Consider the following 48688-nt stretch of genomic DNA (forward strand, 5'->3'; position numbering starts at 1 on the left):
CAGGCTTTTCGTGCTCGCTGCCCAGCGAGCGTAACGCAACCTCGCGAAGGCCAGGATCGGCTTGCGACGGCGGAACGCGTAGAGGGCCAGCACGATCAGGCTGTCCAGCACCAGCGCTCGCGCCACCAGCGGAGGCAGCGTTTCCGGCGGAACGCCGAGCGCTTCGCCGTAAACGGCAAAGACCGTGTCGTACATCTCGCGCGAGAAGAAGAAGAGCCCGAAGCTCCAGTCGTTCGAGGCGAGCGCGAGCCAGACGACGAGAAACGAGATCGGCAGGAACCAGAGGGACAGGAGCCAGCGCATCAGAACTCGTCCCGGTTCGCCGTCCAGTGCGTACGCGGGCTTGGCTTCTGCCGAGGGATGGATGCCTCGATAGCCTTCACCGTGCGCTTGAACGCGATTTCGTCGAGTTCGTCCTCCGCATCGGGCGCGAAGATGCACGCGTCGAACGCGATGGCGAGAAGGCTGAGGCCGACCGACCAGAACGCGAGGTCGAGGCGCCCGAACACGGCCGCGAACGGTGCTCCGAAGATCAGCGCTGCCAACACCATGGATGAGCAGATGCCGATGGCGGCAAAGGCCAGAAGCTCGCCCCGCCGCACGTGCGTCTCCTTGCCCGAGTGCAAGCATACGAGACTGAAGGCGGACAGGACGCCGGTGCCAAGGGTTAGAACAGCGACGGGCAGATCCGCTCCAATAGGGTCGCGAAGGTCTACGAACGCCGTGACGAGAAGAAAGCCTGTCCACGCGCTTAGGGCAAAGGTCGTTGGAATTCGGCGCATCGATCCGCCCCCAGTTCGTTAACGAAACATTAACGCAAACCTTTCCCCATAGCTCCGGGTCCGCAACCGGAATGTCGCGCCATGGTTAACGCCGGGGATAACCCGCCGCCCCTCGCCTTCCCGCGCACCAGCCGCTTGTGAGGACGGGCGCTATCTCCTATAGCCCGATCTCGACATGTCAGAGCTTTCCAGCACTCCGTCCGCTCCCCGTCGCCATCTACTCGGCATCGCGGGTCTGTCGCTTCCCGACATCCACACGCTGATGGATCTCGCCGAACGCGAGATCGCGGTCAGCCTTGGCCGCGACAAGAAGAAGTCCGCCCTCAAGGGTCGGACACAGATCAACCTGTTCTTCGAAGCGTCCACCCGCACGCAGGCCTCGTTCGAGCTGGCAGGCAAGCGACTGGGGGCGGACGTGATGAACATGTCGGTCGCCAATTCTTCGGTGAAGAAGGGCGAGACGCTGATCGATACGGCGATGACGCTGAACGCCATGCGGCCGGACATTCTCGTGGTCCGCCACCATTCGGCGGGAGCCGTCGCGCTGCTGGCCCAAAAGGTCGGCTGCTCGGTGGTCAACGCCGGCGACGGCGCGCACGAACACCCGACGCAGGCGCTTCTGGACGCTTTGACCATCCGCCGACGCAAGGGCCGAGTGGCTCGGCTCGTCGTGGCGATCTGCGGGGACGTGCTTCACAGCCGCGTCGCGCGCTCCAACATCCTGCTCCTCAACGCGCTCGGCGCCGATGTGCGCGTCATCGCGCCGTCAACGCTTCTGCCGACCGGTATCGAGGACATGGGCGTGCGCGTCTTCCGCGACATGGACGCGGGGCTCGAAGGCGCGGACGTCGTGATGATGCTGCGCCTTCAGCGCGAGCGCATGGAGGGCTCTTTCGTGCCCTCGGTGCGCGAGTATTTCAGCCTGTTCGGTCTCGACGAACGTCGCCTGGCCCGCGCCAAACCCGATGCGCTCGTCATGCATCCCGGCCCGATGAATCGCGGCGTCGAGATCGCATCGGAGGTCGCCGATGGGCCGCAAAGCGTCATCGAGGAACAGGTGGAGATGGGCGTCGCGGTTCGCATGGCGGTGATGGAGTGGATGATGGGCAACGAGGAGGCCGCATCGTGAGCGAGCGTTCGGCCCGCCCCCTCGTCGTTGAGAACGCTCGCATCTTCGATCCTTCGCGGGGTGTGGACGAGCGGGGGACGCTGATCGTCGAGGACGGCACGATTGTCGCGGCGGGTGCGCAGGCGGCCAACCAGGGGGTGCCCGATGGCGCCGAGCGGCTGGACGCGAGCGGCCTTCTGCTCATTCCCGGTCTCGTCGACATGCGCGTCTTCGTCGGCGAGCCGGGCAACGAGCACCGCGAGACGATCCGCTCGGCCAGCCGCGCGGCGGCAGCCGGCGGGGTCACCTCCATCCTGACCATGCCGGAAACCGATCCGGTGATCGACGACGTCGCGCTGGCGCAGTTCGTCGTCCGCACGGCGCGCGAGACCGCGTCGGTCAACGTCTTCCCGTCCGCAGCCCTCACCAAGGGGCTGCGCGGCAAGGAAATGACGGAGATCGGCCTTCTGTCGCAGGCCGGCGTGCGCGCCTTCACGGATGGTCGGCGCACCTTGACCGACGCCGGGCTGATCCGTCGCATCATGACCTATATGCGCGACTTCGAAGCGCTCTTCGTCCACGAGACGCAGGACGCCGCGCTCGTCGGCTCCGGGGTGATGAACGAGGGCCTTCTCGCCTCCTGGCTCGGCCTGCCCGGCATCCCGCGCGAGGCGGAGATCATCCCGCTGGAGCGGGACCTGCGTCTCGCCTCCCTGACGCGCGCCGCCTATCACGCGGCCAAGATCTCCACGAGCGATTCGGTCGCCGCCGTGCGCACCGCCAAGGATCGTGGCGCCAATGCCACTGCCGGCGTGTCCATCAACCACCTGTCGCTCAACGAGAACGACATCGGCGAGTATCGCACCTTCTTCCGCCTGTCGCCGCCGCTCCGCCACGAGGACGACCGCCAGGCGATGATCGCAGGACTGGCGGACGGTTCCATCGACGTCATCTGCTCCTCGCACGATCCACAGGACGCGGACGGCAAGCGCCGTCCCTTCGCGGAAGCCGAAACCGGGGCGATCGGGCTGGAAACACTCCTTCCCGCCGCTCTCCGGCTCCACCATTCCGATCAGGTTCCGCTGGCGCGGATCATCGAGGCGATGACGGTGGCGCCCGCCAAGCTCCTAAAGCTGGATCGCGGAACGCTGCAGACGGGACGACCGGCGGATTTCGCGTTGGTCGACCTCCATGCCCCCTTCGTCTTCGACAAGTCGCGCATTCACTCGCGTTCCAAGAACACGGCCTTCGAAGGCGCCCGCTTCCAGGGCGAGGTGATCAATACCTTCGTTTCCGGACGCGAGGTCTTTTCCGCGCCGCAAGACGACCGCTGAGCGAACGGATCAGGAAACCGCGATGACCATCGAGCCGACCGTCGTTCTCCTCGCCCTTCTCGGCGGCTATCTCTGCGGGACGATCGCCTTCGGCCTGATCCTGACCAAGCTGTTCGGGCTCGGAGACCTTCGCTCGATCGGCTCCGGTAATATCGGCGCGACCAACGTCCTGCGCACGGGCAACAAGACGGTCGCCGCCCTCACCCTTCTCGGCGACCTCCTGAAGGCCACCGTGCCGGTGCTGATCGCCTGGCGCTGGGGCGCGCCCGCTGCTGCGGCCGCCGGCCTCGGCGCCTTTCTCGGTCACCTGTTTCCGGTCTGGCTCGGCTTTCGCGGGGGCAAGGGCGTCGCCACCTATATCGGCGTCCTTCTGGGCTTCGCATGGCCGGGCGTCCTCGTCTTCGCCGCGGTCTGGCTGGGCGCGGCCAAGATCTGGAAGTATTCCTCGCTGGCCGCTCTCCTCGCGACGCTGATCGTCCCGATCGTCTATCTCCTGATCGGCAATCCCATGGCGGCCGCCCTCAGCGGTTTGCTGACCGTCCTCGTCTACCTCAAGCACATTCCCAACATCCGGCGCCTCCTGTCGGGAACCGAAAGCCGGATCGGGTCCAAGGGGTGAACTCTACGCGGCCCACCGAACTCGACGAAGAGGACCGGCGCGCAGCGCTTCGTCTGATTCGCAGCGAGAACGTCGGGCCGGCCACCTATCGTTCGCTTCTGTCGCGCTTCGGCACCGCAAGGGCCGCGCTCGACGCCCTTCCCGACCTCGCCGCACGCGGCGGTTCGAAACGCCGCATCTCGGTCGCTTCCGCGCCTTCCATCGAAGCCGAGCTTGCCGCTGCCGAGCGGATGGGCGCGCGTTTCATCGTGGCAGGCGAGCGGGACTACCCGGCCATTCTTCGCAGCACCGAAGCCGCACCTCCCGTTCTCGCCGTGATGGGCGACGGGGCCATTCTGCAGAAGCCGGCGGTGGCCATCGTCGGATCGCGTTCGGCGACGGCCGCGGGCTCGAAGATCACCCGCATGTTCGCATCGGGTATCGGCGAAGGCGGCTACGGCATCGTGTCCGGCCTCGCCCGGGGGATCGACGCCGCCGCGCACGAAGCGAGCCTGCCCACGGGTACGATCGGCGTGTTCGCGGGTGGGCTGAACAGGCCCTATCCGCAGGAGAACCGCACCCTGATGCGGCGCATTGTCGATAGTGGAGGCTGCCTCCTGACGGAAATGCCTTTTGGGTGGGAACCGCGCGCGGTGGATTTCCCGCGTCGCAATCGGATCGTCGTCGCGCTCTCGCTCGGCGTTCTTGTCGTCGAGGCCGCGCTTCGTTCGGGGACGTTGATCAGCGCTCGGTTGGCGGGAGAACTCGGGCGCCTTCTGTTCGCCGTGCCGGGTTCCCCCCTGGACGCCAAGGCCGCCGGCTGCAACGCGCTTCTGAAGAACGGCGCCATCCTTGCGACCGAGCCGGACGACGTCCTCACTGCACTTTCGCCGCTCGACGCGCGAATGTCGCGCCAGTCTCGTCTCAGTTTGGAGGAACCGGACGTTTCGATCGCTTTTCGCGAACCCAGCGAAACCGATCGCGAACGCCTTCTGCGCTCCATGAGCACGGCACCCGTTCTCCTCGACGACCTGATCGCTCACGCCGAAGTCGAATGGGACGCGGCACAGGTGCTGCTCCTGGAACTCGATCTGGCGGGCCGGTTAGAGCGGCATGCAGGGGGTCGGCTGTCGCTTCTGCCGTAGGGTCCGCGCCGCACGGTACGGGACGCCGGGGTTGACCGGCGCGTTCGGCCTGTCCATGTGAACGCAGCAGATTCTAAAGGCAGCCCTTCGTTCGGCCGCCCGTTCCTCAGGACCGTTCGCCCATGGAAGTGGTCATCGTCGAGTCGCCGGCTAAAGCGAAGACGATCAACAAATACCTTGGCAGCAACTACAAGGTGCTCGCCTCGTTCGGACATGTGCGTGACCTTCCCGCCAAGGACGGGTCCGTTCGCCCGGACGACGATTTCGCGATGGACTGGGAGGTCGACAAGCCCTCGCAGAAGCGCCTTGCCGAGATCGCGCAGGCCCTGAAGGGCGCCGACGCGCTGGTTCTGGCAACCGACCCGGATCGCGAGGGCGAGGCCATCTCCTGGCACGTGCTGGAGGTGCTGCAGCAGAAGAAGGTGATCAAGGACAAGCCGGTCAGCCGGGTGGTCTTCAACGCCATCACGAAGAAGGCCGTGCTGGACGCGATGGCCAATCCGCGCCAGATCGACGTGCCGCTGGTGGACGCCTATCTCGCGCGCCGCGCGCTGGATTATCTCGTCGGCTTCACGCTTTCGCCGGTCCTTTGGCGCAAGCTTCCGGGAGCCCGTTCGGCCGGCCGCGTCCAGTCCGTGGCGCTTCGGCTGGTCTGCGACCGCGAAGGCGAGATCGAGCGCTTCAAGACCGACGAATACTGGCAGATCGCCGCCCGTCTATCGACGCCGCGCGGCGACGACTTCACCGCGCGGCTCACCGCCTTCGACGGCCAGAAGCTCCAGCGCTTGTCGGTCGGCAACGAGGCCCGTGCCTTCGAGATCCGCGACATGCTGAACGGCGCGTCGTTCCGGGCGCTGTCGGTCGAGGCGAAGCCGACCAAGCGCAACCCGAGCCCGCCCTTCACGACGTCCAGCCTCCAGCAGGCGGCATCCGCCAAGCTCGGCTTCGGCGCCTCGCGCACCATGCAGGTGGCGCAGCGCCTCTATGAGGGCATGGATATCGGCGGCGAGACCGTGGGTCTCATCACCTATATGCGAACCGACGGCGTCCAGATGGCGCCCGAAGCGATTGCGGAAGCCCGCAAGTCGATCGCCTCGACCTTCGGCGAACGCTACGTGCCGGAGAAGCCGCGCTATTACTCGACCAAGGCGAAGAACGCCCAGGAAGCGCACGAGGCGATCCGCCCGACCAGCTTCGACCGCCACCCAAAGGAGATGGAACGCTTCCTCGACCGGGATCAGGCGCGCCTCTACGATCTGATCTGGAAGCGCGCGATCGCCAGCCAGATGGCCTCCGCCGAGATCGAACGCACGACGGCGGAGATCGAGGCCACGGACGGCACCCGCAACGCGCTCCTACGCGCGACGGGATCGGTTATCCGGTTCGACGGCTTCATCGGTGCCTATCAGGACCACCGCGACGATTCCAAGGCGCCGACCGAGCAGGCCGACGATGACGATGAAAACGCACGCCTGCCGGAAATCGCGGCCGACGACAAGTTAAAGCGCATAGCCGTCGATCCGACGCAGCACTTCACCGAGCCGCCGCCGCGCTATTCCGAAGCCTCGCTGATCAAGAAGATGGAAGAGCTCGGCATCGGCCGTCCCTCGACCTATGCCGCGACGCTCCAGACGCTGCAGGACCGAGAATATATCGTCCAGGACAAGCGCAAGCTCTTCCCCGATTCCAAGGGCCGCCTCGTCACGGCCTTCCTACACAACTTCTTCGAGCGGTATGTCGAGTACGACTTCACCGCCGATCTGGAAGGCAAGCTCGACGGCATCTCGGCGGGCGAGCTTTCGTGGAAGGACGTTCTGCGCGACTTCTGGCGCGATTTCTCGGCCAATGTCGACAACACCAAGGAACTGCGCGTCACCGACGTCCTCGACGCGCTGAACGAGGAGCTCGCACCGCTGGTCTTCCCGGACCGAGGTGATGGAAGCGATCCGCGCGCCTGCCCGAAATGCGGCGAAGGACGCTTGAGCCTCAAGCTCGGCAAGTTCGGCGCCTTCGTCGGCTGCTCGAACTATCCCGACTGCGGCTACACTCGCCAGCTCGGCTCCAACCTCCAGGCCGAAGCCGTGGACGGCGAAGGGCTGAACGAGCCGAAGGAACTGGGCGTCGATCCAGAAACGGGCGATCCGGTCACGCTGCGCTCGGGCCGCTTCGGCCCCTATGTCCAGCGCGGCGAGGGCAAGGAGGCCAAGCGCTCGTCCCTACCCAAGGGCTGGCAGGTCGCCGATATCGACTTCGAGAAGGCGCGTCAGCTCCTGTCGCTTCCGCGCGAGGTCGGGACGCACCCGGAGACCGGCAAGCAGATTCTGGCGGGGCTCGGGCGCTACGGGCCGTTCCTTCAGCACGACGGCGCCTATGCCAATCTCGAGACCATCGAGGACGTGCTGACGATCGGTCTCAACCGTGCCGTCACGGTCATCGCCGAGAAGAAGGAGCGCGGCGGGCGTGGGCGATCGACGCCGGCCGCCATCGCCACGCTCGGCGAGCATCCGACGATCGGCGGCGCCATTACCGTTCGCGAAGGTCGGTTCGGCCCCTATGTCAATGCCGGCAAGGTCAACGCCACGCTGCCGCGCGGCAAGGATCCGGCGAGCGTAACGCTGGAGGAAGCCATTCAGCTTCTGACCGAGCGCGCCGAGAAGACGGGGACTAAGGTCAAGAAGGCTCCGGCCAAGACGGCAGCCAAGGCCGCCAAGCCGGCGGCGCGAAAAACTGCGACCAAGGCGACGAAGAGCGACGACGCCAAACCCGCCAAGGCTGCGAAGCCCGCGGCGAAGACACGAGCGAAAGCAAAGGCGGACTGATCCGAATGGCAAGACGAGCGAAACCCGACCACGAGGCTCGCTCGTTGAGCAAGGAGGCCGTTCTCCGTTTTCTGGCGGAAAACCCGGGTCGCTCCACCAAGCGCGATCTCGCCAAGGCGTTCGGCGTGAAAGGCGACGAACGCTACGTCCTGAAGGACATCCTGGCGGACCTGCAAGCGGAAGGCGTTCTGGAGGGCGGCCGCAAGAGCTACCGGCGGCCGGGCGAGCTTCCGAGCGTCGCGGTTCTCGAGATTCGCGGGCGCGACGACGACGGCGGCCTCCTGGCGACGCCCGTCGAGTGGGACGAGGACGAGCGCGGTCCACGTCCGCGTTTCGCTGTCCGTTTCGGCTCGCAGGGCGCGACCGCCGGGGTCGGCGACCGGATCCTCGCGCAGCTGAACTACGACGATCCGGACGCACCGAGCGCCTCGATCATCCGCAAGCTGGAGCGCCGCACGGCGCGCGTTCTCGGCGTCTTCCGCCAGACGCCGGGCGGCGGCGGCCGGATCGAGCCGGTAGAACGCCGGCAGCTGGAATATGTGGTACCGGCGGGCGCCGCAGCCGATGCGCGCGACGGCGACCTCGTGGAGATCGAGCCGGCGCAGCGACACCGGAGCGGGTTGCCGAGCGGATCGGTGGTCGAGGTCATCGGCTCGCTGAAGACCGAGCGCGCGATCTCCACCATCGCCCTCCACGCCCACTCGATCCCTCACGTGTTTCCCCGCGCGGTTCTCGACGAGGCCGAGCGCGCGGGTGCGGCGACGATGGATAACCGCGAGGATTGGCGCGAACTGCCCCTCGTCACCATCGACCCGCGCGATGCGAAGGACCACGACGACGCCGTGCATGCTGCGCCGGACGAGGACCCCGCCAACCTGAGCGGCTTCGTCGTCACCGTCGCGATTGCCGACGTGTCCTGGTATGTGCGCCCGGCCACCAAGCTCGACGCCGAAGCCAAGTTGCGCGGCAACTCGGTCTACTTCCCCGATCGCGTCGTGCCGATGCTGCCCGAGCGCATCTCCAACGACCTTTGCTCGCTGCGCGAGGGCGTGGACCGCCCGGCCCTCGCCGTCCGCATGGTATTCGACGCTCAAGGGGATAAGCGCCGCCACCAGTTCCACCGCATCATGATGCGCAGCCACGCGAAGTTCGCCTACGAGGACGCGCAGGCCGCGATCGACGGAGCATCCGACCTCGCCGAACCCCGCTTGGTCGACACCGTGCTCCGCCCGCTATGGGCCGCCTACCACGCGCTGACGCAGGCGCGCATCCGAAGGCAGCCTCTCGACCTGGATCTTCCCGAGCGCAAGATCGTCCTGAACGCCGAAGGCCGTGTCGATCGGGTCATCGTTCCGCCGCGCCTCGACGCGCATAAGCTCATCGAAGAGATGATGATCCAGGCCAACGTCGCGGCGGCGGAGACCCTGGAGCAGCGGAAGCAGTCTCTGATCTATCGCGCTCACGACGCGCCATCGATGGCGAAGATGGAGGCGCTGCGCGATTTCCTTCGAACGCTCGAACTCCCCCTCGCCAAAAGCGGCAACCTGCGCCCGGCCCATTTCAACGGCATCTTGTCGGCCGTCCGCAACTCCGAGCACGAGAGCCTGGTGAACGAGGTCGTCCTGCGATCCCAGAGCCAGGCCGCCTACTCGCCGGAAAATATCGGCCATTTCGGCTTGAACCTCATGCGCTACGCGCATTTCACCTCGCCCATCCGCCGCTACGCCGATCTCATCGTCCATCGTGCCCTGGTCACCGCGCTCGGGCTCGGGGCGGGCGGGTTGAGCGAGGCGGACGAGGCCGATCTGGAAAAGACGGCCGAAAGCATCAGCCAGGCCGAGCGGCGCGCGATGGCCGCCGAGCGAGATACGGTGGACCGGCTGATCGCTCAGCACCTCGCCGAGCGCGTCGGCGAGGAGTTTTCCGGGCGCATCACCGGCGTCACCAAGGCTGGCCTCTTCGTTCAGCTTCCCGCCTTCGGCGCCGACGGATTCGTGCCCATCTCGACGCTCGGACGCGACTACTACCACTACGACGAAGCGGCTCACACGCTGGTCGGCGAGCGCACTCGGCTGGGCTATCGCTTAGGGGACACGGTCGATGTCAAGCTGGCGGAGGCGGTTCCTCTTGCCGGCTCGATGCGGTTCGAGATGCTGACCGATCCGCGCGAGCTTCCGGCAACGACCGGTTCGTTCCACAAGGTGCGTGGGCGCGTCGATCGATCGGGTCGGAACCGGCGCGCGAAGAACGTGGCCGGAAAGGTTCGAAAGAAGCGATGAACGCTCCCCTAGAGCGCGAACCGGTCGAGCGTCGCGACACGGTCCAGGCGATGTGGCGCGGCTTCCGGATGCGCTGCCCGCATTGCGGGAAAGGCCGACTGTTTCGTGGGTTCCTCAAGAGCGTTGATCGTTGCGACGAGTGCGGCGAGACCTACAGCCATCACCGCGCCGACGATCTGCCGCCGTACCTGACCGTCTTCATCGTCGGCCATATCGTCGTTGCCCTCTTCATGGGAGCGGAGGAATGGGCCGATCTGTCGCTGGCCGCCCATCTCGCGATCTGGATTCCGGTCACCCTGATCCTCTCGCTCGTGCTTCTCCAGCCGTTGAAGGGCGCAACGATCGGCCTGCAATGGGCCGTCCGCATGCATGGTTTCGGGGGCGAGGTCGAGGATGTTCAACACTGACGAACGCAGCCGGGCCGTCGGATCGCTGGATCAAGCGACGCCGCGGAATGCTTGACGCGATCGCATGAGCGGCCTGAGCGTCAACCCGTCGCGTCAAACGTCAGACCCAGTGGGCGACTCGATCGATTGGATCGGTGTGGCTGCCGCCATAGCGTCCATCACGGCGGTCGGTCTCGCCCTTGGTCTCGGCCTTCCGCTTCTCAGCGTCGTTCTGCAGGATCGCGGCATTTCCACGAGCCTCATCGGCTTGAACACGGCTGTCGCCGGGCTCGCCTCGCTTCTGGCCGCCCCGAGCGCGCCGTTCCTCGCCAGGCGGCTGGGCGTACGCGCGACGATGTTCATCGCCATCGTCGCCTCCAGCCTCGCCGCGCTCGGGTTCTACTGGCTCCAGCCGTTCTGGACGTGGTTTCCGCTCCGACTGGTTTTCCATTTCTGCAACACGCTGATGTTCGTCCTGTCGGAGTTCTGGATCAGCGCCGTTTCGCCGCCGCGACGACGGGGAATGATCCTCGGGATCTACGCCACCGTCCTCTCGATGGGTTTTGCTGCCGGTCCCTTCGTCTTCTCCCTGGTCGGAAGTGGTGGGCTACTTCCCTTCGGCATCGTCGCGGGCGTGATCCTCGCTTCCTCCGTACCACTGTTCTTCGCAGGCCGCTCGCAACCGCGGATCGAAGGGGAAAGCCATGCCTCCTTCCTCCGCTTTCTATGGGCTGTACCGGCGGCCACCTGCGCCGTCTTCGTGTTCGGCGCGGTGGAAGCCGGCGGACTGTCGTTGTTTCCGATCTATGGGCTGGCGATCGGCTTCACCGAGGTCGATGCGGCCCGGCTTCTGACGGCGATCGGCCTTGGAAGCGTCGTCCTCCAGATGCCGCTCGGGTTCCTGAGCGACCGAGTGAGGGATCGCCGACGACTGCTCCTCGGCTTTGCCGCCATCGGCATGATCGGCTCGTTGCTCATGCCCATCATCGGGGCGAACGGCTTCCTGCTGGCGATCGTCCTGTTCGTCTGGGGCGGCGTCGTGGCGGGCCTCTACACGGTCGGTCTCGCCCATCTCGGCTCGAAACTGTCGGGAGCAGACCTTGCGGCGGCCAACGCGGCGTTCATCTTCTGCTATGCGCTGGGCATGCTGGTCGGGCCTCAGACGCTCGGCGCGTCCATGGATCTCTTCGGTCCCTTCGGCTTCGCCTACGTGCTGTCGGCGCTCTTCGCGGCCTATCTTGTGGTGGTGGGGACACGCGCGCTGCGCCGAACCTCTTGACTTGCGCGCCGCCATGCGTAGTGTCCGCAGCGATAGCCGGGTCGGTCCTTCCGCCCCGTCGAGTCCTGCGATCCGGGGCTCGAAGCTTCTTGAACCCTGCTTCGCCTGCATCGTGCGGATGGCCCATCGCCGCTTCGCCCCGTGCGGGTTTCGACCTTTGTAGACGGACGGACCGATATGGCCAAGGCAACCACGATCAAGATCAAGCTGCTCAGCACCGCTGACACCGGCTTCTTCTACGTTACCAACAAGAACTCGCGTACGATGACCGACAAGATGGTCAAGACGAAGTACGACCCGGTCGTGCGCAAGCATGTCGAGTTCCGTGAGACCAAGATCAAGTAAGCCATTCAGGCTTGCCGATACCAAAACGCCGCCCTTGAGGCGGCGTTTTGCGTTTGGGTCGTTCGTTGAAGGTCGGTGGAGATCGAAGTGGTCGGCCGGCGGTTCGATCACGGTACGAGGACACCGTTATCGATCGAACGCCGACCGACCGCCCCACGGGACCCAGGAGATGCGGCGGACCTGAGCATTCCATGGGGAAACTGAAGGGAATCGCTTGTCTGCGTCCCATATATCCCACGCCCTGAGACTTGCCGAGAATCGCACGGGAATCAATCCGCTCACGCATTCTCGCCCATGATCTTTTCATGAATAGTTAAGCATGCCGGTCACCCAGATCGGCGTCAGGCATCGGCCAGAAACGACTTGATCGTCTCGATGAACTTCATGACCGAGATTGGCTTCGAGATATAGGCTTCGCACCCGCCCTGCCGGATGCGCTCCTCGTCTCCCTTCATGGCGAAGGCGGTCACCGCGATGACGGGGATCGAGCGGAGGTCCGGGTCGGCCTTCAGCTTCTGGGTCACCTCGAGCCCCGAAATCTCCGGCAGCTGGATATCCATCAGAATGAGATCCGGCCGGTGCTCGCGTGCGAGATCCATGGCGGTCAGGCCGCTGCGCGTTTGAACCGTGCGGTAGCCGTGCGCCTCGATAAGGTCGCGGAAGAGCTTCATGTTCAGCTCGTTGTCTTCCACGATCATGACGGTCTTGGTCATGGGCACAACCTTCCTACCGGAGGCCGTCGGCGTCCGTTCCTGTCATGGTTCGCCAAAATTCGCGTAATTTGATTTAACAAAGGTGGATTGCAGGGAATCGACGGGTGGAGGTTGGACGCATGGTTAAGAGAGGCTTCATGTCTGGTCCCGAACCGGAAGACGATGCGTCCACTCTCGCCATCGACGCCCTCTCCTACATCGCCTCTGACACCGTCCTGTTCAATCGCTTCCTGCGGCTGACGGGGCTGGAGCTCGAGAACCTGCGCCAGGCCGCTGGCGAGCCGGCCTTTCTGGCAGGGGTTCTCGACTTCGTCATCGCCGACGAACGCACTCTGACGGACTTCGCAGGGCATGCCGACATCGAGCCCAATCAAGTTCTGGCAGCCCGCCGCGCATTTGGAACGACCTACGCGGAATGGCAGCAATGAACCGCGCTCCGGCAACAGCCGGTCCCCCGGTCGCGGACCTGCCGCAGACCCATCCCGGCTTGATCGTTCTCGATATCGACGAGGTGGTGCTTCACTTCATCGATCCGTTCTGCCGCCTTCTCGAAGAGCACGGCGCAAAGCTCCACTTCGACAGCTTTCGCCTGACCGGAAACGTAAGATCGCTCTCCACTGGCGCCGCTCTGACGGGACACGAACTCGACGGAATCACCGAGCAACTCTACGCCGAGCAGGAGGATCGACAGCCACCGGTGGCCGGCGTTGCCGAAGCGCTAGGGCGATTGTCCGCCGATGCGGACATCATCTTCCTGACCGCGATGACCCCGCGCTTCTACCTCCAGCGCCGACGGCTTCTCGACGCGATCGGACTGCGCCATCCGATGATCGCGACCGAGCGGTCGAAGGGTGCGCTGATTGCGGAACTGGCCGAACGCTGGTCCGGCCCGCTTGCCTTCGTCGACGATCTACCGCCCAACCTCGAAGGCGTGCGGCGAAGCGTTCCTCGCGCTCGCCTTGTTCATCTCATGGCCAACGCGGAATTTCGTCCGCACCTGCCGCCGATGCCCGCGGGCACGGTGCAGGTCGCGGATTGGACCGAAGCCGAGAGCGTCCTGCGCAATGCCATGCAGGGCAGCGTCGCTGACGACCCTCTACCGCTCGCCCACGCATACCCGTCATAGCCGATCCGCTGACGAGGTAAGCCGCCAGCGGCCCGCCCTTATACCAGCTCCACCTCGATCACACCGGGTGACGCCTTGATCGCGCTCGCGAGTTGTGGCGAGACGCGGAACTTGCCGGGAAGCGCGATCTCCACCTCCCGCTCGTCCTCGTTGCGAAGGAGGATCAGCGAGACTTCGCTGTCGCCGCCGGGACGCAGCTGACTGCGGACAGCGGCAAAGGGCTTGGCGTCGCGCATCACGATGCGAAGCGCCTTCTGCATCTTCTCCGCTTCATCCTCGAGCGAATGGACCGATGCGGCGCGAAGCGAAATGCCCTCCGGCCGATCCTCCGCCGAAACGGTGACGATTACCGAAGCGCCCGGCTCCAGCATGTCGCGGAACGCGATCAGCGTTTCGGTGAACAGGACGATTTCGTACTGTCCCGTCGGGTCGGACAGTTGGACGATGCCGATCTTTCCGCCCGTCTTGGTCTTGCGCTCCTGGCGCGAAGTGACAGTGCCGGCGAGACGACCTGCCGATTGCCCTTTTCGCACCCCGGCGACGACCTCAGCATAGGATTGCACCTTCAAGCGCTTCAAGGTCGCGCTGTATTCATCCAGCGGATGCGCCGAAAGATAGAAGCCGATCGCCTGAAACTCCTTCAGAAGGCGCTCCGCCGTGGTCCATCCCTGCGATTCCGCCAAGCGGAGTGGCTCCGGCCCTGCGTTCGCGCCGCCGAACATGTCGTGCTGGCCGGACGTGCGTCCGCTTTGCGCGAGCGACGCATAGGCGGCCAGCCGCTCCAGATTGCCGCACAGGCGCGCGCGGTCGTGGCCGAAGATGTCGAGCGCGCCGGCACAGATCAGGTGCTCCAGCGTGCGCTTGTTGACGATCTTCGGATCGATGCGGGCGAAGAAGTCCTCGAGACTCGTGAACTCGCCACCCTCCAAGCGCTTCGCCACGATATGCTCGACGGCCTGCTCGCCGACGCCCTTGATGGCCGCGAGCGCGTAGATGATCTTGCCGTCCTCGACCTCGAACGCCTTGTGCGAAACCTGAACGGACGGCGGGATGACGGGGATGCCGAGCCGTTTGGCGTCGAGGCGGAAATCGTTGAGCTTGTCCGTGTTGCCCATATCGAGCGTCATCGACGCGGCCAGGAACTCGACCGGGTGGTTCGCCTTGAGATAGGCCGTCTGGTACGACACGAGCGCGTAAGCCGCCGCGTGGCTCTTGTTGAAGCCGTAGTCCGCGAACTTCGCCAGAAGATCGAAGATCGTGTTGGCCTGCGCCTTCTTGATCCCGCCCTTTTCGCAGCCCTCGACGAAACGGACCCGCTGCACGTCCATCTCGGCGCGGATCTTCTTGCCCATGGCGCGACGCAGGAGATCGGCCTCGCCGAGCGTATAGCCGGACAGGACCTGGGCGATCTGCATCACCTGTTCCTGATAGACGATCACGCCTTGCGTTTCGCGCAGGATCGGCTCGATCTTCTCATGGATGATCTCGACTTCTTCCTCGCCGTGCTTGCGCGCGTTGTAGACGGGAATGTTCTCCATCGGGCCGGGGCGGTAGAGCGCGACGAGAGCGATGATGTCCTCGAAGCAGTCCGGACGCATGCCGATCAGGGCCTTGCGCATGCCGACCGATTCCACCTGGAACACGCCGACCGTCTCGCCGCGCGTCAGGAGATCGTAGCTGCGCTTGTCGTCGAGAGGCAGCGCACCGAGATCGATGGCGATGTCGCGCCGGGCGATGAGATCGACGGCCGTCTTCAGGGTCGTCAGCGTCTTGAGGCCGAGGAAGTCGAACTTCACGAGGCCTGCCTGCTCCACCCACTTCATGTTGAACTGGGTAACCGGCATGTCGGAGCGCGGATCGCGATACATCGGCACGAGGCGCGACAGTGGCCGATCGCCGATCACGATGCCGGCGGCGTGCGTCGAGGCGTGGCGATAAAGACCCTCGAGTTTCAGCGAGATCGCCAGAAGGCGATCCACCACCTCTTCCGATTTACGCGCCTCCTGCAGGCGCGGCTCGTCCTCCAGCGCCTGAGCCAGCGTGACAGGGTTGGCGGGGTTCTGCGGCACGAGCTTGCAGAGCTTGTCGACATGGCCGTAGCTCATTTCGAGCACGCGGCCGACATCGCGTAAGACGGCGCGCGCCTGCATCGACCCGAAGGTGATGATCTGCGCGACCTGCTCGCGGCCGTACTTCTCCTGCACGTAGCGGATAACCTCCTCCCGCCGGTCCTGGCAGAAGTCGATGTCGAAGTCGGGCATCGACACGCGGTCGGGGTTGAGGAAGCGCTCGAACAGAAGCGCGAAGCGGAGCGGATCGAGGTCGGTGATCGTCAGCGAGTAGGCGACGAGAGACCCCGCGCCCGAGCCGCGGCCCGGCCCCACGGGAATGCCGTTGGCCTTGGCCCATTTGATGAAGTCCGACACGATCAGGAAGTAGCCGGGAAACTTCATCCGCTCGATGACGGACAGTTCGAATTCCAGACGTTCGCGATAGATTTCGACCGTCTGCCCGGGGGCGGGGCCGTGCGCCGCCAGTCGCGCCTCCAAGCCCGTCTCGGCCTGACGGCGAAGTTCGGCGGCCTCCGCAAGCTCGGCTTCCATCGCATCGGCATCGGCGCCGGCGAAACGCGGCAGAATCGGCTTGCGAGTGCGCACGCGGTAGGAGCAACGACGCGCGATCTCGACGGTGTTCTCGATCGCTTCGGGCAGGTCGGCGAAGAGCTCGACCATCTTGTCCTGCGACTTCAGGCAATGGTCCGCCGTCAGCCTGCGGCGATCCTCATGGCTGACGAGCCGGTTCGCCGCGACGGCGATCAACGCGTCGTGCGCGTCGAAGTCCTCGTCGCAGAAGAAGAACGGTTCGTTGGTCGCCACGAGCGGTAGCCCGAACTCGTAGGCAAGAGCGACCGTCTCCGCCTCGGTGCGGCGCTGCCGCCCGGCATGGCGTTGAAGTTCGACATAAAGGCCGTCGCCGTAAAGACCCGCCAACTGCTCCAGCCGCGCGCGAGCGATCGCAGGTTGGCCCGCAGAGATCGCCGCGCCGATCGGCCCGAGCGGACCGCCGGTGAGAACGATCAACCCTTCCGTGCGCCCGGCCAGCCAACCCACCGGCACGTGAGGGCGCACGTTGCCGTCGTGCGCGAGGTAGGAGAGTGAAACGATCTCGACGAGATTCTCGTATCCCTTCTCGGTTGCAGCAATGAATGCCACCGCCCCGAACGAATCGAAGCCCGAGCGGTCGCGCGGATTGGCTTCCACGTCGGCGAAATCGAGATCGAGCTGGCAGCCGATGATCGGCTGAATGCCCGACTTCGCGGCCTTCTCCGAAAATTCCAACGCGCCGAAGAGGTTGTTGGTGTCGGCGATGCCGATCGCCGGGGCGCCATCCTTCTTCGCGAACTTGACGATCTGATCGGTGCGAAGAGCGCCTTCGAGAAGCGAGAAGGCGCTGTGGACTCTTAGGTGAATGAACCTCGGCGGAGCGATCGGTTCGATATCTTCGGCCACGACGATCTCCTCGAGCGGCGGCGCATCGTCCTCGAACGGTTCGCCGTCATGCCGAAGGTAGCCGGTGTCGTCGTAGTACGACTCGGCAGGGCCTTCGACGTCAGAAGATTCGTCAGTGTTCCAATTCATCGGGGAGAGTCCAGCCCATGATCTTGGGATCGGCGCACCCCCGAGCGCCCATCCCCAACAATTGTGTCAGACGAGATGAATGACCAAGGCAAAGCCGGCGAGAAATGCGGATAGCGCGGTCAGCGAAGCGAGTTCCTTGACGATCAGCATCGTGTTCCCCTTTCGTTCCTATGTTCCTTTTTTGTTCCTAATTGGGGGTGATGTCAACGCGGATTTGCACGATCTCATTCGAGACGACGAATATCGACGCGAGAAATTCAATTCGATCGAAGACGGGATCAAGGGAACGTAGCGGGATGGTGGAGGGAGTTGGATTTGAACCAACGTAGGCTAAGCCAACGGATTTACAGTCCGTCCCCTTTAACCACTCGGGCATCCCTCCAGGGCACCCTGCGCTCTTGGCGCTGGAGAACCGTTCGGCCGTGCCGTCCGGTTCGAGCGGCGTTATGGCGGGCCTCCCGATTCATGTCAACACGTTAGGCCACCTTCTTTGTGTGGGACCGCTTGCGGCTTTGCGCCGCTGCTTTAAAGCGATGACATGAGCGACAAAACCAAGACCCATACGCCCAAGGATTCCCACTACGCGCGTCTTCGTCGCGCGCATCGCGACCAGAACGTCGCCGGCGAGGCAGCACGACCCGTCAAGCCTGCCAATCCCGGACGTCCGGCACCGCCGGACCGCGTTCGGCTTTACGGCCTTCATACCGTCCAGGCTGCCCTTGGAAATGCTCGACGTCGGCACCTTCAACTCTACGCGACGCGCAACGCGCTGAACCGGCTCGAGATCGATGAGGCGGCCCTGCCCTGCCCGCTCGAAATCGTCGAGCCGCGCTTCCTCGACCAGGAGCTCGGGTCGGATGCCGTCCATCAGGGGATCCTTCTCGAGGTCGCCCCGCTGGAGCCATCCCGCCTTGCCGATCTCGCCGAGAGCGACCTCGTTCTCGTGCTCGACCAGGTGACCGACCCGCACAATGTCGGGGCCATCCTGCGGTCGGCCGTGGCGTTCGGCGCGTCGGCCGTCATCACGACGTCGCGCCACTCGCCGCAGGAGTCCGGCGTTCTGGCAAAGTCCGCGTCCGGCGCGCTGGAATTGATCCAGTACGTGCAGGTGACAAACCTCGCCGACGCTCTCATTGAACTCGCCCAGCAGGGATACCGGACGATCGGCCTCGATTCGGCCGGCGAAAACGAGCTGGAAATCTCGCTGGATGGCCGCCGGCTGGCGCTGGTTCTAGGGTCGGAAGGCAAGGGTCTTCGGCAGAAGACGCGCGAGACGGTCGATGTCCTCGCCCGCCTCGAAGTGCCCGGTGCCATCCGTTCGCTCAACGTGTCGAACGCTGCGGCGGTCTCACTCTATGCGGCGCGCCGATACCTGAGGTCCTAACCGCCGCTTCGACGCAGGATCGCGGCGGCGTAGACCTCCTCGAGCGAGCGAAGTGACGCCTCTTCGACCCCGCGAACCCCGTCCTTCGCCGCGTCCTGTTCGCTCAGCCGTTGGAGGAGGAGAAGCTCGAAGCGCAACTCACCGGCGAGCCTGCGCACCTTTTCCGTTTGTCGCTCGATACGTCGAGAGGGCGACATGTGTTCGCTCCAAAACGGCCATTGCGGCGAATCCGGGGAGTTGCTGTGGCCGGAAAACAATGGCCATGCCTGCGTTTGCTGTCGTAGGCCAGAGGGGCGCAACGGGTTTCGTCGATGAAGACCTGCATCGGCAGGCCGCGATCCCTCGCACGGAGGCGTCATGGGGGGACTTCTGGCTTTCAGCCGAGCGATCGACAAGTTGAGCGCAGGCTTCGCCGTGCTGGCGGACTACATGGTTCTGATCGCCGTGCTCATCAGCGCCGGAAATGCGATCCTCCGCTATACGCTCAACATCAGCTCCAACGGGCTTCTCGAGATCCAGTGGTATCTCTTCGCCGGCATGGTGCTGCTCGGCGCCTCCTACACGCTCCGGCTCAACGAGCACGTTCGCGTAGATCTCCTGTATTCGGCGCTGAGCACCAAGGGCCGGCTTCTGGTCGATATCTTCGGCTTCGTGGTCCTCTTCCTTCCGGTGATCGGCTACCTCTTCAGCCTGACGTTTCCGTTCTTCTGGCGCTCCTTCATCAGCGGCGAAGGGTCGATGAACGCGGGCGGACTGATCCTTTGGCCCGCCAAGGCCACCCTGCCGCTCGGTTTCGGCCTTCTCTTCCTGCAGGGAGGGTCCGAACTCATCAAGCGCTTCGCCGCGCTGGCCGGGCTCATCACCATCGAGACCAAGTACGAAAAGCCGCTGCAGTAAGCGCGGGCCGCGGGGGATTTAATCGACATGTTCGAATACGGACCGATGCCACCGCTGATGTTCGGCGGGATGATCGTTTTCCTGATCCTGGGTTTCCCAGTGGCCTTCTCGCTGGCAGCCGTCGGCCTCCTGTTCGGCGTTCTGGGCGTCGCTTTCGACCATTTCAGCCCCGCCCTCCTGAATGCGCTGCCGCTGCGCTTCTACGGCGTCATTTCCAACGATCTGCTGCTGGCGATCCCCTTCTTCACGTTCATGGGAGCGATCCTAGAGCGGTGCGGATTGGCGGAAGACCTTTTGGAAGGTTCCGGCCAGCTGTTCGGACCGGTTCCAGGCGGCCTGGCCTATGCGGTCATCATCGTCGGCGCGGTTCTTGGTGCCATTACGGGAACCGTCGCCGCCTCGGTGATCGCCATGGGCGTCGTGTCCCTGCCGGTGATGATGCGCTACGGCTACGACATGCGTCTCGCGACCGGCGTTATCGCGGCGTCCGGCACGATCACCCAGGTCATCCCCCCATCGCTCGTCCTGATCATTCTCGCCGATCAGCTCGGCCGCTCGGTCGGCGACATGTATGCCGGCGCGATCGGCCCCTCGTTCCTACAGATCGCGCTGTTCCTCGGCTTCATCTTCGTGGTTTCGAAGCTGTCGCCTCACAAGATGCCGCCGCTGCCACCCGAAGCGCGCACCAAGAGCGGCCGCGAACTCCTGTGGCAGGTGGCCAAGGGAATGGTGCCTTCGCTGGCGCTGATCTTCCTCGTCCTCGGCACGATGTTCATGGGCTTGGCGACACCGACGGAAGCGGGCGCGATGGGTTCGGTCGGCGCCATTCTGCTGGCGGCCCTGCATCGCCGTCTCAGCTGGACGCTGACGCGTCAGGCGATGGCGACCACGATGCGCCTGACCGCGATGGTGGTGTTCATCCTGATCGGGTCCACCGTCTTCAGCCTCGTATTCCAGGGCATGGATGGCGGGCACTGGATCGAATACCTGCTCTCGCACATTCCAGGCGGGGTCGTCGGCTTCCTGATCTTCGTCAACATCTTCATCTTCTTCGTGGCGTTCTTCCTCGATTTCTTCGAAATCGCCTTCATCATCGTGCCGCTGCTGGCGCCGGCTGCTCATGCGCTCGGCATCGATCTCGTCTGGTTCGGCGTGCTTCTGTGCGTCAACATGCAGACCGCCTTCATGCATCCGCCTTTCGGGTTCGCCCTCTTCTACCTGCGCGGCATCGCGCCGGCGAACGTGAAGAGTTCGGACATCTATCTCGGCGCGATCCCTTGGCTCGGGCTTCAGCTGATCCTGGTGCTGATCCTCATCCTCTGGCCGCAGTCGGTGACCTACTTCCTCAAGGAGGAAGCGGTGGTCGATCCGTCGACCATCCAGCTGAACATTCCGATGCCGGACGCTCCGGCCGCCAACCCCGGCGGTGCTCCCGCCGCTCCTTCGTTCGGCGTGCCCGCTCCGCCAAGCTTCGGCGCACCCGCGGCCCCGAGCTTCGGAGCGCCCGCCCCGCCGTCGTTCGGTGCGCCGAACTAAGACAAAAAACAGAAAGGCCCGGCGGATCAACCGCCGGGCCTTTCAACATTGGATGGGGAATGATCGTGCGAGGCTACTTGCCGGCGGCCTGCTGCGTGTAAACGTAGGTGTCGTAGGAATACTCCGCGACGCGGAACCACTCGTAGCTTTCCGAGCGGAACTGCTTCCAGGGCTCGTAGATCGCCCTCCACTTCGCGTTGGATTCGGACAGCGACGCGTAAAGCTTCATCGCCGAGTCGTAGGACGCATCGAGAATGTCGCGCGGCAGTGGCCGAAGCTGGACGCCTTTGCCGACGAGAGAGCGGATGGCCTGCATGTTCTTGGCGTCGTAGAGCGCGAGCATGTTGATGTTCGCGGCCTTGGCCGCCGTATCGAGCGCCGCCTTGTAGGCGTTCGGCAACTCGTCGTATTTCGCCTTGTTGAAGAGGAAATGCAGCGTCAATCCGCCTTCCCAGAAGGCAGGATAATAGTAGTACGGCGCAACCTGATAGAAGCCGAGCTTCTCGTCGTCGTAGGGTCCGATCCACTCCGTCGCGTCGATCGTCCCGCGCTCCAAAGCGGGATAGATGTCGCCGCCGGCCAGCTGCTGCGGCACAACACCGAGCGGCTCGAGCACCCGGCCCGCCAGCCCGGCGATCCGCATCTTCAGGCCTTTCAGATCGGCGACGGAGTTGATCTCGCGCCGGAACCAGCCGCCCATCTGGACGCCCGTGTTTCCGCCCGGCAGCGCCTTGATCGAGTAGTCGGCCAAGAACGTGTCGAACGCCTCGTTGCCACCGCCATGGTAGAGCCAGGCGTTCTGCTGGCGAGCATTGAGGCCAAAGGGGATCGTCGCGCCGATGGCGAAGGTCGGGTCCTTGCCGACATAGTAGTAGCAGGCCGTATGAGCCGCCTCGACCGTCCCATCCTGCACGGCATCGAGTGCCTGAAGGCCGGGGACGAGCTCGCCAGCGGGAAACACGTCGATCTTGAACTTGCCGTCGGTGATCTCGGACACCGCCTTTGATAGGGCCTCCGCCCCACCGAAGATCGTGTCGAGCGTGTTCGGGAAGCTCGATGTCAGCCGCCAACGGATGCTTGGCGCATCCTGTGCAAGGGCCGGTGCCGCCAGCATCGTACTGGCCGCCGCGCCGGTGGAAACCGCACCGGCGTTGAGAATGAACTTTCTGCGATTCACGTGCTTTCCTCCCACACGCGGCGTCTCGCCACTCGCGCATAGGAAACGACACGACTGCCGAGCGCAAGCTGCGCTTGTGTTTGGAAAACGAGAAAGGCCGACGCGTTTTGCGCGCCGGCCTTCCGATCGGTCCTGCGCCTCGCCTTACTTACCGGCGGCCTGCTGGCTGTAGACGTAGGTGTCGTTGGTGTACTCGGCGACGCGGAACCACTCGTAGATCTGCGTGCGGAACTGGCTCCATGGGTCGTAGATCGCCTTCCACTTGGCGTTCTTCGCCGAAAGCTCGGCGTAGAGCTTCTGTGAGGATGCGAGCGAGGCGTCGAGAACGTCGCGCGGCAGCGGACGAAGCTGTACGCCCTTGCCGACGAGCGAGCGGATCGCGCGCATATTCTTCACGTCGTAGTCGGCCAGCATACGGGTGTTGCAAAGGGTCGAAGCCGCTTCCAAGGCCGCCTTGTAGGCTTCCGGAAGCTCGTCCAGCTTCGCCCGGTTGAACAGGTAGTGGACCGTCGGCCCCGCCTCCCAGAACGCAGGGTAGTAGTAGTACGGAGCGACCTGATAGAAGCCGAGCTTCTCGTCGTCATACGGTCCGACGAACTCGGTCGCATCCAGCGTGCCGCGCTCCAGCGCGGGATACACGTCGCCGCCAGCCAGCTGCTGTCCGATCACGCCGAGCGGGGCCAGAACCTGACCCGCGATGCCGGCGATCCGCATCTTCAACCCCTGGAGGTCGTTGACCGAATTGATCTCCTTGCGGAACCAGCCGCCCATCTGCGTCCCGGTGTTGCCGCCCGGCCAGCCGAAGACGCCGTAGTCCGACAAGAAGTCGTTGATCGCCTCGTTGCCACCGCCGTTGTAGAGCCAGGCGTTCTGCTGGCGCGCGTTCAGGCCGAAGGGAATGGAGCTGCCGATCGCGAAGGTCGGATCCTTGCCCACGTAGTAGTAGAGAACGGTGTGCGAGGCTTCGACTGTCCCATCCTGCGTGGCATCCAGCGCCTGCAGACCCGGGACAAGCTCGCCGGCGGGAAAGACGTCGATCGTGAACTTGCCGTCCGTCAGCTTCGACACGGTCTCGGAGAAGAGGCGCGAGGAGCCGAACAGTGTGTCGAGCGTGTTCGGAAAGCTCGACGTCATGCGCCAGCGAATGCTCGGCGCGGTCTGTGCCAAGGCGGGCGCCGCGAGGCTCGATCCCACCACGGCCCCGCCTGCGAGGGCACCTGCCTGACGAAAGAATTTGCGACGGTCCATCCGGAATCCTCCCACACTCGTGGAATGTCCTATGCCCGCAATTTCCGTCCCGCGAAAGCTATTCCGCGTTCGTTCCGTTGAAACGACTCCTCGCAGACGCCGCCCGATTTTGATGATGCACCCCCCGACCAACCATGCTAGAGGCAATCCGGCGCCGGCTTAGCTCAGATGGTAGAGCACCTGATTTGTAATCAGGGGGTCGCGGGTTCGATCCCTGCAGCCGGCACCAGTCCCGCCTTCGCTTCGTCTCGTCCGTTCAAAGAACGTGGTCGACGATCTTCCCGCCTTCCAGCGTCACCGCCCGGTCCATCCGGCGCGCCAGGTCGTGATTGTGGGTCGCGATCAGCGCCGCGACGCCGGATTGGCGCACCAGGGCCGTCATCGCCTCGAACACGTATTGCGAGGTCGTCGGGTCGAGATTGCCGGTCGGCTCGTCGGCCAGGAGCACATAAGGGTTGTTGGCCACCGCACGGGCGATCGCCACGCGCTGCTGCTCGCCGCCCGAAAGCTCGGATGGGCGGTGCGAAACGCGCTTGCCGAGCCGCATGTATTCCAGAAGCAGCTTGGCCCGTTCACCGGCGACCTTACGCGACAGGCCTCGAATCATCTGCGGCAGCATGACGTTCTCCAGCGCGGAGAACTCCGGCAGGAGATGATGGAACTGGTAGACGAAGCCGATGGACGAACGACGCATGTCGGTTCGTCCGGCATCGTCCAGCCCACCGCAGGACGTGTCGTTGATGAACACGTCGCCGGCGTCCGGCTTTTCCAGAAGCCCAGCGATATGGAGAAGGGTCGACTTGCCGGCGCCGGACGGCGCCACGAGCGCGACGATCTCGCCTGCGCGGATTTCCATGTCGGCGCGATCGAGGATGGTCAGCTTCGATTCGCCCTGGACGTAATGGCGCTCGACCCCGGTCAGGCGAAGGGAGGACGTCTGGCTCATTCGTAACGCAACGCTTCGACAGGATCGAGTTTGGAAGCCTGCCAGGACGGGAAGATCGTCGCCAGGAACGAAAGCCCGACGGCCATGAGAACCACGGTCACCACTTCGCTCGGATCGATCTCGGCCGGCAGGCGGGACAAGAAGTAGAATTCGGGATTGAACAGCGTCGTCCCCGAGACCCAGGAGAAGAACTGCCGGAGGTTCTCGATGTTCAGGCAGAACAGGGTGCCCAGCACGAACCCGGCCAGCGTCCCGGCAACGCCGATCGACGCGCCCGTGATCAGGAACACGCGCATGATCGAGCCACGCGTCGCGCCCATCGTGCGCATGATCGCGATGTCGCGGCCCTTGTCCTTCACCAGCATGAAGAGGCCGGAGATAATGTTCAGCGCGGCCACCAGCACGATCAGCGTCAGGATGATGAACATGACGTTTCGCTCGACCTCGAGCGCCGAGAAGAAGCTCTCGTTCATGCGCTGCCATGTGACCGTGTAGTTCGGCCGACCGGCGGCCTGCTCGATCGGGCCTTGCAGCGAGACGACACGGTCCGGGTCGTTCAAGAAAATTTCGATCGATTGCGCCTTGTCCTCCGAATTGAAGAACAGCTGCGCCTCGCCGAGCGGCATGTAGACGTAGGACGCGTCGTATTCGGAAAGCCCGATTTCGAAGATCGCAACCACCGGATAGGCCTTCACCCGGGGTGTTACGCCGAGCGGCGTCACATCGCCTTCCGGCGAAACCAGCGTGATGCTGTCGCCCAGCCGAAGCCCTAAGCTTTCCGCCAATCGGGATCCGATCGCGACACCTTGGCTCGTATCGAAGTTGTCGATCGTGCCCTGTTGGATATTGGCGGCCACCGGTGTCAGGCGCTGAAGGTCGGCCCCGCGTACGCCCTTCACGAGCGCGCCCGTCGAATTCGACGCCGCGCCCGTCGCCAGGACTTGCCCTTGGACAAGCGGCATCGTGTAGGCGACGCCCTCGACGCCCGAAACGCGTTTGGCGACCTCGTCGAAATCCGTCAGCGGACTGTCGATCGGCTGCATGATCACATGTCCGTTGACGCCGAGGATGCGCGTCAGAAGCTCGCCGCGAAAACCGTTCATCACCGACATGACGATGATGAGAGCCGCGACACCCAGCATGATCCCGACGAAGGAAAAGCCGGCGATGACCGACACGCCCGCGTCGCGACGGCGTGAGCGCAGGTAGCGACCGGCGATCATCCATTCGAAGCGCGAGAACGGACGTGTCTTGCCCGCACCCGCTTCGCCGTGGACGGCTGCTTCCAGGGTGTCGCTGCGCGTCACGCCGAAAGCCGAACCAGGAGATCCGCCGCGGGCAGCGTTTCGCGCTCGCCCGTGGCCCGCGTCTTCAGCTCGACCTCGCCAGCTTTCGCACCGCGCGGCCCGACGATCACCTGCAGCGGCAGGCCGATCAGGTCCATCGTCGCGAACTTGGCGCCCGCGCGCGTGTCTTCGTCGTCGTAGAGAACGTCGAAACCGGCGGTCTGAAGTTCGGCGTAGATCCGGTCGCAGACGGCATCGCAGTCCGCGTCGCCCGGCTTCATGTTGATCAGCCCGACGTCGAACGGCGCAACGCCCTTCGGCCAGATGATGCCGGCCTCGTCGTGGCTGGCTTCGATGATCGCGGCGATCAGGCGGCTTGGTCCGATGCCGTAGGAGCCCATCTGCACCGGCACTTCCTTGCCGTCCGGCCCGGTGACGGTGGCCCCCATCGGCTCGGAATACTTGGTGCCGAAATGGAAGATGTGGCCGACCTCGATGCCGCGCGCCGCAAGCTGCCGATCCGCGGCCACCTCGCCCCAGGCCACTTCGTCGTGCATCTCTTCCGTCGCGGCGTAAGGCGTCGTCCACGTCTCGACGATGGAGGCGAGAGCACCCGCGTCGGAAAAGTCGACGCCATCGCTCGGCACGGCCATATCGAGATAGGCGCGGTCGCAGAAGACCTCGCTTTCGCCCGTCGATGCCAGGATGATGAACTCATGGCTGAGTTCGCCGCCGATCGGACCGGTGTCGGCTCGCATCGGGATCGCCTTCAGGCCCATCCGCTCGAAGGTGCGCAGGTAGGCGACGAACATCCGGTCATAGGCCGTCTTGGACGATTCGTAGTCGATGTCGAACGAGTAAGCGTCCTTCATCAGGAACTCACGCGAGCGCATGACGCCGAAGCGAGGACGCACCTCGTCGCGGAACTTCCACTGGATATGGTAGAGGTTGAGCGGCAGGTCCTTGTAGGAGCGGACATAGGACCGGAAGATATCGGTCACCATCTCCTCGTTGGTCGGCCCGAACAGGAGATCGCGCTCGTGGCGATCCTGGATCCGCAACATCTCCTTGCCGTAGTCGTCGTAGCGCCCACTTTCGCGCCATAGATCGGCAGATTGGATCGTCGGCATCAGAAGCTCGATGGCCCCCGACCGATCCTGCTCCTCGCGGATGATGCGCGTCACCTTGTCGAGAACGCGCTTGCCCAGCGGCAGGAAGCTGTAGAGCCCGGCAGCCTGCTGGCGGATCATCCCGGCACGCAGCATCAGCCGGTGCGAGACGATCTCCGCCTCTTTCGGGGTCTCCTTGAGGATCGGCAGAAAGTAGCGGGAAAGACGCATGGGACCTTGGAGCTTGGCGTTCGAGCGCATGTCGCGCGAATGAAGCTCGTGTCTTAACCATTCCCCTTCGGCTTGCAAACCAAACCGGCGTTGAGATCTCAAACCAAGGGTCAGGTGACAAGCCTCGGTTCATTTTCGATGACTGGCGTAAAACCGGGCGCGCTGACTAAAAAATGTCATAAACGCGAAAATCCGTATCGACATACCGCGCGCAATGAGCGTAGATATTCCCATCAAGACAAGCGCATCAACAGCGCGACAGGCTTGGTCTCGTCTTGGGAGGACGTGGTTTTCGGCGCACTTCGGTGCAGCCCCGGTCCAGTCATCGGAGCAGAACCCAGACCCGGCAAACTGAAAAATGCGAAGCGCGAGCTTCGCATTTTTTTTGTGCACTGTTGGGCCGTCATGTTCCGGGAACGATGTGCGGGAACGACCCAGGGCCAATGCCCCACACTTCCGTCACGACGTAATAGGCCGCGAAAACCAGCGTCGACAAGACGGTCGTCCAAAGGACGACTCGTCCCATCCGAAAGCGCGCCGGTGCGCTGTGCGCCGTGCCGAGGACGATATCTCCGTCATCCGCCTGTGAGCGCATGCGGATGGGGAGAACAACGAACAGGACAGTCCACCAGATCACGAAGTAGATCGCGATCGCCGTCAGTACGCCCATGGTCGTTTCCCTCGCGCTTGTGGGTTTCGCCCCTGCCCTAGCACGAGCGAAACCAACGGGCAGATCAGCACCGCGTGACGAACACCGTCACCGCCGGCTTCTTGCCCCAAACGTCCTGCGCCTCGCCACGAACGGCTCGCCGCACCGCTTCGCGAACGAGCTCCAGATCCTTGCGGCGTCCGCGAGGGATGCTCTCCACGGCGCCAGCGGCCGCCTCCATCAGAAGCTCGCCGATCTCCTCGCCGTCCTCGTCCTTCTCCGGAAGGCCCATGGCGACCACTTCGGGATCGATATCAAGCTCAAACTTCTCATCAAGCTCAACCAGAACCGAAACATGCCCCGCGAAGGACAGGCGTCGACGCTCGCCGATACCCATCTCATCGGCCGTGCCGACCAGATGCCCATCCTTGTAGATCCGTCCGAACGGCACTTCGTCGATCACGGTGGACGGCCCCGGCGATAGCCGCAGCATCTTGCCGTTGCGAATGACGGCCACGTCCTTGACGCCCAGTTCGCGGGCCAGCTGCGCATGTGCCATCAGGTGCGCGGCCTCGCCATGGGCCGGCACGGCGATCGCAGGGTGGGTCCATTCGTACATCTGACGCAGCTCGTTGCGACGGGGATGGCCCGACACGTGGACGAGCTGATCGTGATCCTCGATGACACGGACGCCGCGTTCGATCAGCGCGTTCTTGATATCGAGAATAGCCTTCTCGTTTCCGGGAATGCTGCGCGAGGAAAAGATGACGGTGTCGCCCTGCGATAGCGCGACCGTCGGATGCTCGTCTCGCGAGAGCTTCGCCAGCGCCGCACGTGCCTCGCCCTGGCTCCCCGTCAGGACGATCACGGCCTTGTCGCGCGGGATATAACCGAAATCCTGCTCGCTGACGAAGGGCGCGATGCCTTCGAGGTAACCGAGCTCATCGGCCACATCGGCGACCCGCTTCATGGAGCGGCCCATCAGGAGGACCTGACGGTCCGCCTCGGCGGCAGCCTGCGCGATAGAGCGGATGCGGCCGACATTCGACGAGAAGGTCGTGATCGCGACGCGTCCCTTCGCTTCGCGAATGATCTGCGCAAGCGACTGCGAAACCGCCAGTTCGCTTGGCGACTCGCCTTCGCGCATCGCGTTGGTCGAATCGCAGACGAGCGCGAGGACCCCTTCGTCACCGATCTGTCGAAGGCGCGCCTCGTCGGTCGGCTGGCCGAGCGCCGGGGTCGGATCGATCTTCCAGTCACCCGTATGGAGCACCGTACCCGCGGGGGTGCGAATGGCCAATGCCACCGGCTCGGGGATCGAGTGCGTCACGTTCACCGCCTCGATCGAAAACGGTCCCACCTGGAACCGATCACCGGCGCGGAAGATCTCGACCGGGACCTTGGGCGCACCGGGTTCCCCCTCACGCTTGGCTTGCAGAAGCGCGGCCGTGAACGGGGTCGCGTAGACGGGCACCTTCAACTTCGGCCAGAGCGTCAGCACGGCGCCGTAGTGATCTTCGTGCGCATGCGTGATGATCAAACCCTTCAGGTTCTTCAAACGCTGCTCGATGAAGGAGATATCGGGCATCACCAGGTCGATGCCAGGAAACTCGGGACCCGCAAAGGAAACGCCGCAGTCGATCGCGATCCATTCCCGGTTGTCCGGCGGGCCGTATCCATAAAGCCCGAAGTTCATGCCAATTTCACCAATGCCGCCAAGCGGCACGAAAACCAATTCCGACAAGTGTCACGTTCTTTCATTCAGGCACGGCCGAAGGCCGCGCGTTCCACGTCTCATGCAGCCGGGGGTCACCCGGAATTCGTATCGTCGCCGCTCAGGGCACGGCGGAGGCCGAACGCAGGAAGAACAGGTCACCGGCAGAAAACACCCGCCGCTCCCCCCCTTCGCGCTCCAGGATCAACCGTCCATCCGCATCGAGGTCGGCAAACCGCCCCTCGATCGCTTCGCCGCTCGGCAGCGTCACACGGCAAGGCTCTCCCTTGCCGATGGAGTGGCGAATCCACTCCCGTCTTATCACCTGGAATTGGCGACCCGACGACCAGATTTCCAGTGCTGCCTCGACTCCGGAGGCTAGCGCAGAAAATACGTCGTCGATCGTACCTTTGAACCCTTGGGATCGCAGGGTGGTGGTCGGATATGCCGCGCCCGCGAAGTCGAGCTCGACGTTGACGCCGCAGCCGATCACCACCGCTCGGCGTCCCGGCGCCACGGTTTCGCTTTCCAGAAGAATCCCGACCAGTTTCGCGCCATCGACCATAACGTCGTTCGGCCACTTGATGCGGACCCGGTCCGGGTCGACGCCGGGTAAGGTCGCAAGACCGTTTCGGACGCCAAGCGCCACCACCAGCGGCAGATTGGTGATCTCGCTATCGGGTGCGGGATCGAGAAGAAGGAGCGTAGCATAGAGGTTGCCGCGCTCCGATTGCCAGACCCGACCCCGTCGGCCGCGCCCGGCGGTCTGGACGGCAGCCGTGACCCAGAGCGGTCCGGGATCGCCGGAACGCGCCGCCTCCAGGGCCACCAGATTTGTCGAAGCGACGTCGTCGAATGCCAGATGTCGTCTTGCGCCGACGGGCCGCTTCTCCATTCGGATCAGAAGAACGTATGAGCCGCTGCGGCAGCCGCTGCCGACAACGGGCCGGCGATGACGATGTACGCCGGGAAGATGAGAAGCGTCGCCGCGCCGGCAACGAGCTTCAGTTCGGTGCTCATCGGCTCGAACCCGGTAAGCGGTTCGTCGAACCACATGACCTTGACCACGCGCAGATAGTAGAAGAGGCCAACCGTCGATGCGACGACACCAATCACGGCAAGCGGAACCAACCCTGCCCCGACCGCGGCACTGAAGACGAACCACTTGCCCCAGAACCCGAGCAGCGGCGGCACCCCTGCCAGGGAGAACATCAGCACCGTCATGGAAACCGCCATGACGGGGTTGGTGCGCGACAAGCCTGCCAACTGGTAGACGTCCTCCACCATGCCGTCACGGCGACGCATGGCAAGGATCAGCGCGAAGGTCCCGAGCGTCATCGTGACATAGGTCGCCATGTAGATCAGGACGCCCTGTACGCCCGCTTCCGTTCCGGCCGCCAGACCGACCAGCACGTAGCCCATGTGGCCGATCGAGGAATAGGCCATCAGCCGCTTGATGTTGCGCTGGCCGATCGCCGCGAACGAGCCGAACAGCATGGAAGCGATCGACAGGAAGACGATGACCTGCTGCCAATCCGCCGTCATCGGGCCGAAGCTCTGCACGGTGAAGCGCGTCAGAAGCGCCACAGCCGCGACCTTCGGTGCACCGGCGAGCAGCGCCGTCACGGGCGTCGGGGCGCCCTCGTAGACGTCCGGCGTCCACATGTGGAACGGGACCGCCGAGATCTTGAACGCGAGACCGGCGAGGACGAACACCAGGCCCACGATCAGGCCGACCGAGCGGGCCCCGTCCACCGCCACCGCCGTCGCGATCGCCTGGAACTCGATCTGGCCGGTGAAGCCGTAGACGAGCGAAGCGCCGTAGAGCAACATGCCGGATGAAAGCGCGCCGAGCACGAAGTACTTGAGGCCGGCTTCCGTGGACTTGACGTGATCGCGATGGATCGCGGCGATCACGTAGATCGCCAGCGACTGAAGCTCGAGGCCCATATAGAGGGCTATCAGGTCCCCGGCCGAAACCATGACGAGCATGCCGGTCGTGCAGAGCACGATCAGAACCGGAAGCTCGAAATTGGCGAAACGCTCGCGCTGCGCGTAGCCGGTGGACATGAGGACCGCCGCAGCCGCTCCGATCAGAACCAGAGCCTTCATGAACCGCGCGAACGGATCGAGGATGATCGATCCGCCGAAGGCGACGCCGAGCGGGGTCGCGAACAGAAGCCAGACGAGAGCGAAGAGAAGGGTGCCGACCGTGAGCGAGGTGACCAGCCCCGCGCTCTTCTCACCCAGGAACGTCCCGATCATCAGGAGCGCCATGGCGCCCACCGAAAGGATCAGCTCAGGACCGACAATGGGAAGGCTTTGCGCCACGAATTGCGAGAACATCGACTGCCCTGCCCTGTTTTCAGTTCTGGATCGATGCGACGCTGGACGCCGCTTCGATGGCTGCCGTGTAGCTGCTCAGAAGCTGCTCGACGGAAGCGGTCGTCACATTGAAGACCGGCATCGGATAGACACCGAAGAAGACGGTCAGCACCGCGAGCGGGTACAGAAGCGCCTTCTCGCGCGGTGTCAGGTCGAGGATCGACTTGAGGTTCTCCTTATCGAGCGCCCCCAGGATCACGCGGCGGTAGAGCCATAGCGCGTAGGCGGCCGACAGGATGACGCCGGTCGCGGCGAAGATCGCGACCCAGGAGTTCACGCGGAACACGCCCATCAGCGTCATGAACTCGCCGACGAAGCCGGACGTCCCCGGCAGGCCGACATTGCCCATGGTGAAGAGCAGCATCATCGCGGCATAGGCCGGCATCCGGTTCACGAGCCCGCCATAGGCGGCGATCTCGCGGGTGTGCATCCGGTCGTAGACGACGCCGACGCACAGGAAGAGCGCGCCCGAGATCAGGCCGTGGGAGAGCATTTGCAAGATCGCGCCCTGGATACCCTGCTCATTGGCCGCGAAGATACCCATGGTCACGAAGCCCATGTGCGCGACCGACGAATAGGCGATCAGCTTCTTGATGTCCTCCTGCATCAGCGCGACCAGCGAGGTGTAGATGATCGCCACCACCGAAAGCACGAAGACGAAGGGCGCGAAGTCGGCCGAGGCCAGCGGGAACATCGGAAGCGAGAAGCGCAGAAAGCCGTAGCCTCCGAGCTTGAGCAGGATGCCCGCCAGGATCACCGAGCCCGCCGTCGGAGCCTCGACGTGCGCGTCCGGCAGCCATGTGTGGACCGGCCACATCGGCATCTTCACCGCGAAGGACGCGAAGAAGGCGACCCAAAGCCAGGTCTGCATCTGTGCCGGAAACTGGTAGGCCAGAAGCTCGGGGATCGAGGTCGTGCCCGCCGTCCAGTACATCGCCATGATGGCGACCAGCATCAGCACCGAGCCGAGGAACGTGTAGAGGAAGAACTTGTAGGACGCGTAGACGCGCCGCTTGCCGCCCCACACCCCGATGATCAGGAACATCGGGATCAGCGACCCTTCGAAGAAGAGGTAGAAGAGCACGATATCGAGGGCGCAGAACACGCCGATGACCAGCGTTTCCAGCACCAGGAACGCCATCATGTATTCCTTAACCCGAACCGTGATCGCATCACGGCTGGCAAGAATGCAGATCGGCAGGAGGAAGGTCGTCAGGATCACGAACAGCATCGAGATGCCGTCGACGCCCATCCGGTAAGCGATGCCGCCCGTCAGCCACTCCGCCTCCTCGACCATCTGGAAGCCAGCGACCGAATTGTCGAAGCCGATCCAGATGAGGAGCGAAAGGAGAAACGTGAAAATGCTGACGAGCAGCGCAACGTTACGGATGTTGCGACGAGCCAGTTCGCTGTCGTCCCGCGTAAACAGGATGATCAGGACGCCGATCAGCGGCGCGAAGGTTACCGCCGAAAGGATAGGCCAGCCCGACATCACAGCATTCCCCTGAACATCATGAACGTGACCAGCGCCGCGACGCCGATCAGCATGACGAAGGCATAATGGTAGAGATAACCCGTCTGCAGCCGCACAACCCAACCCGTTACGTCGAGCGCACGGGCGGAGATGCCGTCGGGTCCCAAGCGGTCGATGACGGCGACGTCACCCTTCTTCCAAAGGAAACGACCGAGCCACTTGGCCGAGCGCACGAACAGGAAGTCGTAGAGCTCGTCGAAGTACCACTTGTTCAAGAGGAACTGGTACAGGCCAGGGTTGCGCGCCGCCATCTGCGCCGGGCGCTGCGGCTGGCGGACGTAGAAGACGTAGGCCAGCACGAAACCAAGCGCCATCGCGATGGTCGGCGACCAGACCACAAGAGCCGGAACTTCGTGCGCCTCATGCAGGATATGGTTCTCCGGCCCGGCGAAGAGCGCGGTATGCCAGAAGGTCTCGTAGTTCGCTCCGAGGAAGTACGGATAGAACACGATACCGGCCAACAGCGCGCCCGCCGACAGGATGAAGAGCGGAGTCGTCATCACCGGAGGCGACTCGTGCACATGGTGCATGACCTCATGGCTTGCGCGCGGCTTGCCGTGGAAGGTCAGGAACACGAGGCGCCAGGAGTAGAAGCTCGTCAGCGCCGCCGCGATCACGGTCATCATGTACCCGTACATCGCAAAGGCGTTCTCGCCCGCGAAAGCGCTCTCGATGATCGCGTCCTTGGAATAGTAGCCTGCCGTGAACGGGAAGCCGGTCAGCGCCAGCGTTCCGATCATCATCGTCCAGTAGGTGATCGGGATGTGCTTCCGCAGGCCGCCCATGTGGCGCATGTCCTGCTCGCCATCGACCGCATGGATCACCGAGCCGGCGCCAAGGAACAGAAGCGCCTTGAAGAACGCGTGCGTGAAGAGGTGGAAGATTGCCGCGCCATAGGCGCCGACGCCGAGCGCTACGAACATGTAGCCGAGCTGCGAGCACGTCGAATAGGCGATGACGCGCTTGATGTCGTTCTGAACGAGGCCGATCGTCGCCGCGAAGAACGCCGTCGTGGCGCCGATGAAGGTGACGAAGGTCAGTGCGGAATGGCTGAGCTCGAAGACCGGCGAAAGACGCGCTAGCATGAACACGCCGGCGGTGACCATGGTTGCCGCGTGGATCAGCGCGGACACCGGCGTCGGCCCTTCCATCGCGTCCGGCAACCAGGTGTGAAGGCCGATCTGCGCGGACTTGCCCATCGCACCCATGAAGAGAAGCAGGCAGATCGCGGTCATCGCCCCAGCCGCCGGAAGCGAGTAGCCCGCAAAGTTCAAGATCGGCGCGGTGGCGGTCGCAGCAGCTTCCCCACCCTCAGGGTAGATCGTGCCAACCATCTGGCCGGCGCCCGCGAAAATCGTGTCGAGGTTGGCCGAGCCGAACACGACGAACAGGCCGAAGATGCCGAGCAGGAATCCGAAATCGCCGACGCGGTTGACGACGAAGGCCTTCATCGCCGCCTTGTTGGCCGAAGGCTTCTGATACCAGAAGCCGATCAGAAGGTAGGACGCGAGGCCCACGCCTTCCCAGCCGAAGAACATCTGGACGAGGTTGTCGGCCGTCACCAGCGTCAGCATCGCGAAGGTGAAGAGCGAGAGATAAGCGAAGAAGCGTGGACGCGAGTCGTCGTGGTGCATGTACCCGATCGAGTACACGTGGACCAAAGCCGAAACGGTGTTGACCACGACCAGCATGACGAGCGTCAGCCGGTCGATCCGCAGCTGCCAGGAAATGTCCAGGGTTCCCGCCTGCATCCATTGCAGAACCGGGATGTGGAGCGTCTCGCCGCCGAAGGTGAGGAACCCGACCCAGGACAGAACGGCGGCCGCGATCAGAAGACCGCTGGTCACATATTCCGAAGCCTTGGCACCGATCTGGTTGCCGAAGAGGCCCGCGACAACGAAGCCGACGAGCGGCAGAAGGACGATCAGGGTATACATCGTCGGGATCAGCCCTTCATCGTGTTGACGTCGTCGACGGCGATGGAGCCGCGATTACGGAAGAAGACAACCAGGATCGCGAGGCCGATCGCAGCCTCGGCGGCCGCTACCGTCAGGATGAACAGGGCGAAGACCTGCCCCGCCAGATCGTTCAGGAAGGCCGAGAAGGCGACAAGGTTAAGATTCACCGACAAGAGGATCAACTCGACCGACATTAGGATCGTGATGATGTTCTTGCGGTTCATGAAGATGCCAAAGACCCCCGTAACGAAAAGGATCGCAGCGACCGTGAGATAATGTCCGAGACCGACAGCCATGTTGTTTTTCCGTATCCGCCTCAGATGCCCTTGCCGCTCTCGACCTTGCGCACCTCGATCGCCGTCGCCGGATTGCGCGCGACCTGCACCGGGATCGACTGCCGCTTCAGCCCCGGCTTCTGGCGCAGGGTGAGAACGATCGCCCCGATCATCGCCACGAAGAGAACGAGCCCCGCCATCTGGAAGAAGAAGACGTAGCGCGTGTAGAGGACGAGGCCGATCGCCTCGATGTTCGAGACCTGCGACAGCGGCGGCGTCGGCAGAACCGTCTGCGCATTGAGTTGGGGCGCGTAGTAGCTGCCCGTCACCGCGATGATCAGCTGCGCAAGGAGGATGAAGCCGATGATGGCGCCGATCGGGGCATACTGAAGTGCGCCCTGCTTGATGCGACCGAAGTCGAGATCCAGCATCATCACGACGAAAAGGAACAGGATCGCCACGGCGCCGACATAGACGACGATCAGGATCAACGCGAGGAACTCGGCGCCCGTCAGCAGGAAGAGCCCGGCGGCGGCCACAAAGGTCAGGATCAGGAAGAGGACGGAGTGCACCGGATTTCGGGACAGCACGACCATCAACGCCGATCCGACGGAGACGATCGCGAAGACGTAGAAGAAGAAGGCTTGCAGCCCCAACATGCCGGGCTCCCCTGGATTCGCGGTAACGTCACGGGGCGGACGAATGGGTTCCCATTCGCCGCCCTTCTGTTCGATTGGGAACGCGGAGCCTTCTCGAGCCCTCGCGTTCAGCAAATTAGCGGTACGGCGCGTCCAGCGCAATGTTGCGAGCGATCTCCCGCTCCCAACGGTCGCCGTTGGCCAGCAGCTTTTCCTTGTCGTAGTAAAGTTCCTCGCGCGTTTCCGTCGAGAACTCGAAGTTCGGTCCTTCCACGATCGCGTCCACCGGACACGCTTCCTGGCAGAAGCCGCAGTAGATGCACTTCACCATGTCGATGTCGTAGCGCACCGTCCGGCGCGTGCCGTCGTTGCGCCGCGGACCGGCCTCGATCGTGATAGCCTGGGCCGGGCAGATCGCCTCGCAAAGCTTGCAGGCGATGCACCGCTCCTCACCGTTCGGGTAACGGCGAAGCGCATGCTCACCCCGGAAGCGCGGGCTGACAGGTCCCTTCTCGAACGGGTAATTCACGGTCGATTTCGGCGCGAAGAAATAACGCATCGAAAGACGGAACGCCTTCAAGAACTCGATCAGGAACAGCGATTTGACGGACTGCGTCAGAGCACTCATCGAAAAATCCGATCTCCGCTAACGGAGGGTTCGGGCGACCCGGCGGCCGCCCTCGTTGTATGACTTCGGCTTACCAGGCGGCGAACACGTTGTGCGCGGCGTTGACATGCGCGGCCGCTCCCCAGCCGGTCAGCTGCAACACCAGCGCGACCAGAACCACCATGCCGAGCGAAATCGGCAGGAACACCTTCCAGCCCAGCCGCATCAGCTGATCGTAGCGGTAGCGCGGCACGAAGGCCTTCACCATTGCGAACATGAAGAAGCAAAGCGCGACCTTCAGAAGGAACCAGATGACGCCGGGAACCCAGGTGAACGGCGCAAAGCCGAACGGGGGCAGCCAACCGCCGAGGAACAGGATGGTCATCAGCGAGCACATCAGGGTGATGGCCGCATATTCGCCGAGCATGAACATCATGTACGGCGTCGATCCGTACTCGACCATGAAACCGGCGACGAGCTCCGATTCCGCCTCCGGCAGATCGAAGGGCGGACGGTTCGTCTCGGCGAGCGCCGAAATGAAGAAGATGACGAACATCGGGAACAGTGCCAGCCAATGCCAGTCGAGGAAGCTCGACGGGAGACCGACCATGGTCCCGACGCCATCGGTCTGCGCCAGAACGATATCCGTCAGGTTCAGCGAGCCGACGCACAGGAGAACGGTGACGATCACGAAGCCGATCGAGACTTCGTACGACACCATCTGCGCCGCCGAACGAAGCGCGCCGAGAAACGCGTATTTCGAGTTCGAAGCCCAACCGCCCATGATGACGCCATACACTTCGAGCGAAGAGATCGCGAAGATGTAGAGGATGCCGATGTTGATGTTGGCGATGACCCAACCGTCCGCCACCGGCACGACGGCGAACGTCGCGAGCGCCAGCGTCACCGCGACGAGCGGCGCCAGGAGGAAGACGACCTTGTCCGACGAAGCCGGGATCACCGGCTCCTTGAGAACGAACTTCAGAAGATCGGCGAAGGACTGAAAGAGGCCGAAGGGCCCCACGACGTTCGGCCCGCGGCGCATCTGCACGGCCGCCCAGATCTTGCGGTCGGCAAGCAGGATGTAGGCGATCAGGACGAGCAGGACCACCAGGAACAGAAGGCTCTGCCCGATGATCACGAGCGCCGGCCAGATATAGAGGGAGAAAAGCTCCATGGTCGTCCGTCGTCCTTACTCGGCCGCTTCGAGATGTTCGGCCTGCGCGAGGCGCGAGCACTCCGCCATGACCTTCGAGGCCCGGGCGATGGGGTTCGTCAGATAGAAGTCGCCGATGCCGGACCGGAAGGCTGCGCCCGACGGCGTTCCCGCGCGGTCCGCCAGCACCGTGACCGCGCCAGCGTCGGCGGCTTCCAGCGGCTGACCGCCGAAGATCGGATGAGCGCCGGCGAGATCGCGGCGAAGTGCGCCGAGCGAATCGAACGGCAGAGCGTTGCCGAGCACCGCCGACAGCGCGCGGAAGATTGCCCATTCCTCCCGGGCGTCGCCCGGCGGGAAGCCGGCGCGAGAGCCCGTTTGCACCCGGCCCTCGGTATTGACCCAGGTTCCGGACTTTTCCGTATAGGCTGCACCGGGAAGGATGACGTCGGCGCGGTGGGCGCCGCGATCGCCATGCGTACCGACATAGACGACGAAGGCGCCGGGCGCGATCTCGATCTCGTCGGCTCCGAGGTTGAACAGAACGTCCACGCCGCCCGCGGCCATCGCCTGCGCGGAATGCCCGCCCTCGCCCGGCACGAAGCCGATGTCGAGGCCGCCCACCCGGCTTGCCGCCGTGTGAAGAACGTTGAACCCGTTCCAACCGTCGCTGACGGCGCCGATCTCACGGGCAAGCGCCGCAACGCTGGCGAGGACCGCATCGCCGTTTTCGCCGCTGATAGCCCCCTGCCCCACGATGATCATGGGACGCTTGGCATTCTTCAAAGCGTCGAAGAACTCGCCATTGGCGTTCTCGATGTCGGACAGCGTCTGCGGGCCGGCTCCGAGATAGGTCACGGCATAGCGCAGATCGACGTTTTCGCCGATCAGCCCGACCGGCATGTCGCCGCGGCGCCAGCGCTTGCGGATCCGTGCATTCAGCACCGGCGCCTCGAAGCGCGGGTTGGCGCCGATGATCAGAAGCGCATCCGCCTCTTCGATCCCGACGATCGTTGTGTTGAAGAGATAGGACGCGCGCCCATCGGCCGGATCGAGCTTCGCCCCGTCCTGGCGGCAGTCAATATTGGCCGACCCGAGGTTCGCCATCAGGCGCTTGAGTGCCCACATGTCCTCGACTGCGGAAAGGTCGCCGGCGACGGCGCCGATGCGCTCGCCCGAAACGCCCTGCAGCTTGGCGCGGATCGCCTCGAAGGCCTCCGGCCACGACACCGGCTGAAGGCGCCCGTCCCGCCGCACATACGGCCGGTCGAGGCGCTGCGTGCGCAGACCGTCCCAAACGAAGCGCGTCTTGTCGGAAATCCACTCTTCGTTGATCAGGTCGTTGACCCGCGGTAAAATGCGCATGACCTCACGACCGCGCGTGTCGACGCGGATGGCGGAGCCGACCGCGTCCATGACATCGACGCTTTCCGTCTTCGTCAACTCCCAAGGCCTGGCCTGAAACGCGTAGGGACGAGAGGTCAGAGCGCCGACCGGGCAAAGGTCGATCACATTGCCCTGCAGCTCGGAGGTCATCGCCTGTTCGAGATAGGTCGTGATCTCGGCGTCCTCGCCGCGGCCGACGAGACCCAACTCCGATATGCCGGCGACTTCGGTCGTAAAGCGAACGCAGCGCGTGCAGTGGATGCAGCGCGTCATGATCGTTTTCACGAGCGGGCCGATATACTTGTCCTCGACCGCGCGCTTGTTTTCCTTATAGCGCGAGGAGTCGACGCCGAAGGCCATCGCCTGATCCTGGAGATCGCACTCGCCGCCCTGATCGCAGATCGGGCAATCCAGCGGGTGGTTGATCAGCAGGAATTCCATGACGCCCTCGCGGGCCTTCTTCACCATCGGCGTGTTGGTGAAGATTTCCGGCGCCTCCCCGTTCGGGCCGGGGCGAAGATCGCGAACGCCCATGGCGCAGGAGGCCGCGGGCTTCGGCGGACCGCCCTTCACCTCGACGAGGCACATCCGGCAGTTGCCGGCCACCGACAAACGCTCGTGGAAGCAGAAGCGCGGAATCTCGGCGCCCGCCTCCTCCGCTGCCTGCAGCAGCGTGTAGTGATCGGGAACTTCGATCTCGTTGCCGTCGACCTTGATCTTTGCCATCAGCTTCTTCTCAAACCCCGACTTCGCGAGATCGGCCGCAATCCTCAAGGGATCGACGACCCTTCGAGACCTTTCCTATTCCGCTGCCTGAAGGATCGGCTTACGATCCAGATCGGCGTTGCGGGAGAACTCGTCGATGCGCCGCTCGATCTCCGCGCGGAAATGGCGAACGAGACCCTGGATCGGCCAAGCCGCCGCGTCGCCCAGCGCGCAGATCGTATGCCCTTCGACCTGCTTGGTGACGTCGAGGAGCATATCGATCTCGCGCTTCTGCGCGTTGCCGACCACCATGCGCTCCATGACGCGCCACATCCAGCCGGTGCCCTCGCGGCAAGGCGTGCACTGGCCGCAGCTTTCGTGCTTGTAGAAGTAGGCCAGCCGAGCAATCGCACGGACGATGTCGGTCGACTTATCCATGACGATCACGGCGGCCGTGCCGAACGAGGACTTCACCTCCCGCATGCCGTCGAAATCCATCGGCGCGTCGAGGATCTGCTCGCCGGGCACCAGCGGACAGGACGAACCGCCCGGAATGACCGCCAGAAGATTGTCGTAGCCGCCGCGAACGCCTCCGCAATGGCGATCGATCAGTTCGCGGAAAGGAATGCCCATCGCTTCTTCGACGGTGCATGGCTGATTGACGTGGCCCGAGATCGAGAACAGCTTGGTGCCGGTGTTGTTCGGACGTCCGATCCCCGCGAACCAGGCGCCGCCACGGCGAAGGATCGTCGGCGCGACCGCGATCGACTCGACGTTGTTGACCGTCGTCGGGCAGCCGTAGAGGCCCATATTGGCCGGAAACGGCGGCTTGAGGCGTGGCTGACCCTTCTTGCCTTCCAGGCTTTCGAGAAGCGCCGTTTCCTCGCCGCAGATATAGGCGCCGGCCCCGTGATGGACGTAGATGTCCATGTCCCAGCCGCACTTGTTGTCGCGGCCGAGCAGACCCGCCTCGTAGCACTCGTCGATCGCCAGCTGCAGCGCCTCGCGCTCGCGGATGTATTCACCGCGAACGTAGATGTAGGCCGCATGCGCGCCCATCGCGAAACCGGCGATCACGCAGCCTTCGACCAGCGTGAACGGGTCGTTGCGCATGATCTCCCGGTCCTTGCAGGTTCCGGGCTCCGATTCGTCCGCGTTGACGACGAGATAGTGAGGACGCTCGCCGATCTCCTTGGGCATGAAGGACCACTTGAGACCGGTCGGGAAGCCGGCGCCGCCGCGCCCGCGTAGACCCGACGCCTTCATCTCGTTGATGATCCAGTCGCGCCCCTTCTCGATCATCCCGGCGGTGCCGTCGAAATGGCCGCGCTTCATCGCGCCCTTCAGGCTCTTGTCCCGGAGGCCGTAGATGTTGGTGAAGATCCGATCCTGATCCTGCAGCATATCCCGATCTCCGCCTATTCCGAAGCCTTGGGGCCAGAGCCCTCGCGCCCCTTCGCAGGGCCATCGCCCTTCACGTCGGGACCGGACGTCACGTCGGACGTGTCGTCACGCTGAGCCTCGAGCGAGCCGCTGGCCGTATGATCCTTCCCCGAAAGATCTTCCGAGCCGTCATGAGGCGCGGTGCGCCCCTTGTCGTCGACCCGCTGACGCTCCTGCACAACCGCATCTTCGGCAGCCGCCCCCTTGGTCTTCAACGGACCGTCGGTGCGCGCCTCGCCGGAGGTCGTCTCGGCCTTCTTTTGCTCGGCCGCCGCATTTACTTCGTCCGCGCCCGTCGGGCCCTGCCGGGTGCCGCCGGTACGGCCGGAACCGGGACGTCCCGCGCCTTCACTCGGATCGACGCTGATCGCGTCCTCCGCCGCTTGGCTCGCCTTGGGAGCGCCCGCCGGACCCTTGATCGACGGGTCGGTCTCGGCCGCATGCGTGTCGGGTCGCCCTGCCTGCGAAGGCGCGACACCTCCGCTCGCATCGCCGCCGGACGCCGCGTTCGCAGCCTGCGGCGCCTTGCGTGCCTCGTCTGGACCGCCTTCCTCATCGTTGAAGGAATTCAATGTCGTCAGGCCGCCGATTGGGACCGAGAGGTGCCGGTCGACCTGCGGCCCCTTCTTCACGGCAGCCCCCTCACCGCGCTCGAACGCGTCGATGATCCCGGACAGCGACTCGGCCGTCAGATCCTCGTAGGTGTCCTTGAAGATCATGACCATGGGCGCATTCACGCAGGCGCCGAGGCACTCGACCTCTTCCCACGACAACGAACCGCTTTCGTTCAGGTGGAACGGCTGAGGATGGATCTTCTCTCGGCAGACGCGCTTTAGATCGTCCGAACCCCGCAGCATGCAAGGCGTCGTTCCGCAAACCTGGATATGTGCGCGCTTGCCGACGGGCGCCAGCTGGAACTGCGTGTAGAAGGTCGCGACTTCCAGAACGCGAATCATCGGCATGCGCAAACGCTGCGCGACATGCTCGATCGCAGCCTTAGTGACCCAGCCGTCCTGCTCCTGCGCACGCATGAGAAGGGGGATCACCGCGGACTGCTGGCGGCCTTCGGGATATTTGCGGATCGTCGCCTCGGCCCAATCCGCGTTCTGCGCAGAAAAGGCAAAACCCTGAGGCTGAACGGCATCTTCCGCAAGACGTCTGACGGACATCGGACCTCGACTTCAGAACGGTTCCAACACACCCGTGTTGCGGCGCGTTCTAACACAGTAAGCGCAAAAGGCCAGCGCCCGAACGAGGTTCAGACGCCGCACCGTTTGGTTTTCCTTGCGCCTTGAAACAAGACGCCTTCTCACATCCAAGCGAGTGTGGACGAACTAGCGATCGACCTCGCCGAAGACGATGTCGCACGACCCGAGAATCGCGGACACGTCGGCCAGCATGTGGTTGCGGCAGAGGAAGTCCATCGCCTGGAGATGGGCGAAACCCGGAGCGCGGATCTTGCAGCGATAGGGCTTGTTCGTCCCATCCGCCACCAGATACACGCCGAATTCGCCCTTGGGCGCCTCCACCGCGGCATAGACCTCGCCTGCCGGAACGTGAAAGCCTTCCGTGTAGAGCTTGAAGTGGTGGATGAGAGCTTCCATCGACTTGCGCATCTCGCCGCGCTTGGGCGGCACGACCTTGCCTTCCGTGGAAGCGAAGGGCCCGATCCGGTCCCGACCCGCCAACCGCTCGACGCATTGCTTCATGATCGCAACGGACTGGCGCATCTCCTCCATGCGGATGAGATAGCGGTCGTAGCAGTCGCCGTTCTTTCCGATCGGGATGTCGAAATCCATCTGGTCGTAGCATTCATAGGGCTGCGACTTGCGCAAATCCCACGCGGCGCCCGAACCGCGAACCATCACGCCCGAGAAGCCCCAGGCCCACGCGTCATCCAGGCTGACGACGCCGATATCGACGTTGCGCTGCTTGAAGATGCGGTTTTCGGTCAGGAGTTCGTCGATGTCGGCCAGCGCCTTCAGGAACGGGTCGCACCACGCGCCGATATCGTCCACGAGCTGCGGCGCCAGATCCTGATGCACGCCGCCGGGTCGGAAATAGGCCGCGTGCAGACGAGCGCCCGATGCGCGCTCGTAGAACACCATCAGCTTCTCGCGTTCCTCGAAACCCCAAAGCGGCGGCGTCAGCGCACCCACGTCCATCGCCTGCGTCGTGACGTTGAGGAGATGCGAGAGGATGCGGCCGATCTCGCAGTAGAGGACACGGATCAGCTGCCCCTTGATCGGGACCTCGACATTGGCCAGCCGCTCGACCGCAAGGCAGAAAGCGTGCTCCTGGTTCATCGGCGCGACGTAGTCGAGCCGGTCGAAATAGGGCATTGCCTGGAGGTAGGTCTTCTGCTCGATCAGCTTCTCGGTGCCCCGATGCAGAAGGCCGATATGCGGATCGACGCGCTCGACGTTTTCGCCGTCGAGTTCCAGCACCAAGCGTAGCACGCCGTGCGCGGCCGGATGCTGTGGGCCGAAATTGATGTTGAAGTTGCGGACGTCGATCTCGGCCATGTCAGGCTTCCCTACCGGCGAATGCGGCCATGACTTCGGCCCCGGTCATCTTTTGCGTCGACCCCGCGAAAGCGTAGCCGGACGGTTTTTCGTCGATGAAAATTTCAACGGTCAAGGGCAGATCGAGCGGCGGATCGAATACGGCGAGCGGAACGTTCGCAAACGAACCATCGATCATTCGGAACGCCAACCCGCTGCCGCATCGGACACAGGAAATCCGTTCAGCCCATTCCGACGAACGATAGATCAGCAGCGGTGCACCAGGGTCGAATTCGAGATCCGCGACCTCTACGCCGAGCGAAGGACCGCCTCCCCACCGACGGCACATGCCGCAATGACATGCGTCCGCATGGGACTTCAGGACCCGCGCCTCGAAGCGGCACTCTCCGCAGAGGCAACGCCCGCTCAGTCGCTCGCCGATCACAGGCCGCCGCCGCTCAGTTCGCCTTCGCCTTCTCGTCGCCCGGCAGCACGTAATCCGTGCCCTCCCATGGCGACAAGAAGTCGAACTGACGAAACTCCTGGCGAAGTTCCACAGGCTCGTAGACCACCTGCTTCAGCTGCTCGTCGTAGTGGACCTCGACGAATCCGGTCAGCGGGAAGTCCTTGCGGAGCGGATGCCCCTCGAAGCCATAGTCCGTGAGGATGCGGCGCAGATCGGGGTGGCCGGTGAACAGGATGCCATAAAGGTCATACGCCTCCCGCTCGAACCAATCGGCGCCGGGGAAGATGCCGGTGATGGACGGTACGGGATCGTCCTCCCCCGTCGTCACCTTCACGCGGATGCGCTGATTGAGGTAGGGCGAAAGGAGATGCGTCACGATCTCGAAGCGATCGACGCGCGCCGGAAAGTCCACGCCGCATAGATCGACGAAGGACTTGAATTGGCACTGCGGATCGTCGCGAAGCAGCGTCACGACTTCCAGGAGGTCGGCCGGCGCAACTGTCAGGGTCAACTCGTCGAGACGGGTGTCCAGGGACGAAATTTTCGCCCCGAATACACCCGTCAGATATTCCGCAAGCTCGTTCATCCCGCCCTCAGCGCTCGATCGTTCCAAGACGCCGGATCTTCTTTTGAAGGAGAAGAACGCCGTAGAGAAGCGCCTCGGCCGTCGGGGGACAGCCCGGCACGTAGATATCGACCGGCACGACGCGATCGCAGCCACGCACAACCGAATAGGAATAGTGGTAGTAGCCGCCGCCGTTCGCGCACGAGCCCATGGAAATGACGTAGCGCGGCTCCGGCATCTGGTCGTAGACCTTGCGGAGCGCCGGCGCCATCTTGTTGGTCAGGGTGCCGGCGACGATCATCACGTCAGACTGACGGGGCGAAGCGCGGGGCGCGAAGCCGAACCGCTCGCCATCGTAGCGAGGCATCGACATCTGCATCATTTCCACGGCGCAGCAGGCGAGCCCGAAGGTCATCCACATCAGAGAACCCGTGCGGGCCCACTGGATCAGATCCTCCGTGGAGGTGACGATGAAGCCCTTGTCGGCCAGTTCGTTGTTGACATCCGTCACGAACGGATCGGCCGCAGGCTGAACCTGCAGATCGGACCGTGCCGCGAAGGGGGCGGTGCCGGGGTTCAATCCCATTCGAGGGCGCCTTTCTTCCATTCATACACAAACCCGACGGTGAGCACGCCGAGGAAGACCATCATCGACGAGAAGCCGGCCCAACCGAGACTTCCGAAGGAAGCAGCCCACGGAAACAGGAAAGCGACTTCGAGATCGAAAATGATGAAGAGAATCGATACGAGGTAGAAGCGGACGTCGAACTTCATGCGCGAGTCGTCGAACGCATCGAAGCCACACTCGTAGGCGGACAGCTTCTCGTCGTCCGGCGCCTTGAAGGCGAGCAGGAAGGGCGAAACGAGAAGAGCCAGCCCGATCAGCAACGCGACGCCGACGAAGATGACGATCGGCAGATAAGATCCGAGAAGCTCGTTCACAAGCGGGTCTTCCTTTGCGTGCAGTCCGACCGAACGCCCGTAGCGCGAGCGCGCCAACGGCCGTTTCGTTGAGAAAGTTAAGCGAGTGATGGACGGGTTCAATGCGTCCAACGGACACGCTCGCCCTTCGCATTGCGGCGAGGATTAGACCCTTCCTAATGTAGACGCAAGGAGGTTCAAGGCGCTCTTCGAAGGGCGATCATTCCGACCGAACCGAGAGGCAAAAGACCATCTCTTCGGACCCGAAACCGAATGTTCTCGCCGTCGATTTTAAATGCGAATATTGAAGTAAGGCATTTCCGAAAGGAAATGGCGCGAGTGACGGGGCTCGAACCCGCGACCTCCGGCGTGACAGGCCGGCACTCTAACCGACTGAGCTACACCCGCGCTTGGTGCCGCTGTCGTGTTCGTCAGCGGCATGAGCGGTCGTTTACGGACTCCTCGCTGACCTGTCAACGCAGTTTTGCGGACTTTTTAAAAGCCTTTTCCAGTCAATGACTTGACGATACAGCGCTCGCACCGTGACGCGGATCGAAAGGTCCAACGATGGTGCAACGCGGGAATCAATGTGGCGAAATACATACTGCTCAAAGGAGGGGCGGTGAAACGGGCTTCACCCCTTGCCTTCGTTGGAAGGAGCCACTAATGCGAACTGCGAAGGGCGATTAGCTCAGTTGGTAGAGCGCCTCGTTTACACCGAGGATGTCGGCAGTTCGAGCCTGTCATCGCCCACCATGCCCCCCACCCAAACAGTCGGCGCAGTTCGAATTGGCATTGACCGGAGCGGTTGCGCCAGGCGCTGTGTACGCTGCTCAAGCCTCGATCGACGCTCGCGAGCTACCGGTCGCCCAACGGGTAACAGTTTATTCGTTCCAAGTTCCCTGTCCCGATCGAAACCATGCGCACCATCGGGTTGGCGGCACGTCAGCGCCAGGGGAGGCCCGTCTCTACCGAAGCTTCGAGCAGGGCGACCGCTCTTGCGGACTTCATCCAGCGTTGAGGACATCGAGCCTGTTGCAGTTGCGGCGGGAACCGATGTTTCCCGCCGCACAGCCCGCTAGGACGTTGAGTCAGTAGCCGTAGTGGGCATTCTTGTCGTGCGGATCGTAGTTCATGAAGGCGGCATCCGAGCCCGGAACGGCCAGCGACCCGCTTTCTTCGGATTGTCCGGTCGGGTTCTGCGTGCTGTCGCGCGAGAAGGCCGTGCGCGGCATCCCGTGCTGGGAGCGATGCGTCATCACCGCATAATGCGTTCCGTTCCGATTCATTGCGCGTGTGGGTTCATGCATCCGATGATGGATGACGCGATGGTGCAGGTCGTGTCGCATCGTGGCTGCCATCGATGGGGCACTCATGAATGCCATAGCGAGCGCCGTGGCGCATCCCGCCAGCAGAAGCTTGGTTCTCATAGCTCTTCTCCCAGGTTCGCCGATGCTCGCGAAATGGCGATAACCTTCTGAGCGCCATGGGTGCGGGTATCGTGCCTCTGAGAAACACGCAGTCGATCGTAAGGTTGTATTAAATTTCGGACATCTGCAGCGGCGGATATCGGTCGATCGCGAGTGGCCATCGCACCGCCTTACCCAACCAACGTCACGACCGATCGCATCGCTTCAACGAGAGGAAGACATACGCCGACGTTGGCGACCCCGGCAGGATCGCCGCTATTAAGTGAAATTAACTGGATAACTCGGCCAGTTCGCCAGTTCGTTCTCCTTCTGTCTCAAAGGTCTGACGAACTCCAGCCCAACGCGAGGTCTCATCTCGAGGGAGGAGTTTACGGCTCGCGTTACCCAGCCTTCGGTCGCGGTCGACGCATAGGCATCCCTGCTGGTAGCAATCATGCAGTTTGACGAGGGAGGATCCGCCATGCAGAAGTCCACTGCCATCGTAACCGCCGGGCTTTTGCTAGCGAGCGGGGCGACCGCGGCGCCGAAGATGCTGCCGCAGGAGTTCAAAGGTGCGAAGGGGCGCTACGAGATGTGCGTCAAGCGCCATGTCCTGGACCTGCGAAAGGTTCGCGGGAAGGCGATGGAGCCCCTAGACGAACTCGCCAGCGCCCAAGTCTCTTGCCGGCCGCAGGCTCCGAAAGATGGAAGCGGTGGCGATGTCATCGCGTCCATCATGGAGTGCGGCGTCGCTTACGGGGATGGCGTCGAGGAACAGGGTTGTCCGCAGTAGCTACCGCCCCAGCCCCGCGAAGCGACGCATGATCGGCGGCCCCTCGCAGCTGCGCGCCGATCACATGATAAGGTTTTGTGGCTGCTATCGACCCTGGCTGTGTCAAAACCCTGCGCGTGCTATTCTCGTCGGGGTTGACGGGAGGGTGGCATGGGACGCTTCGTTGTCGGTGCCGATCGCGATCAAGCGACTCTGTTTCCGCCCTGCCTTGAGG

Annotated in this window: 46 protein-coding genes and 4 tRNA genes (2 of these 50 only partly in view); 19 read left to right on the plus strand and 31 right to left on the minus strand. The window is 63.8% G+C overall.

What is annotated here, in order from left to right:
* A protein-coding gene (gene ruvX / locus H7A85_RS16320) for a Holliday junction resolvase RuvX (RefSeq protein ID WP_182087028.1) crosses the window boundary here: on the plus strand, positions 1–34 show its 3' end. Its footprint begins 446 nt before the window's first position; only the last 34 of its 480 coding nucleotides appear in the window; its start codon lies off the left edge, out of view; the stop codon is at positions 32–34.
* Here ruvX and H7A85_RS16325 read toward each other — a convergent pair.
* Together H7A85_RS16325 and H7A85_RS16330 are read right to left on the minus strand one after the other, a co-directional pair.
* Positions 1–303, minus strand: partial view of a DUF6105 family protein gene (locus H7A85_RS16325; RefSeq protein WP_182087029.1) — the 5' portion only. Its footprint begins 15 nt before the window's first position; 303 of the gene's 318 nt are visible here — the first part of the coding sequence; its start codon is at positions 301–303; the stop codon falls past the left edge of the window. The genes ruvX and H7A85_RS16325 overlap by 49 nt on opposite strands.
* Complete coding sequence (locus tag H7A85_RS16330) at positions 303–602, minus strand: hypothetical protein (protein ID WP_182087030.1); 300 nt, start codon at positions 600–602, stop codon at positions 303–305. Before H7A85_RS16330 ends, H7A85_RS16325 begins: the two co-directional genes overlap by 1 nt.
* A 355-nt stretch (positions 603–957) precedes the next feature.
* Here H7A85_RS16330 and H7A85_RS16335 point away from each other — a divergent pair, with 355 nt between their 5' ends.
* From H7A85_RS16335 to rpmG, 9 genes are all read left to right on the plus strand, one after another.
* The gene (locus tag H7A85_RS16335) at positions 958–1911 is read left to right on the plus strand and encodes an aspartate carbamoyltransferase catalytic subunit (RefSeq protein WP_182087031.1); all 954 of its coding nucleotides are present in this window, start codon (positions 958–960) and stop codon (positions 1909–1911) included.
* Positions 1908–3224: a dihydroorotase gene (locus H7A85_RS16340; protein WP_182087032.1), complete on the plus strand. Its 1317-nt coding sequence runs from the start codon at positions 1908–1910 to the stop codon at positions 3222–3224. Before H7A85_RS16335 ends, H7A85_RS16340 begins: the two co-directional genes overlap by 4 nt.
* 22 nt (positions 3225–3246) lie before the next feature.
* Positions 3247–3843: a glycerol-3-phosphate 1-O-acyltransferase PlsY gene (gene plsY / locus H7A85_RS16345; RefSeq protein WP_182087033.1), complete on the plus strand. Its 597-nt coding sequence runs from the start codon at positions 3247–3249 to the stop codon at positions 3841–3843.
* Complete coding sequence (gene dprA, locus H7A85_RS16350; RefSeq protein WP_182087034.1) at positions 3840–4967, plus strand: DNA-processing protein DprA; 1128 nt, start codon at positions 3840–3842, stop codon at positions 4965–4967. Before plsY ends, dprA begins: the two co-directional genes overlap by 4 nt.
* 122 nt (positions 4968–5089) lie before the next feature.
* Entirely contained in the window at positions 5090–7786 is a 2697-nt protein-coding gene (gene topA, locus H7A85_RS16355) for a type I DNA topoisomerase (protein WP_182087035.1), read from the plus strand.
* A 5-nt stretch (positions 7787–7791) separates the two neighbouring features.
* Entirely contained in the window at positions 7792–10065 is a 2274-nt protein-coding gene (gene rnr / locus H7A85_RS16360; RefSeq protein WP_182087036.1) for a ribonuclease R, read from the plus strand.
* Complete coding sequence (locus H7A85_RS16365) at positions 10062–10472, plus strand: DUF983 domain-containing protein (RefSeq protein ID WP_182087037.1); 411 nt, start codon at positions 10062–10064, stop codon at positions 10470–10472. Before rnr ends, H7A85_RS16365 begins: the two co-directional genes overlap by 4 nt.
* Positions 10473–10536: 64 nt before the next feature.
* Positions 10537–11730, plus strand: coding sequence for an MFS transporter (locus tag H7A85_RS16370; protein ID WP_182087038.1), 1194 nt, complete (start codon positions 10537–10539; stop codon positions 11728–11730).
* 177 nt (positions 11731–11907) lie between these two features.
* Positions 11908–12075, plus strand: coding sequence for a 50S ribosomal protein L33 (gene rpmG / locus H7A85_RS16375; RefSeq protein WP_182087039.1), 168 nt, complete (start codon positions 11908–11910; stop codon positions 12073–12075).
* A gap of 341 nt (positions 12076–12416) precedes the next feature.
* Here the strand turns inward: rpmG and H7A85_RS16380 are convergent, their stop codons facing one another.
* Positions 12417–12788 (minus strand): response regulator, encoded by a 372-nt coding sequence (locus H7A85_RS16380; RefSeq protein ID WP_182087040.1) that lies wholly within the window; start codon positions 12786–12788, stop codon positions 12417–12419.
* 137 nt (positions 12789–12925) lie between these two features.
* Between H7A85_RS16380 and H7A85_RS16385 the strand changes: the two genes are divergently transcribed.
* Positions 12926–13216: a DUF3572 domain-containing protein gene (locus H7A85_RS16385; RefSeq protein WP_182087041.1), complete on the plus strand. Its 291-nt coding sequence runs from the start codon at positions 12926–12928 to the stop codon at positions 13214–13216.
* Positions 13213–13914 (plus strand): hypothetical protein, encoded by a 702-nt coding sequence (locus H7A85_RS16390; protein WP_182087042.1) that lies wholly within the window; start codon positions 13213–13215, stop codon positions 13912–13914. The genes H7A85_RS16385 and H7A85_RS16390 overlap by 4 nt, the downstream gene beginning before the upstream one ends.
* A gap of 38 nt (positions 13915–13952) precedes the next feature.
* Here the strand turns inward: H7A85_RS16390 and dnaE are convergent, their stop codons facing one another.
* Entirely contained in the window at positions 13953–17552 is a 3600-nt protein-coding gene (dnaE, locus tag H7A85_RS16395) for a DNA polymerase III subunit alpha (protein WP_182087043.1), read from the minus strand.
* A 79-nt stretch (positions 17553–17631) separates the two neighbouring features.
* On the opposite strand from dnaE, the gene H7A85_RS16400 reads away from it, so the two are divergent.
* Positions 17632–17844 (plus strand): hypothetical protein, encoded by a 213-nt coding sequence (locus tag H7A85_RS16400; protein WP_182087044.1) that lies wholly within the window; start codon positions 17632–17634, stop codon positions 17842–17844.
* A 5-nt stretch (positions 17845–17849) separates the two neighbouring features.
* Here H7A85_RS16400 and H7A85_RS16405 read toward each other — a convergent pair.
* Positions 17850–17934 (minus strand) — tRNA-Tyr (locus H7A85_RS16405).
* Between the two features lie 156 nt (positions 17935–18090).
* On the opposite strand from H7A85_RS16405, the gene H7A85_RS16410 reads away from it, so the two are divergent.
* Entirely contained in the window at positions 18091–18936 is an 846-nt protein-coding gene (locus H7A85_RS16410) for an RNA methyltransferase (protein ID WP_182087045.1), read from the plus strand.
* Here H7A85_RS16410 and H7A85_RS16415 read toward each other — a convergent pair.
* On the minus strand, positions 18933–19133 hold the full coding sequence (locus H7A85_RS16415; RefSeq protein WP_182087046.1) for a hypothetical protein: 201 nt from the start codon (positions 19131–19133) through the stop codon (positions 18933–18935). The two genes, H7A85_RS16410 and H7A85_RS16415, sit on opposite strands and share 4 nt — an antisense overlap.
* Before the next feature lie 160 nt (positions 19134–19293).
* Here H7A85_RS16415 and H7A85_RS16420 point away from each other — a divergent pair, with 160 nt between their 5' ends.
* A complete protein-coding gene (locus tag H7A85_RS16420) occupies positions 19294–19833 on the plus strand; it encodes a TRAP transporter small permease subunit (protein WP_182087047.1) in 540 nt (179 codons plus the stop codon).
* A 27-nt stretch (positions 19834–19860) separates the two neighbouring features.
* Positions 19861–21369 carry a TRAP transporter large permease subunit gene (locus H7A85_RS16425; RefSeq protein WP_182087048.1) on the plus strand — a complete coding sequence of 503 codons (1509 nt, stop codon included), beginning with the start codon at positions 19861–19863 and terminating at the stop codon, positions 21367–21369.
* Between the two features lie 73 nt (positions 21370–21442).
* On the opposite strand, the gene H7A85_RS16430 is transcribed toward H7A85_RS16425, so the two are convergent.
* Positions 21443–22528: a TRAP transporter substrate-binding protein gene (locus H7A85_RS16430; RefSeq protein WP_244631241.1), complete on the minus strand. Its 1086-nt coding sequence runs from the start codon at positions 22526–22528 to the stop codon at positions 21443–21445.
* A gap of 162 nt (positions 22529–22690) precedes the next feature.
* The gene (locus H7A85_RS16435) at positions 22691–23794 is read right to left on the minus strand and encodes a TRAP transporter substrate-binding protein (RefSeq protein ID WP_182087049.1); all 1104 of its coding nucleotides are present in this window, start codon (positions 23792–23794) and stop codon (positions 22691–22693) included.
* Positions 23795–23947: 153 nt separating this feature from the next.
* Here H7A85_RS16435 and H7A85_RS16440 point away from each other — a divergent pair.
* Positions 23948–24023 (plus strand) — tRNA-Thr (locus H7A85_RS16440).
* A 27-nt stretch (positions 24024–24050) separates the two neighbouring features.
* Here the strand turns inward: H7A85_RS16440 and H7A85_RS16445 are convergent.
* From H7A85_RS16445 to H7A85_RS16550, 22 genes are all read right to left on the minus strand, one after another.
* Positions 24051–24740 (minus strand): ABC transporter ATP-binding protein, encoded by a 690-nt coding sequence (locus tag H7A85_RS16445; protein WP_182087050.1) that lies wholly within the window; start codon positions 24738–24740, stop codon positions 24051–24053.
* Positions 24737–25963, minus strand: coding sequence for a lipoprotein-releasing ABC transporter permease subunit (locus H7A85_RS16450; protein ID WP_182087072.1), 1227 nt, complete (start codon positions 25961–25963; stop codon positions 24737–24739). Before H7A85_RS16450 ends, H7A85_RS16445 begins: the two co-directional genes overlap by 4 nt.
* Positions 25964–26043: 80 nt before the next feature.
* Positions 26044–27366, minus strand: a complete 1323-nt coding sequence (proS, locus tag H7A85_RS16455; protein ID WP_182087051.1) for a proline--tRNA ligase — start codon at positions 27364–27366, stop codon at positions 26044–26046.
* 403 nt (positions 27367–27769) lie between these two features.
* A complete protein-coding gene (locus H7A85_RS16460) occupies positions 27770–28036 on the minus strand; it encodes a DUF1467 family protein (RefSeq protein ID WP_182087052.1) in 267 nt (88 codons plus the stop codon).
* A gap of 64 nt (positions 28037–28100) precedes the next feature.
* Positions 28101–29711: a ribonuclease J gene (locus H7A85_RS16465; protein ID WP_182087073.1), complete on the minus strand. Its 1611-nt coding sequence runs from the start codon at positions 29709–29711 to the stop codon at positions 28101–28103.
* 139 nt (positions 29712–29850) lie between these two features.
* Positions 29851–30624, minus strand: coding sequence for a biotin--[acetyl-CoA-carboxylase] ligase (locus H7A85_RS16470; protein WP_182087053.1), 774 nt, complete (start codon positions 30622–30624; stop codon positions 29851–29853).
* Positions 30625–30629: 5 nt separating this feature from the next.
* Complete coding sequence (nuoN, locus tag H7A85_RS16475; protein ID WP_182087054.1) at positions 30630–32075, minus strand: NADH-quinone oxidoreductase subunit NuoN; 1446 nt, start codon at positions 32073–32075, stop codon at positions 30630–30632.
* Between the two features lie 19 nt (positions 32076–32094).
* Positions 32095–33606: an NADH-quinone oxidoreductase subunit M gene (locus H7A85_RS16480; RefSeq protein WP_182087055.1), complete on the minus strand. Its 1512-nt coding sequence runs from the start codon at positions 33604–33606 to the stop codon at positions 32095–32097.
* Positions 33606–35585 (minus strand): NADH-quinone oxidoreductase subunit L, encoded by a 1980-nt coding sequence (nuoL, locus tag H7A85_RS16485; protein WP_182087056.1) that lies wholly within the window; start codon positions 35583–35585, stop codon positions 33606–33608. The genes H7A85_RS16480 and nuoL overlap by 1 nt, the downstream gene beginning before the upstream one ends.
* Before the next feature lie 8 nt (positions 35586–35593).
* Positions 35594–35902: an NADH-quinone oxidoreductase subunit NuoK gene (gene nuoK / locus H7A85_RS16490; protein ID WP_055884692.1), complete on the minus strand. Its 309-nt coding sequence runs from the start codon at positions 35900–35902 to the stop codon at positions 35594–35596.
* Positions 35903–35922: 20 nt separating this feature from the next.
* Positions 35923–36540, minus strand: a complete 618-nt coding sequence (locus H7A85_RS16495) for an NADH-quinone oxidoreductase subunit J (RefSeq protein WP_182087057.1) — start codon at positions 36538–36540, stop codon at positions 35923–35925.
* A 115-nt stretch (positions 36541–36655) separates the two neighbouring features.
* Positions 36656–37147, minus strand: coding sequence for an NADH-quinone oxidoreductase subunit NuoI (gene nuoI / locus H7A85_RS16500; protein WP_182087058.1), 492 nt, complete (start codon positions 37145–37147; stop codon positions 36656–36658).
* Between the two features lie 70 nt (positions 37148–37217).
* Positions 37218–38303: an NADH-quinone oxidoreductase subunit NuoH gene (nuoH, locus tag H7A85_RS16505; RefSeq protein ID WP_182087059.1), complete on the minus strand. Its 1086-nt coding sequence runs from the start codon at positions 38301–38303 to the stop codon at positions 37218–37220.
* 15 nt (positions 38304–38318) lie between these two features.
* A complete protein-coding gene (nuoG, locus tag H7A85_RS16510) occupies positions 38319–40394 on the minus strand; it encodes an NADH-quinone oxidoreductase subunit NuoG (protein WP_182087060.1) in 2076 nt (691 codons plus the stop codon).
* Between the two features lie 75 nt (positions 40395–40469).
* Complete coding sequence (gene nuoF, locus H7A85_RS16515) at positions 40470–41777, minus strand: NADH-quinone oxidoreductase subunit NuoF (protein ID WP_182087061.1); 1308 nt, start codon at positions 41775–41777, stop codon at positions 40470–40472.
* 14 nt (positions 41778–41791) lie between these two features.
* Positions 41792–42985 (minus strand): NADH-quinone oxidoreductase subunit NuoE, encoded by a 1194-nt coding sequence (nuoE, locus tag H7A85_RS16520; protein WP_182087062.1) that lies wholly within the window; start codon positions 42983–42985, stop codon positions 41792–41794.
* 165 nt (positions 42986–43150) lie between these two features.
* Complete coding sequence (locus tag H7A85_RS16525; protein ID WP_182087063.1) at positions 43151–44341, minus strand: NADH-quinone oxidoreductase subunit D; 1191 nt, start codon at positions 44339–44341, stop codon at positions 43151–43153.
* A gap of 1 nt (position 44342) precedes the next feature.
* Positions 44343–44765 carry a GFA family protein gene (locus H7A85_RS16530; RefSeq protein WP_244631239.1) on the minus strand — a complete coding sequence of 141 codons (423 nt, stop codon included), beginning with the start codon at positions 44763–44765 and terminating at the stop codon, positions 44343–44345.
* Between the two features lie 13 nt (positions 44766–44778).
* A complete protein-coding gene (locus tag H7A85_RS16535; RefSeq protein WP_182087064.1) occupies positions 44779–45372 on the minus strand; it encodes an NADH-quinone oxidoreductase subunit C in 594 nt (197 codons plus the stop codon).
* 7 nt (positions 45373–45379) lie between these two features.
* Positions 45380–45958, minus strand: a complete 579-nt coding sequence (locus tag H7A85_RS16540) for an NADH-quinone oxidoreductase subunit B (RefSeq protein ID WP_182087065.1) — start codon at positions 45956–45958, stop codon at positions 45380–45382.
* On the minus strand, positions 45928–46293 hold the full coding sequence (locus H7A85_RS16545; protein ID WP_182087075.1) for an NADH-quinone oxidoreductase subunit A: 366 nt from the start codon (positions 46291–46293) through the stop codon (positions 45928–45930). Before H7A85_RS16545 ends, H7A85_RS16540 begins: the two co-directional genes overlap by 31 nt.
* A gap of 310 nt (positions 46294–46603) precedes the next feature.
* Positions 46604–46680, minus strand: a tRNA-Asp gene (locus H7A85_RS16550).
* 272 nt (positions 46681–46952) lie between these two features.
* Here H7A85_RS16550 and H7A85_RS16555 point away from each other — a divergent pair.
* A tRNA-Val gene (locus tag H7A85_RS16555) sits at positions 46953–47028 on the plus strand.
* Positions 47029–47363: 335 nt separating this feature from the next.
* On the opposite strand, the gene H7A85_RS16560 is transcribed toward H7A85_RS16555, so the two are convergent.
* The gene (locus H7A85_RS16560; protein WP_182087066.1) at positions 47364–47531 is read right to left on the minus strand and encodes a hypothetical protein; all 168 of its coding nucleotides are present in this window, start codon (positions 47529–47531) and stop codon (positions 47364–47366) included.
* Between the two features lie 604 nt (positions 47532–48135).
* On the opposite strand from H7A85_RS16560, the gene H7A85_RS16565 reads away from it, so the two are divergent.
* Positions 48136–48474, plus strand: a complete 339-nt coding sequence (locus tag H7A85_RS16565) for a hypothetical protein (protein WP_182087067.1) — start codon at positions 48136–48138, stop codon at positions 48472–48474.
* Positions 48475–48688 lie beyond the last annotated feature (214 nt).

The sequence above is a fragment of the Aureimonas sp. ME7 genome (genome assembly GCF_903970965.1).
In the GTDB taxonomy this organism is placed as follows: Bacteria; Pseudomonadota; Alphaproteobacteria; order Rhizobiales; family Rhizobiaceae; genus Aureimonas.

Bases quoted from the DNA above. Each gene is read 5' to 3' on its own strand.
- H7A85_RS16335 (WP_182087031.1), top strand. From the start codon at position 958: ATGTCAGAGCTTTCCAGCACTCCGTCCGCTCCCCGTCGCCATCTACTC.
- plsY (WP_182087033.1), top strand. From the start codon at position 3,247: ATGACCATCGAGCCGACCGTCGTTCTCCTCGCCCTTCTCGGCGGCTAT.
- topA (WP_182087035.1), top strand. From the start codon at position 5,090: ATGGAAGTGGTCATCGTCGAGTCGCCGGCTAAAGCGAAGACGATCAAC.
- rnr (WP_182087036.1), top strand. From the start codon at position 7,792: ATGGCAAGACGAGCGAAACCCGACCACGAGGCTCGCTCGTTGAGCAAG.
- H7A85_RS16365 (WP_182087037.1), top strand. From the start codon at position 10,062: ATGAACGCTCCCCTAGAGCGCGAACCGGTCGAGCGTCGCGACACGGTC.
- H7A85_RS16370 (WP_182087038.1), top strand. From the start codon at position 10,537: ATGAGCGGCCTGAGCGTCAACCCGTCGCGTCAAACGTCAGACCCAGTG.
- rpmG (WP_182087039.1), top strand. From the start codon at position 11,908: ATGGCCAAGGCAACCACGATCAAGATCAAGCTGCTCAGCACCGCTGAC.
- H7A85_RS16380 (WP_182087040.1), bottom strand. From the start codon at position 12,788: ATGACCAAGACCGTCATGATCGTGGAAGACAACGAGCTGAACATGAAG.
- H7A85_RS16385 (WP_182087041.1), top strand. From the start codon at position 12,926: ATGTCTGGTCCCGAACCGGAAGACGATGCGTCCACTCTCGCCATCGAC.
- H7A85_RS16390 (WP_182087042.1), top strand. From the start codon at position 13,213: ATGAACCGCGCTCCGGCAACAGCCGGTCCCCCGGTCGCGGACCTGCCG.
- dnaE (WP_182087043.1), bottom strand. From the start codon at position 17,552: ATGAATTGGAACACTGACGAATCTTCTGACGTCGAAGGCCCTGCCGAG.
- H7A85_RS16400 (WP_182087044.1), top strand. From the start codon at position 17,632: ATGACCAAGGCAAAGCCGGCGAGAAATGCGGATAGCGCGGTCAGCGAA.
- H7A85_RS16410 (WP_182087045.1), top strand. From the start codon at position 18,091: ATGAGCGACAAAACCAAGACCCATACGCCCAAGGATTCCCACTACGCG.
- H7A85_RS16415 (WP_182087046.1), bottom strand. From the start codon at position 19,133: ATGTCGCCCTCTCGACGTATCGAGCGACAAACGGAAAAGGTGCGCAGG.
- H7A85_RS16420 (WP_182087047.1), top strand. From the start codon at position 19,294: ATGGGGGGACTTCTGGCTTTCAGCCGAGCGATCGACAAGTTGAGCGCA.
- H7A85_RS16425 (WP_182087048.1), top strand. From the start codon at position 19,861: ATGTTCGAATACGGACCGATGCCACCGCTGATGTTCGGCGGGATGATC.
- H7A85_RS16435 (WP_182087049.1), bottom strand. From the start codon at position 23,794: ATGGACCGTCGCAAATTCTTTCGTCAGGCAGGTGCCCTCGCAGGCGGG.
- H7A85_RS16445 (WP_182087050.1), bottom strand. From the start codon at position 24,740: ATGAGCCAGACGTCCTCCCTTCGCCTGACCGGGGTCGAGCGCCATTAC.
- H7A85_RS16450 (WP_182087072.1), bottom strand. From the start codon at position 25,963: ATGATCGCCGGTCGCTACCTGCGCTCACGCCGTCGCGACGCGGGCGTG.
- proS (WP_182087051.1), bottom strand. From the start codon at position 27,366: ATGCGTCTTTCCCGCTACTTTCTGCCGATCCTCAAGGAGACCCCGAAA.
- H7A85_RS16460 (WP_182087052.1), bottom strand. From the start codon at position 28,036: ATGGGCGTACTGACGGCGATCGCGATCTACTTCGTGATCTGGTGGACT.
- H7A85_RS16465 (WP_182087073.1), bottom strand. From the start codon at position 29,711: ATGAACTTCGGGCTTTATGGATACGGCCCGCCGGACAACCGGGAATGG.
- H7A85_RS16470 (WP_182087053.1), bottom strand. From the start codon at position 30,624: ATGGAGAAGCGGCCCGTCGGCGCAAGACGACATCTGGCATTCGACGAC.
- nuoN (WP_182087054.1), bottom strand. From the start codon at position 32,075: ATGTTCTCGCAATTCGTGGCGCAAAGCCTTCCCATTGTCGGTCCTGAG.
- H7A85_RS16480 (WP_182087055.1), bottom strand. From the start codon at position 33,606: ATGTCGGGCTGGCCTATCCTTTCGGCGGTAACCTTCGCGCCGCTGATC.
- nuoL (WP_182087056.1), bottom strand. From the start codon at position 35,585: ATGTATACCCTGATCGTCCTTCTGCCGCTCGTCGGCTTCGTTGTCGCG.
- nuoK (WP_055884692.1), bottom strand. From the start codon at position 35,902: ATGGCTGTCGGTCTCGGACATTATCTCACGGTCGCTGCGATCCTTTTC.
- H7A85_RS16495 (WP_182087057.1), bottom strand. From the start codon at position 36,540: ATGTTGGGGCTGCAAGCCTTCTTCTTCTACGTCTTCGCGATCGTCTCC.
- nuoI (WP_182087058.1), bottom strand. From the start codon at position 37,147: ATGAGTGCTCTGACGCAGTCCGTCAAATCGCTGTTCCTGATCGAGTTC.
- nuoH (WP_182087059.1), bottom strand. From the start codon at position 38,303: ATGGAGCTTTTCTCCCTCTATATCTGGCCGGCGCTCGTGATCATCGGG.
- nuoG (WP_182087060.1), bottom strand. From the start codon at position 40,394: ATGGCAAAGATCAAGGTCGACGGCAACGAGATCGAAGTTCCCGATCAC.
- nuoF (WP_182087061.1), bottom strand. From the start codon at position 41,777: ATGCTGCAGGATCAGGATCGGATCTTCACCAACATCTACGGCCTCCGG.
- nuoE (WP_182087062.1), bottom strand. From the start codon at position 42,985: ATGTCCGTCAGACGTCTTGCGGAAGATGCCGTTCAGCCTCAGGGTTTT.
- H7A85_RS16525 (WP_182087063.1), bottom strand. From the start codon at position 44,341: ATGGCCGAGATCGACGTCCGCAACTTCAACATCAATTTCGGCCCACAG.
- H7A85_RS16535 (WP_182087064.1), bottom strand. From the start codon at position 45,372: ATGAACGAGCTTGCGGAATATCTGACGGGTGTATTCGGGGCGAAAATT.
- H7A85_RS16540 (WP_182087065.1), bottom strand. From the start codon at position 45,958: ATGGAAGAAAGGCGCCCTCGAATGGGATTGAACCCCGGCACCGCCCCC.
- H7A85_RS16560 (WP_182087066.1), bottom strand. From the start codon at position 47,531: ATGACGCATCGCTCCCAGCACGGGATGCCGCGCACGGCCTTCTCGCGC.
- H7A85_RS16565 (WP_182087067.1), top strand. From the start codon at position 48,136: ATGCAGTTTGACGAGGGAGGATCCGCCATGCAGAAGTCCACTGCCATC.